This window comes from Roseomonas chloroacetimidivorans, from assembly GCF_049629625.1.
Classification (GTDB): Bacteria; Pseudomonadota; Alphaproteobacteria; order Acetobacterales; family Acetobacteraceae; genus Roseomonas; species Roseomonas chloroacetimidivorans.
The window spans coordinates 54,531-96,163 of the sequence record NZ_JBNBZS010000023.1 but is presented as its reverse complement, the minus strand read 5'-3'; the positions used below and the strand labels follow the sequence as shown (position 1 = coordinate 96,163).

41 protein-coding genes, 1 tRNA gene and 1 rRNA gene (1 of these 43 only partly in view) are annotated in these 41,633 nt (G+C 68.2%); 25 read left to right on the top strand and 18 right to left on the bottom strand.

Going from position 1 to position 41,633, the window contains the following annotated elements; genetic code table 11:
• The 3 genes from ACO1BU_RS18370 to ACO1BU_RS18360 form a co-directional block, all read right to left on the bottom strand.
• A 16S ribosomal RNA gene (locus tag ACO1BU_RS18370) occupies positions 1–124 on the bottom strand; the annotation flags it as partial.
• Positions 125–756: 632 nt separating this feature from the next.
• Positions 757–1,743 carry a Bug family tripartite tricarboxylate transporter substrate binding protein gene (locus ACO1BU_RS18365; RefSeq protein ID WP_424137421.1) on the bottom strand — a complete coding sequence of 329 codons (987 nt, stop codon included), beginning with the start codon at positions 1,741–1,743 and terminating at the stop codon, positions 757–759.
• Positions 1,744–1,910: 167 nt separating this feature from the next.
• Positions 1,911–2,798: a LysR substrate-binding domain-containing protein gene (locus ACO1BU_RS18360; RefSeq protein WP_424137420.1), complete on the bottom strand. Its 888-nt coding sequence runs from the start codon at positions 2,796–2,798 to the stop codon at positions 1,911–1,913.
• A gap of 108 nt (positions 2,799–2,906) precedes the next feature.
• Here ACO1BU_RS18360 and ACO1BU_RS18355 point away from each other — a divergent pair, with 108 nt between their 5' ends.
• Entirely contained in the window at positions 2,907–3,137 is a 231-nt protein-coding gene (locus tag ACO1BU_RS18355; RefSeq protein ID WP_424137419.1) for a YjiS-like domain-containing protein, read from the top strand.
• A gap of 25 nt (positions 3,138–3,162) precedes the next feature.
• Here ACO1BU_RS18355 and ACO1BU_RS18350 read toward each other — a convergent pair whose 3' ends face one another.
• Positions 3,163–3,768: a S1 family peptidase gene (locus tag ACO1BU_RS18350; protein WP_424137418.1), complete on the bottom strand. Its 606-nt coding sequence runs from the start codon at positions 3,766–3,768 to the stop codon at positions 3,163–3,165.
• Positions 3,769–4,208: 440 nt separating this feature from the next.
• Between ACO1BU_RS18350 and ACO1BU_RS18345 the strand changes: the two genes are divergently transcribed.
• The 3 genes from ACO1BU_RS18345 (at position 4,209) to ACO1BU_RS18335 (ending at position 7,774) form a co-directional block, all read left to right on the top strand.
• Entirely contained in the window at positions 4,209–4,916 is a 708-nt protein-coding gene (locus tag ACO1BU_RS18345) for an ImuA family protein (protein ID WP_424137417.1), read from the top strand.
• A gap of 462 nt (positions 4,917–5,378) precedes the next feature.
• Complete coding sequence (locus ACO1BU_RS18340; RefSeq protein WP_424137416.1) at positions 5,379–7,244, top strand: pectate lyase family protein; 1,866 nt, start codon at positions 5,379–5,381, stop codon at positions 7,242–7,244.
• 218 nt (positions 7,245–7,462) lie between these two features.
• Complete coding sequence (locus ACO1BU_RS18335) at positions 7,463–7,774, top strand: AfsR/SARP family transcriptional regulator (protein ID WP_424137415.1); 312 nt, start codon at positions 7,463–7,465, stop codon at positions 7,772–7,774.
• 96 nt (positions 7,775–7,870) lie between these two features.
• On the opposite strand, the gene ACO1BU_RS18330 is transcribed toward ACO1BU_RS18335, so the two are convergent.
• From ACO1BU_RS18330 to ACO1BU_RS18315, 4 genes are all read right to left on the bottom strand, one after another.
• Entirely contained in the window at positions 7,871–10,114 is a 2,244-nt protein-coding gene (locus ACO1BU_RS18330; RefSeq protein WP_424137414.1) for a xanthine dehydrogenase family protein molybdopterin-binding subunit, read from the bottom strand.
• Between the two features lie 13 nt (positions 10,115–10,127).
• A complete protein-coding gene (locus ACO1BU_RS18325) occupies positions 10,128–11,147 on the bottom strand; it encodes an FAD binding domain-containing protein (RefSeq protein ID WP_424137413.1) in 1,020 nt (339 codons plus the stop codon).
• Positions 11,144–11,701 (bottom strand): (2Fe-2S)-binding protein, encoded by a 558-nt coding sequence (locus tag ACO1BU_RS18320; protein ID WP_424137412.1) that lies wholly within the window; start codon positions 11,699–11,701, stop codon positions 11,144–11,146. Before ACO1BU_RS18320 ends, ACO1BU_RS18325 begins: the two co-directional genes overlap by 4 nt.
• 165 nt (positions 11,702–11,866) lie before the next feature.
• Positions 11,867–12,562: a GntR family transcriptional regulator gene (locus ACO1BU_RS18315; RefSeq protein ID WP_424137411.1), complete on the bottom strand. Its 696-nt coding sequence runs from the start codon at positions 12,560–12,562 to the stop codon at positions 11,867–11,869.
• Between the two features lie 113 nt (positions 12,563–12,675).
• Between ACO1BU_RS18315 and ACO1BU_RS18310 the strand changes: the two genes are divergently transcribed.
• The 14 genes from ACO1BU_RS18310 to ACO1BU_RS18245 all read left to right on the top strand — a co-directional run bounded on the left by ACO1BU_RS18310 (position 12,676) and on the right by ACO1BU_RS18245 (position 24,524).
• Positions 12,676–13,539, top strand: coding sequence for a fumarylacetoacetate hydrolase family protein (locus ACO1BU_RS18310; protein ID WP_424137410.1), 864 nt, complete (start codon positions 12,676–12,678; stop codon positions 13,537–13,539).
• Positions 13,539–13,982: a RidA family protein gene (locus tag ACO1BU_RS18305; RefSeq protein WP_424137409.1), complete on the top strand. Its 444-nt coding sequence runs from the start codon at positions 13,539–13,541 to the stop codon at positions 13,980–13,982. Before ACO1BU_RS18310 ends, ACO1BU_RS18305 begins: the two co-directional genes overlap by 1 nt.
• The gene (locus ACO1BU_RS18300) at positions 13,979–14,662 is read left to right on the top strand and encodes a polysaccharide deacetylase family protein (RefSeq protein WP_424137408.1); all 684 of its coding nucleotides are present in this window, start codon (positions 13,979–13,981) and stop codon (positions 14,660–14,662) included. Before ACO1BU_RS18305 ends, ACO1BU_RS18300 begins: the two co-directional genes overlap by 4 nt.
• A complete protein-coding gene (locus ACO1BU_RS18295) occupies positions 14,659–15,633 on the top strand; it encodes a Bug family tripartite tricarboxylate transporter substrate binding protein (RefSeq protein ID WP_424137407.1) in 975 nt (324 codons plus the stop codon). The genes ACO1BU_RS18300 and ACO1BU_RS18295 overlap by 4 nt, the downstream gene beginning before the upstream one ends.
• Positions 15,634–15,806: 173 nt before the next feature.
• On the top strand, positions 15,807–16,712 hold the full coding sequence (locus ACO1BU_RS18290; RefSeq protein ID WP_424137406.1) for a dioxygenase family protein: 906 nt from the start codon (positions 15,807–15,809) through the stop codon (positions 16,710–16,712).
• 66 nt (positions 16,713–16,778) lie between these two features.
• Positions 16,779–18,044 (top strand): amino acid ABC transporter substrate-binding protein, encoded by a 1,266-nt coding sequence (locus ACO1BU_RS18285; RefSeq protein ID WP_424137405.1) that lies wholly within the window; start codon positions 16,779–16,781, stop codon positions 18,042–18,044.
• Positions 18,044–18,925 carry a branched-chain amino acid ABC transporter permease gene (locus ACO1BU_RS18280; protein WP_424137404.1) on the top strand — a complete coding sequence of 294 codons (882 nt, stop codon included), beginning with the start codon at positions 18,044–18,046 and terminating at the stop codon, positions 18,923–18,925. The genes ACO1BU_RS18285 and ACO1BU_RS18280 overlap by 1 nt, the downstream gene beginning before the upstream one ends.
• Positions 18,922–19,905 carry a branched-chain amino acid ABC transporter permease gene (locus ACO1BU_RS18275; protein WP_424137403.1) on the top strand — a complete coding sequence of 328 codons (984 nt, stop codon included), beginning with the start codon at positions 18,922–18,924 and terminating at the stop codon, positions 19,903–19,905. The genes ACO1BU_RS18280 and ACO1BU_RS18275 overlap by 4 nt, the downstream gene beginning before the upstream one ends.
• Complete coding sequence (locus tag ACO1BU_RS18270; RefSeq protein ID WP_424137402.1) at positions 19,905–20,618, top strand: ABC transporter ATP-binding protein; 714 nt, start codon at positions 19,905–19,907, stop codon at positions 20,616–20,618. The genes ACO1BU_RS18275 and ACO1BU_RS18270 overlap by 1 nt, the downstream gene beginning before the upstream one ends.
• A complete protein-coding gene (locus ACO1BU_RS18265; RefSeq protein ID WP_424137401.1) occupies positions 20,608–21,339 on the top strand; it encodes an ABC transporter ATP-binding protein in 732 nt (243 codons plus the stop codon). Before ACO1BU_RS18270 ends, ACO1BU_RS18265 begins: the two co-directional genes overlap by 11 nt.
• Entirely contained in the window at positions 21,245–22,258 is a 1,014-nt protein-coding gene (locus ACO1BU_RS18260) for an NAD(P)-dependent oxidoreductase (RefSeq protein WP_424137400.1), read from the top strand. The genes ACO1BU_RS18265 and ACO1BU_RS18260 overlap by 95 nt, the downstream gene beginning before the upstream one ends.
• 9 nt (positions 22,259–22,267) lie before the next feature.
• The gene (locus ACO1BU_RS18255) at positions 22,268–22,639 is read left to right on the top strand and encodes a nuclear transport factor 2 family protein (RefSeq protein WP_424137399.1); all 372 of its coding nucleotides are present in this window, start codon (positions 22,268–22,270) and stop codon (positions 22,637–22,639) included.
• Between the two features lie 40 nt (positions 22,640–22,679).
• Positions 22,680–23,714 (top strand): 5-methyltetrahydropteroyltriglutamate--homocysteine methyltransferase, encoded by a 1,035-nt coding sequence (locus ACO1BU_RS18250; protein WP_424137398.1) that lies wholly within the window; start codon positions 22,680–22,682, stop codon positions 23,712–23,714.
• Between the two features lie 261 nt (positions 23,715–23,975).
• On the top strand, positions 23,976–24,524 hold the full coding sequence (locus ACO1BU_RS18245; protein ID WP_424137397.1) for a TIGR02444 family protein: 549 nt from the start codon (positions 23,976–23,978) through the stop codon (positions 24,522–24,524).
• A 935-nt stretch (positions 24,525–25,459) separates the two neighbouring features.
• Here ACO1BU_RS18245 and ACO1BU_RS18240 read toward each other — a convergent pair.
• From ACO1BU_RS18240 to hemC, 5 genes are all read right to left on the bottom strand, one after another.
• Positions 25,460–25,534 (bottom strand) — tRNA-Thr (locus tag ACO1BU_RS18240).
• Between the two features lie 81 nt (positions 25,535–25,615).
• The gene (locus ACO1BU_RS18235; protein WP_424137396.1) at positions 25,616–26,899 is read right to left on the bottom strand and encodes a heme biosynthesis HemY N-terminal domain-containing protein; all 1,284 of its coding nucleotides are present in this window, start codon (positions 26,897–26,899) and stop codon (positions 25,616–25,618) included.
• Positions 26,899–28,410: a COG4223 family protein gene (locus ACO1BU_RS18230; RefSeq protein WP_424137395.1), complete on the bottom strand. Its 1,512-nt coding sequence runs from the start codon at positions 28,408–28,410 to the stop codon at positions 26,899–26,901. The genes ACO1BU_RS18235 and ACO1BU_RS18230 overlap by 1 nt, the downstream gene beginning before the upstream one ends.
• A gap of 48 nt (positions 28,411–28,458) precedes the next feature.
• Positions 28,459–29,178 carry a uroporphyrinogen-III synthase gene (locus ACO1BU_RS18225; RefSeq protein ID WP_424137394.1) on the bottom strand — a complete coding sequence of 240 codons (720 nt, stop codon included), beginning with the start codon at positions 29,176–29,178 and terminating at the stop codon, positions 28,459–28,461.
• Positions 29,171–30,187, bottom strand: coding sequence for a hydroxymethylbilane synthase (gene hemC / locus ACO1BU_RS18220; protein ID WP_424137393.1), 1,017 nt, complete (start codon positions 30,185–30,187; stop codon positions 29,171–29,173). Before hemC ends, ACO1BU_RS18225 begins: the two co-directional genes overlap by 8 nt.
• Before the next feature lie 98 nt (positions 30,188–30,285).
• On the opposite strand from hemC, the gene tsaD reads away from it, so the two are divergent.
• The 4 genes from tsaD to ACO1BU_RS18200 all read left to right on the top strand — a co-directional run bounded on the left by tsaD (position 30,286) and on the right by ACO1BU_RS18200 (position 33,827).
• Positions 30,286–31,314, top strand: a complete 1,029-nt coding sequence (gene tsaD, locus ACO1BU_RS18215) for a tRNA (adenosine(37)-N6)-threonylcarbamoyltransferase complex transferase subunit TsaD (protein ID WP_424137392.1) — start codon at positions 30,286–30,288, stop codon at positions 31,312–31,314.
• Complete coding sequence (locus ACO1BU_RS18210; RefSeq protein WP_424137391.1) at positions 31,311–32,135, top strand: 23S rRNA (adenine(2030)-N(6))-methyltransferase RlmJ; 825 nt, start codon at positions 31,311–31,313, stop codon at positions 32,133–32,135. The genes tsaD and ACO1BU_RS18210 overlap by 4 nt, the downstream gene beginning before the upstream one ends.
• The gene (locus ACO1BU_RS18205; protein ID WP_424137390.1) at positions 32,132–33,118 is read left to right on the top strand and encodes an NAD(P)H-dependent glycerol-3-phosphate dehydrogenase; all 987 of its coding nucleotides are present in this window, start codon (positions 32,132–32,134) and stop codon (positions 33,116–33,118) included. The genes ACO1BU_RS18210 and ACO1BU_RS18205 overlap by 4 nt, the downstream gene beginning before the upstream one ends.
• 82 nt (positions 33,119–33,200) lie before the next feature.
• A complete protein-coding gene (locus ACO1BU_RS18200; protein ID WP_424137389.1) occupies positions 33,201–33,827 on the top strand; it encodes a hypothetical protein in 627 nt (208 codons plus the stop codon).
• A gap of 31 nt (positions 33,828–33,858) precedes the next feature.
• On the opposite strand, the gene ACO1BU_RS18195 is transcribed toward ACO1BU_RS18200, so the two are convergent.
• Genes ACO1BU_RS18195 through ccmA form a run of 4 tightly spaced genes read right to left on the bottom strand, consistent with a single transcriptional unit; the run spans position 33,859 to position 36,677 of the window.
• On the bottom strand, positions 33,859–34,950 hold the full coding sequence (locus ACO1BU_RS18195) for an alginate lyase family protein (protein ID WP_424137388.1): 1,092 nt from the start codon (positions 34,948–34,950) through the stop codon (positions 33,859–33,861).
• Between the two features lie 31 nt (positions 34,951–34,981).
• Positions 34,982–35,398 (bottom strand): hypothetical protein, encoded by a 417-nt coding sequence (locus ACO1BU_RS18190; protein ID WP_424137387.1) that lies wholly within the window; start codon positions 35,396–35,398, stop codon positions 34,982–34,984.
• A 32-nt stretch (positions 35,399–35,430) separates the two neighbouring features.
• Positions 35,431–36,081 (bottom strand): heme exporter protein CcmB, encoded by a 651-nt coding sequence (gene ccmB / locus ACO1BU_RS18185; protein ID WP_424137386.1) that lies wholly within the window; start codon positions 36,079–36,081, stop codon positions 35,431–35,433.
• A complete protein-coding gene (gene ccmA / locus ACO1BU_RS18180; RefSeq protein ID WP_424137385.1) occupies positions 36,078–36,677 on the bottom strand; it encodes a heme ABC exporter ATP-binding protein CcmA in 600 nt (199 codons plus the stop codon). Before ccmA ends, ccmB begins: the two co-directional genes overlap by 4 nt.
• 112 nt (positions 36,678–36,789) lie before the next feature.
• Between ccmA and acnA the strand changes: the two genes are divergently transcribed.
• From acnA to ACO1BU_RS18165, 3 genes are all read left to right on the top strand, one after another.
• A complete protein-coding gene (gene acnA / locus ACO1BU_RS18175; protein ID WP_424137384.1) occupies positions 36,790–39,495 on the top strand; it encodes an aconitate hydratase AcnA in 2,706 nt (901 codons plus the stop codon).
• A 139-nt stretch (positions 39,496–39,634) separates the two neighbouring features.
• Positions 39,635–40,552 (top strand): diacylglycerol/lipid kinase family protein, encoded by a 918-nt coding sequence (locus tag ACO1BU_RS18170; protein ID WP_424137383.1) that lies wholly within the window; start codon positions 39,635–39,637, stop codon positions 40,550–40,552.
• A complete protein-coding gene (locus tag ACO1BU_RS18165; protein ID WP_424137382.1) occupies positions 40,549–41,310 on the top strand; it encodes a metallophosphoesterase family protein in 762 nt (253 codons plus the stop codon). Before ACO1BU_RS18170 ends, ACO1BU_RS18165 begins: the two co-directional genes overlap by 4 nt.
• Before the next feature lie 15 nt (positions 41,311–41,325).
• Here the strand turns inward: ACO1BU_RS18165 and ACO1BU_RS18160 are convergent, their stop codons facing one another.
• Positions 41,326–41,633, bottom strand: the 3' portion of a protein-coding gene (locus ACO1BU_RS18160) for an MHYT domain-containing protein (protein WP_424137381.1). 2,008 nt of this gene lie beyond the right edge of the window; 308 of the gene's 2,316 nt are visible here — the last part of the coding sequence; its start codon lies beyond the right edge, outside the window — the gene reads right to left on this strand; the stop codon is at positions 41,326–41,328.

The following is a 41,633-nucleotide window of genomic DNA, read 5'->3' as shown; positions in this document are numbered from 1 at the left end:
TCTGGACATGTTCCTACGCGTTACTCACCCGTCCGCCACTGATGGCCGAAACCACCCGTGCGACTTGCATGTGTTAAGCATGCCGCCAGCGTTCGCTCTGAGCCAGGATCAAACTCTCAAGTTCATCCATGCATCAACCCACGGCATCAGCCGAAGATCTCAACACTTCCGAGGGACCCTAACCAAAACTCCACTCGCTCACTTCTACTACCCGTAACCCTCACCCTCGTAGGCAGTTCAGAACACGCAGCGCTAGCCACGCATCCCTCCCCATCAACACAGCCCAGCCAACATCCCGGCCGCCCGTCTCCAGGCCACCAGAACATCCACCAGACCAAGGTAAGAGTTCCAAAAAAACTCTTCTCGTCTTCAGGAAAACAGATACAATTGTGAAGGAACAAACGAACAAAGGCCCCGGGTCTCCCCGGCTGGGCAAGCCCAACCTCTGTTCGGAACCCGCAGAAGCGTCAGCGGGGCAGCGGATATAGCGACTTACCGTCGCCCCGTCAACCCTGCCCGAACAACTTCTCGGGGCCACCAACCCAGCGCCTCAGGCGCCGTCGGTGTGGGCGGCTTATATGACCACACCACAAACCCGTCAAACCCCTTTCTCGACAGTTTCGTGACTTTCCACAGGCGTCATGAACCTACCTCCTCAGCCCCCCCCCGGTCCTCACCGGGGCGGAGGACCGCACAGCCGCAACAAAGCCCGTGACGGGAAGCCAAGGAGGCGCCGGATCACGGCGCCCCCCTCCCCTACGCATCAGCGCGGATATTGGCTTCCCGGATCACGGCACCCCATTTCTCGATCTCCCGATCCAGGAAGCGCCGCGCTCCTTCATTGTCGGAGGCCACGACATCAGCCCCCTGCTCCTCAATTTTGTGGCGCAGCTCCGGTTCCTGAACGACCTGTCTGATGGCCGTCGTCATCCGCTCCAAGATCGGCGCCGGTGTGCCGGCACGGCCGAGCAGCATCCACCAAGTCGGCGCCTCGAAGTCGCCTACCCCCTGCTCCGCAAAGGATTTCGCGCCGGGCACGTGGCGAGACTCCGTGCGGGTGGTCACACCCAGCGGCCGCAGCGTGCCGTTCTTGATGTGCTGACTAATAACCACGACGTTCGACATGAACAGCGGCACGTGCCCGGCTACGGCGTCCTGCGCGGCCGGACCGCCGCCGCGATAGGGCACATGGGCGATGCGGAAGCCGCCCTTCTGCTGCAGCAGGGTGGTAGCGACATGCGCCAGCCCGCCTACGCCTGAAGTGGCATAGTTGATCGTGTCGGGCGCCTTCTTCGCCGCCTCCACCACATCCTGATAGCTGCGATAGGATGTGGACTCGTGCGCAACGAGCGCGAGCGGGCCGGTCGCCACCAGGCTGACGGGCGCGAAGGCCTCCAGCGCCTTGTAGGGCAGGCGCATCACTGTCTGGTTCGTCGCCTCGGTGTCATAGGCGAGCATCCAGGTATAGCCGTCCGGCGCCGCCCGCGCCGCCTCGCCGGCGCCGATCGAGCCGGAGGCGCCGCCGCGATTCTCGATAATGACGGGGCGGCCCAGCACCTCGGACAGACGCGGCTGGAAGATCCGCGCCACCACGTCGGTGGAGCCGCCGGGCGGCCAGGGGACGATGAGGCGGATCGGCCGCTCGGGCCAGGGTCCCTGCGCGCGCAGGATGGACGGCATGGCAAGACCGGCAGCGGTTGCCACGATCAGCCCGCGCCGGCCCGTCATCGGGCTCCGGATCATGATGTGCTCCTTGGTACGTCTCTCGACCGCCTGTTGCCGACGGCTCAGCACAGCTTCAACGCTGGGTCCGGGCGACGCAACCCATTCCGTGCCAGGGCCGGCCCTGCCGTGCCCGGACTGGCATCAAGAACCATCCGCCAGCCCGATGCGGCGGGCGGGAAGACAGTTCAGGCGGCGCGGGCGCTCGTGCCGGGCTGGGTGCGGAAGCCCTCGCGGATGTGGTTCGCCAAGGCCTCCGCCGCAGCGCCGGGATGCTGCAACATGGCGATCTCGAGATCCGGCAACTCCGGCATGCCATCCTCAGGCCCCAGTAGCCGAAGCCCCGTTGGCAAGGAGACAGACAACCCCACCGTCACGCCAAGCCCGGCCAGCACCACAGCATGCGTGCCGGTCTGGGAAGCGGAGGAATAGGCCATGCGCCAGGGCACCCCGGCCCGCGCCAGCGCGTTCGTGGCCGCGATCCGCCAAGTGCAGCCGCCATGAGAGAGAACCAGCGGCAAGGGGCGCATCAGATGCGTCTGCCGCGCCGCCGAGCCAACCCAGCGCAGCGGCCCGCGCCAGAGCGTCTCAGCTGCCACGCCCGGTGCCTCGTTGCCGCCGGAGAAGAGGGTGATGTCCAGTTCGCCCTTGTCGAAGCACTTCAGCAGGTCGTTGGAAGGCAGGCAGACCACTTCCACTTCGGCAGCAGGGTGCGCCTCCGCAAAGCCGGCAAGGATCTCGGGCAGCCAGAGCAGAGCATAGTCATCTGGCGATCCCAGGCGGATATGCCCGGCGATCTCCGGCGTACGGAAGTTCGCCACGATCTCGTCATGCATGGCCAGCAGGCGCCGCGCGCGATCCAGTAACCATAGCCCGTGCGGCGTGGGGCTGAGCCCGCGCGGGCCGCGCAGCAGCAAAGGCTGTCCCAGCGTCTCCTCCAGCCGTCGCATCTGCATGGACACTGCGGATTGCGTACGCCCGACGCGCAGCGCGGCGCGGGTGACGCTGCCGCCTTCGGCCACCAGCACGAAGGAGCGCAGCAGGTCGGGGTCGAGGCCAGCGGGAATGGTGATCATAGCGCCATCAATATCGCTGATGCCGCACTTCAAAACAACTCGTTTCCCTTATGACGATAGCGAGCCGATTATCCTCTCGCGACACCATCCAGAGGGAGATCGCAGATCATGTCTGGTCACGTCATCCATCGCGGCGCCTTCGCTCGGGAGGCTGCCGCCACCCGCCGCGTTCCGGCCTTCGGTTGGCTGGCAATGCTCGAGCGCATGGTCCGTGTGATCGAGGAGCGCCGCCTCCTGGCCACTCTCGACGATCGGATGCTTTCCGATATCGGCATCAACCGACTGGAGGCGGAGCGCGAAGCGGCACGCGCGCCCTGGGATATCCGGCAACGAGGCTGAGCCGCTGCGCATTCTTGCTGCCAGGCTATGAGATGCCATGCACTGTCAGGGCCATGGCGCGTCGTGGCCCTGCATTCCAGGCGCCCTGCATTCCAGGCGAGGCATAGCCGAGCATCGCTAGGCATGACCTAGCCGAGGCCTCCTCCATCACCTGCTGGATGGAGAGGATGAAGACCCGGCGGTTCCGGCCACTGGCCAAACCGCCGAGGTCCAGGCCGGTGATCCAGGCGAGGGCCCTCGCGCCCCCGCCATCTGGCAAGGCCGAGACAAGCCCGACGAGCCGCCCGTCCTTCCGCACCACCGGGCCGCCGGAATAGCCCATGAGCGCCCCCAGCTGCGCGGTGAAGCCTCGGCCGAAGCCCGGCAGGATGGCATCCGGAACTTCGACCATGCCGGCCGCCACGCCCGGACCAATTCCGGGCATGCCTGCGGCCCAGACCAAATCGCCCGTCTCCACAACCTCAGGACTGAGACCGGCGGCGGTGAGCAGTCTGCTCTCATGCTCCAGGAAAGCGAGATCCATATGCGGGCTCCGCGCCAGGACGGGCACGCGGCGGGGGAGTGCGCCATCCCCACGCCGTAACCAGACCATGCGAGTCCCTCCCGGCAGGGCGTGGGCGGCACAAGCCACCAGGCCCTGGTGCCACGGCCACCGCCGAACCGAGCAAGGCCCCCTGCCCCATCGCCGTGTAGCGCCGCGAAGCTGGTACTGAGCAGAGAGGCGATAGGCGTATCCGCGACCTTCCTCAGCGGCAGGTCGGTGCAGGTCGAGAGCGGGAGCGGAGCAAGAAGAGTGCGCCGCGCAATCATCCCAGAATTCAGCCTCCGCAGTGTTTCGGACGGTTTGGCCGCTTCACCGGGATGTTTTCGGCGAAACCGGAACGGCATCTCCATCAAGCGTGCGGGACAAACAAGAACATAGTATGAACAAGCATGCTCCCCGATTCGCCTGCCCGGCCCTGGGCCGCTACCGCTTCCCACCCCATCTCCGGAGGTATGGAAGAGACGCGTTCCCAATCCGTGAAGCGCGATACGGCACTATCCGCCGAAAATGCCGGTGGAAGTGATGGAATGGACAGGCACGCCGTCCTGGCCGCGCTTCGGGCCCGAGTCGCGCGGATCGAGCGCGCCGGCCTTGCGGGGCGTGAGGAACCGCCCGTCATTCCCCTCTGCCCGGAAATGGACCGTACCCTGCCTGGCGGCGGGCTGCCGCGCGCGGCGCTACACGAGCTTCTATCAGACGGAGCAGGGGCGGCGATCGGTTTCGCCGCGCTGCTGATGGCGCGATCCGGCGGCACGGTATTCTGGATTGCGCGTGATCCCGATCCCTGGCCGCCCGGCCTGATCCGCTTCGGCCTGCCACCATCCCGCCTGATCGTTGCGCAGCCCGGCAACCATGTGGATGCGCTCTGGGCGACGGAAGAGGCGCTGCGCTGCTCCGCAGTCTCGGCTGTGCTGCTACTGGGTGAAAGGCCGGATGCAACGGCGATGCGGCGCCTTCAGCTCGCGGCTGAAACTGGCGGTGGAATCGGCCTTCTGTTACGCGAAACAGAAGAGGATGAAGGTCCCTCTCTTGCCACCACGCGCTGGCGCATCACGGGCCGCGCTGGTGGGTCGATGCATGATCTGGGCGACCCGCAATGGACGCTGGATCTGCTGCGCTGCCGCGCTGGACGGCCGCAGACTTGGCATGTGACCTGGCGCGCGGGAATGGAAGCGTTGGTGTTGGATGACGAGGCGCAAGAAGAGAATGCGCCACCGCGTACCCACCGCCGTTGATGGCGGCCTGAAACATCCGCACGCGTCACCGCATCTGTAGCAATAGCGCCTGGGAATCCGGTCAATCAGCCGCGCCCTCAACTAGATTGATGAACCCGCCCAGGCTCTGATCCATAGCATCGCCAGGCGGGGAACCTCACGGTTTCGTGAGAAAAAGCATCCAATACCTAAAACTTAGGACCGCTCTGGCCGGAAACCGACAAACTACACCCCACCTCACGAATCCGTGTGGTTTCCTGTTGGTGCCTCCCGCAAGCCGCTGATACCAACAATTCGTCTGAGATTGAGCCCGTTCGGAAGAACTGGGCACGGCGCATCGCGACCACGCCGGAATAAACTTCTTCAAGTCATGTTCTCATCCGGGATTTTCATGACTTCTACTTGGCCGCCACGAACACAGAGGTGACGAGACCCCATTCCGTCGACAGAGCAGCTTGCGCTGCACTTACGGGGACTGCGCTTATGTCCGATTCCGACGAAGCTCACGGCTATGCTTCAGAGAATGGCGGCACCACCGGCGGAGCCGGCGGAACGGTCGTGATGGTGACAACCGGCAAGGAATTGCTGGCAGCCATCGACAAGGCGGCGGACTCGCCGATCACCATCTACGTCAAGGGCGAGATCACGGCTGCCAACACCGGTTCTGACGTCATTAAGCTGGCGGACGTCCACAATGTCTCGGTCATCGGCATTGGAACCAGCGCGGATTTTGACGGGATCGGTTTCCAGATCACGAAGGGCTCATCCAACCTTATCCTTCAGAACCTGACGATCCACGACGTGCATGACGGCCCCGGGGATGCCATCGGTATCGAGGGTGAGTCGCACAATATCTGGATTGATCACAACGAACTCTATAGCAACACGGATCACGGCAAGGACTATTACGACGGCCTTCTCGATATGAAGGACGGCGTGGAATACGTCACGATCTCGAACAACTACATCCACGATCACTACAAGGCGTCGCTGAACGGCTCTTCTGACAGCGATACCGGTGCACGATACGTTACCTATGACCACAACCTGTTCGAGAACATCAATTCGCGCGCCCCAATGGTCCGCGACGGCTATGCCCATATCTACGATAATTACTACACGAACATCGAAAGCTCCGCGATCAACCTGCGGATGGGCGCTGAAGGGCAGATCGAGAACAATGTCTTCGAGGACGTGAAGAACCCGATCATCAGCGAGTACAGCAAACAGATCGGCTATTGGAACCTGAGCGGTAACGAGTTCGACGACGTCACTTGGTCCAAGGTCGGCAGCGGAGAGGCCTCGGCCGAGAACAGCAAGTCCACCAGCGACTTCACCGTAGACTACGATTACGCGCTCGACGCGACCTCAACGGTGAAGGCCTATGTCACCGCCCATGCCGGTGTGGGTAAGCTCGACACCGACGACTCCTCGAGCAGCACCACTCCCAGCAGCACCGGCGCGTCCGGTGCCTCTTCCGCGGCAAAGCCCGCGCCCAGCAGTTCATCTTCCCCGGCATCAAGTTCGTCCGGATTGACCTCGGATCACGATACCTCCTCCGCGCTCGCCGCAACGAGTTCGGCGGATCACCTGAAGGGAAGCTCGGGCGCAGACACGATCGACGGCCTGGGCGGGAAGGACGTCATTCTCGGCGGTGATGGCAATGACAAGCTGATCGGCGGTACCGGAGACGACAGCCTCGATGGCGGCAACGGCAATGACACCCTGACCGGCGGCACGGGCAAGGACACGCTCGACGGTGGCGCCGGGAATGACACACTCGACGGTGGAGATGGCAAGGACACGCTGCTCGGTGGCAAGGGCAACGACACCCTGGCCGGTGGTGCTGGCGACGACAACCTCTCCGGCGGCGCGGGCAACGACTCCCTGGACGGCGGGGCAGGCAAGGATGTCCTTGGCGGCGGCGCAGGCGATGACACCCTGACCGGCGGTGCAGGCAAGGACACCCTGACCGGCGATAGCGGCAATGACCACCTGACCGGCGGCCTGGACAGCGACATCATGACGGGCGGCGCAGGGAATGACAGTTTCGTCTTCAGCCAGCTCGCCGACTCCAAGGTCGGAAGCGGACATGACATGATCACCGACTTCAGGAATGGTGACGTGATCGACCTCTCCGCGATCGACGCTGTCTCGAAGTCGAGCAGCGACCAGGCCTTCACCTTCGTGGGCACTCATGCCTTCAGTCATACAGCGGGCGAGCTGCACGCAGTTCGGTCCGGCGGCGACACCTATGTCGAGGGCGATGTGAACGGCGATGGAAAGACCGACTTCCAGATCGAGCTGACCGGCCTGCACAGCTTCACCTCCAGTGACTTCATCCTGTGAAGGCAAGGGGCTGAACATCCAGGCCCGGCGCATCCGCCGGGCCTGGCTTGACGAAACATTCGGCACTACGGAACCGACATCTCCACCTTCGCCGAATGATTGTTCCCGGACCTTGACGTGGGCGTGCCTCCCACATAGCCCTCCCTGTCCCATAAGGGCCTTGAAGGGCCGCAGGTAGGAGAGAAACGCCCCCGCTTACGTCCGCGAGGAGAGTGCATTTGGCGAAAAAAGCATTTCTACACACCGCATCGCCCAAGAGCCGTATTCTCTACGCAGCCCTTCGCGCAGCCCAGCCCGAGCCACTTCCTTTGCTCACCCTTGCGCAACTCGTCTGGCAGGGCGAAGCGCGACCCGCCAATCCGACCGCCGCGCTACGGATGCAGGTTCACCGCCTGCGTGAGGGACTGTGCCAGTCAGCCATCGACGAGGACGTGAAATACGTGCAGCGCGAAGGTGCGCCACCTGGCTGGCGTCTCACCCGCCGAGGCGCAGCCCGCTTCCTGCCAGTATCCGGCCTGAAGCCCGCATAGGGGGCCGCGTCGATCACGAGGCCCCTCACCCGCCACTTTCCAGGCCGGCCCGGGCCTTGGATCAGCACCTGATCCAAGGCCCGGGCACCTGCTTCTTCAGGCCGCTTCCTTCGTGCCGATCACCTTATCCATGGTGATCGGCAGGTGCCGGATCCGCTTGCCGGTGGCGTGGAACACCGCATTGGCGATGGCCGCCGCCGTGCCGACGATGCCAATCTCGCCCAGGCCCTTCACGCCGATCGGGTTGAGCTTGTCCTCATGCTCCTCCACGAAGATTACGTCGATGTCGTGGATGTCGGCATTCACGGGCACATGGTACTCGGCGATATTGTGGTTCATGAAGCGGCCGAGATTATGGTCCAGCATGGACTCCTCGGTCAGCGCCATGCCGATGCCGAAGACGACGCCGCCCAGGATCTGGGACCGTGCGGTCTTGGGGTTCAGGATCTTCCCCGCCGCCACCGCATCCACGATGCGCGTCACGCGCACCCGGCCCAATTCCTCATCCACCCTCACCTCCACGAAAACGGCGGAATGGGTATAGGCGGCGTAGCGCAGCTGGTTGATCCGGCTTGGGCTGCCCGTCTCCTCCGCCTCGATCCGGTCCACCCCGCCCGCCGCCATGGCGTCCTGGATGGTCACGTATCGCGAGGGATCAGCGATCAGCTCGATCCGGCCATCACGGAAGGCAACGCGCCCGATCTCGACATTGGCCAGTGGTGAGTTGTCCATGCCGCGGGCGTATTTGAACAGCTTCTCCCGCACCGCATTGCAAGCCAGATGCACCGCCGTGCCGGCCGAGGCCGCTGCCCAGGATCCGCCCTCCACCGGGGAGAAGGGCAGCTTGGAATCGCCCAGCTTCGCCGTCACCTTCTCCATCGGAAGGCCCAGTGCATCGGCCGCGATCTGCGTCAGAATGGTATAGGTGCCCGTGCCGATATCGGCCGAGGCCGTGCCAACCTCCAGCCGCCCGTCGATGGTCAGGGTCGCGCGGGCCGTCGTCTTCTGCATCTGCGCTTCCCAGACGCCGGTCGCCATGCCCCAGCCGATCAGCTCCCGCCCCTCCTTCATGGAGCGGGGCTTCGGGTTCCGGCGCGACCAGCCGAAACGCTCGGCGCCAAGCTGATAGGCGGCGCGCAGTTCCTTGCTGGTATAGGGCTTGCCGGCCCCCTCATCAGTCTCGGCATAGTTCTTCAGCCTGAACTGCAGGGGATCCATGCCCAGCTTGTAGGACAGCTCATCCATCGCCGATTCCAGCGCGAAAACGCCGGTCGGCGCGCCGGGCGCCCGCATGTCGCCAGGGGTATAGGTGTCGATCTTCGCCAGCTTGTAGCTCGTGGCGACATTGTCGCAATGGTACAGCAATGCCGACCAGCTGACGACCGACTCCTGGTAATCCTCGAATGTCGAGGTTTCGTCGATTGCGTCATGGCGGATCGCCTGAAGCGTGCCATCGGGATTGGCACCCAGCGCCACATCCTGCAGTCCGCCCGGACGGTAGGTGAAGGTGAACATCTGGTCGCGCGTCAGCACGACGCGCACCGAACGCTTCAGCTCCAGCGCCGCCATCACCGCAAGGAAGAGCTGGTATTGCGGCCGCAGCCCCGATCCGAAGGCGCCGCCCACAAAGGGCGACAACACCCGCACATCGTCCTTCGGAAGGCCGAAGACATGGGTGATATAGGACTGCGTGTTCTGCACGCCCTGGATCTTGTCATAGACGGTGATCTTGCCGTCGCCTTCCCACACCACGGTGCTGGCATGCATCTCCATTGGGTTGTGGTGCTCGATGGCGATCTTGTAGGACTCGTCCACCTTGTAAGGCGCAGCGCCGAAGGCCGCCTCCGCATCCCCGCGCGGCGCGGGAGGCGCCATGCCGGAGCGCGTCTTCGGCGGCTTGTAGGCGGTGTTCCGCACCTTCTCGACATCCGTCTCGTGCGGCTCCTCCTCATAGGTCACGCGGACCAGGGAGGCGGCGTAGCGGGCGATCTCGAAATCCTCGGCCACCACCAGCGCAATGGGCTGGCCGCTATAGATGATCTTGTCATCGTAAAGCGGGCGGAACGGTGTGCCGGGCGGTGCCACCTCGTCCTGATAGGCCTTGGCCCGCCAGGCGGTGCGCGGCCGGTTCTGATGCGTGAAGACCTGGATCACACCCGGAACCGCCAGCGCGTCCTTCATGTCGATGCCCGTGATGCGCCCCTTGGCGATAGCGCTGTTCACCACATAGCCCTGGGCCAGGTCCGGGGCCGTGTATTCGGCAGCATAGCGGGCGGCGCCCGTCACCTTCAGGCGGCCATCCACGCGGCTGCGGGGGGATCCGACATGGCTCTGATACATGATCCGGCTCCTCCTACTGGATGCGCTTGTCGGTCTGGGATTGCGGCGTGCCGGCCGCAGCCTGGGACAGGGCGCGGATCACGGCACGAGGGGCGAGGTCGAGCTTGAAGTCATTGCCTCCGAAGCCCTGGGCACCCTCCATGATCCGCTTCGCCACCGCTTCGAAAACCATGCGGTCCGGCACCTTGCCGCGCAGCATCGCCTCGGCCTCCGGCACCCGCCAGGGCTTGTGGGCCACGCCGCCCAGGGCGATCCGCGCTTCCACGACCTTGTCCCCGTCCATCTCCAGCGCGGCCGCGACGGAAACGAGCGCGAAGGCATAGGACAGGCGGTCGCGCAGCTTCAGATAGGTGTAGTTCTTCGTGAAGCGCTGCTCCGGCAGCTCGACGGAGAGGATGATCTCGTCGGGATGCAGGTTCGTGTCCTTTTCCGGCATGTTCCCGGGCAGGCGATGGAAATCGGCCATGGGGATGCTGCGCTCCCCGTTCGGCCCTGCCACCTTCACCTCCGCCTCCAGCGCCGCCAGCGCCACGGCCATGTCGGAGGGATGGGTCGCGATGCAGTGCTCGCTGGTGCCGAGAATGGCGTGGATCCGGTTCACCCCATTCTTCGCGGGGCAGCCCGAGCCCGGCACACGCTTGTTGCAGGGCACGGCGTCGTCATAGAAGTAGTAGCAGCGCGTGCGCTGGAGCAGGTTTCCGCCCGTGGTCGCCGCGTTCCGCAGCTGCGCCGTGGCGCCAGCCAGGATGGCGGAAGAGAGCAGCGGGTAGCGCTCCTTTACCCGCTCGTCATAGGCGGCCGAGGTATTACTCACCAGCGCGCCGATACGGAGCCCACCTTCCCTCGTCTCCTCGATGGCATTGAGCCCGGGCAGGCGGGAGAGGTCCACAAGATGCGTGGGCCGCTCCACATTATATTTCATCAGGTCGACAAGATTGGTGCCGCCGGCGATGAACTTCGCGGCCGGATGGCCCGTCACCTCGCGCACCGCATCCGCCACGCTGCCAGGGCGGGCATAGGAGAAGCGATTCACTTCGCGGCCTCCTTCGACAGCACATCCTCAATCGCATCAACGATGTTGGTATAGGCCCCGCAACGGCAGAGATTGCCGCTCATATGCTCGCGGATCTCCTCGCGCGTCCTCGCATGCCCCTCCTTCACCAGCGCGACGGCGGAGCAGATCTGCCCGGGCGTGCAATAGCCGCACTGAAAGGCGTCATGCTCGATGAAGGCCTCCTGCATCGGGTGCAGCGTGCCGTCCGGCGCGGCCAGCCCCTCGATCGTCGTGACCTCGCAGCCATCCTTGGTCACGGCCAGGGCCAGGCAGGAATTGATGCGCTGCCCGTCCAGCAGCACGGTGCAGGCTCCGCACTGACCGTGGTCACAGCCCTTCTTCGTGCCGTAAAGGGAGAGATCCTCCCGCAGCAGATCCAGCAGCGTGGTCCAGGGGCGCACATGCAACTCGCGCCTCTCGCCATTGATCGTCAGGGTGATGGGAACTTCGTCCGGAAGCCCGCCATGGCTTCCGAAGGAATTGTCGGCATCCGGCGCATAGCCCTGCCGGAGGGGAAGTTCGAGATCGGCCATGGCGGTGTCCTGCGTCAGAAGGCGTGGGCACAGGAGGACGGCCCGGCCGATGCCGGGCCCGACAGGTCATGGCGGAAGAGGCCCCGCCTCGTTCCGTGTCGGAGCCTCCGTTCCGTGGCCAGGAAACGTGAGGACACCGCGGGAGGTTGCGCCAGGTGAATCCCGTCAGCCGGCCCGGCAGCCCAGACCGGCCCCGACGAAAGCCCCGGTCCGCTCGTAATGTTGCGCCAATAAGGCGGCAGCCCGGTCAGCGTCGCGGTCCAGCGCGGCGCGGGCAATGGCGGCATGCTCCGCCGCCACATCCCGGTCCGGATAGGCCATGGTGTTGGCCAGCGCCCGGTAGCGCTGCGCCTCCTCCCGCAGCCGGTCGCAGAAAGCCAGCAGGGGCGGCGCCTCACAGGCGGCCAGCAGCGCCTGGTGAAAGCGGAGGTGGCATTCCTCCCATTCCGGATTGGCGGCGAAGCGGTGCGGATCCAGGGACCGCGCCACTCGGTTCAGCCGGTGCTCTGCCAGCACCACCGCTTCCTCCCATCCATGCCCGCCCCGCCGGATGGATTCCCTGAGCGCCGCGCATTCAGCCAGCACCCGGCTGCGGATCAGCCCCTCCAGTTGGCCCGGCGCCGCACCTGCCACGCGGAAGCCACGATGTTCCAGCCGCTCCGCCAGCCCCTCCGCCGCCAGCTTGGAAAGCGCCTCCCGCATGGGCGAGGCACCGGCACCGTAGCTCTCGGCCAGATCACGCAGCTTCAGCTTCTGCCCGGGCGGCAGCCTTCCCGACAGAATGTCCTCGCGCAGGCGTCGGTGAACGCTGGTCGCGAGGGTCGGGTCGCGTCCCTCCGGCAGGGGCATGGCTTGGGACATGATGCCCGTATTTTCGCGATTCCCTGCGGCACGGCAAGCTTTTGCGATGAAGTTGCTTGACCTTTCAGGAATTTCGACAAAATCTGCATCGCCGATCCAGGAGGAAGCTGCCTGTGCGTCTGATTGCGTTTCAGAAAGAGGGCCGTGCGGCCCTTGGTGCCCGGGTGGGCGAGGATGTTGTGGCCTTGGCCGATGTGGTGCCCGGCCTGCCCGCCGATCCCGTCGCCGCCCTGGCCGCGCTCGACCTGCCCGGTTCAGCCACCGCGCTGGCTGCCAAGCTGGAGGGCGCACCCCGCACGCCGCTCAAAGGGCTTAAGCGCCTGCCCGTGGTGCCGCGCCCCGGGAAGATCATCTGCATCGGCCTGAACTACGTGGAGCACGCGAAGGAAGGGAACAACCCGATCCCCGACTACCCCGCGGTCTTCTTCCGCGGCGCCACCTCCCTCGCCGCGCATGGCGAGCCGCTGCTGCGCCCGAAGGTCTCGGACAAGTTCGACTATGAGGCGGAGCTGGTCATCGTCATCGGCAAGACCGCGAAGCACCTGACGGAGGAGAACGCCCTCTCCTGCGTTGCGGGCTACACCTGCATGAACGAGGGCTCGATGCGCGACTACCAGCGCAAATCGGCTCAGTGGACCATGGGCAAGAACTTCGACCGCACCGGCGGGCTGGGGCCCGAGATCGTGACGCCGGACGAAATTCCGCAGGGTCCGAACGCGCTGCGCATCACCTCCCGCGTCAACGGACAGACCATGCAGGACAGCCATACGTCCGACATGATTTTCTCCGTGCCGCGCATCCTGACGATCCTTTCCGAAGTGATGACGCTGGAGCCCGGCGACATCATCGCGACCGGCACGCCGAGCGGCGTCGGCTATCCCCGCAAGCCGCCCGTCTTCATGAAGCCCGGCGACACGATCGAGATCGAGATCGAGGGTATCGGCACCCTGGTCAACACGGTCGAGGACGAGGCCTGATGGAGAAGGAGGTCGTCCGCGCCGATGTCCCGGAGACGGGCGGCCCCTTCAACCTCTGCGTGAAGCGGGGAGACCTGATCTTCATCTCGGGCCTCCCGCCCTTCGAGGAGGAATACTGCGCCCAACTCCGCGCCGCGCGTGCGGAGGGACGCCCCGTGCCCCCCATGCCGGACATTCCCTTCGAGCGGCAGGTCGAGATCGTGATGGACCACATGAAGCGGCTTGTGGAAGCCGCGGGGTCTAACATGGACTGCCTGCTGAAGGTGATCGTCTGGCTGAAGGACCAAACCCAGCAGGAAGCCTTCGACCGCATCTACCGCCGCTACTTCTCCTCCCAGGAGGCCCTGCCCGCGCGCACGCGCATGCAGGCCGGGCGCACGCCGATGGATTGTGCGCTGGAAGTTGAGGCGATCGGCTATGTCCCGAGCGCCAGATCGCCATGACCGCGGCGCCCCGCGTCACCCTGTCCTTCGATAACGGCCCCGAGCCGGAGGTGACGCCGGGCGTTCTCGACGTGCTGCGCGCGCGTGGCCTATCCGCTACCTTCTTCGTGCTGGGCCACAAGCTGGCCGCCCATCGCGCCCTGGCGGAACGTGCCGATGCCGAGGGCCATTGGATCGGCAATCACACCTGGAGCCATGGCGGCCCACTCGGCAATGCGCCAGACGATTCCGCCATCGCGGAGGCCGAGATCGGCCGCACCCAGGACCTGATCGGCGAGCTGTCCCACCCCGACCGCCTGTTCCGCCCGCAGGGTGGCGGCGGCGCGCTGGGCCGCCACCTGCTCAGCCGCGCGGCGCTGGATTATTTGGTGCGCGGCCGCTTCACCTGCGTTCTGTGGAGCGCCGTGCCCGGCGATTTCCGCGACCCGGAAGGCTGGGTGGACCGTGCCCTGGCCATGTGCGCCGGCCCTGATCCGGTAGCGCTGGTGCTGCACGATCTGCCGAACGGCGCCATGCGCCATCTGGACCGCTTCCTGGGCCGCCTCGCCGATCAGGGCGCCCGCTTTACCCAGGACTTCCCGGAGTCCTGCATTCCCCTGCGCCGCGGCCAGCCCACAGGTCCGATCGCGGATTATGTAATCGACAAAAACAAAACCCACAGGGCGGAAGCCGAAGCATGATTCCTCCGACACGCCGCGCCCTCCTGGGCAGCCTCGCCGCCGCATCCATCCTGGCCCGCCCGGCCCTCGCGCAAGGCGCATGGCCGAGCAGGCCCATCCGGCTGATCGTGCCCTTTGCCGCTGGCACCACCACCGACATCCTCGGCCGCATCCTGGCCGAGGGTCTTGCGAAGGAAGCCGGACAGCCCGTCGTGGTCGATAACCGTGCCGGCGCCGGCGGCAATGTCGGCGCGCAGGCCGTCGCGCGCTCCCCGGGGGACGGCTACACCCTCCTGCTCGGCACCAACGGGACACATGGCATCAATCCCAGCCTCTTCACCGAGCTGGGCTTCGACCCGGTGAAGGACTTCACCCCCATCGCCCCCTTCGTCACGACCCCCACCGTTCTTGGTGTCCCGACCTCGCTTGGGGTTTCCTCGGTGACGGAACTGGTGGCGCTGGGGCGGCGGAAGACCCTCAGCTTCGCCTCCGCCGGCAACGGGACCACGGGCCATCTCTCCCAGGCGCTGCTGAACCTCCGCACGGGGCTGCAGACCGAGCACGTGCCCTATCGCAATGCCGGCCAGGGCGTGACCGACCTTATCGCCGGGCGGGTGGACGCGATGTTCTACCACCCGCTCGGCCTCAAGCCGCATCTGGATGCCGGCACGCTGAAGGCCCTGGCCGTCACCTCCGCCAAGCGTGTCACCATCCTGCCGAATACCCCGACCATCCAGGAGGCCGGCATCCCCGACTTCGTGGTGGAAGGGCTCTGGAACCTCTACGGCCCGGCCGGCCTACCGGCGGAGGTCGTAATGCGACTGAACAGGGCCACCAACGCCCTGCTGGCTGATCCCGCCTCGCTTGCCAATCTCCACGCCCAAGGCGTGGAGCCGACCGGCGGCTCGCCGGAAAAGCTGGCCGAGATGACCCGGGCAGAAATTGCGAAGTGGCGCCCCGTGATCGCTGCTGCCAACATCAAGCCGGACTGAAGCAGATCCCCCTGGCGCGGCATCGTCCGGAAGCGCGAAGCTGCCCTCCAAGCAACAGCTTGGTGTATTCGAAGTGCCCCCGACGGAACGGGAAGAGCTCTGAGGGACAGACTGCCGGGTAGGATCGTAACCGAGGAGGGCACACACCCGCCCGGGAATGGAGGAGGACGAGAATGGCTGACCTGAACGAGAACACTGTCACGGATGCCGTCATTGAGCAGATGGCCTCCACTTCCGACCCGCGCATGCGGGAGGTGATGGAAAGCCTCGTGCGGCATCTGCACGCCTTCGCGCGGGACGTGCGACTGACCCCGGCGGAATGGCTGAACGCCATCGGCTTTCTCACCAAGGTCGGCCAGACCTGCACGCCCTACCGGCAGGAATTCATCCTGCTCTCGGACACGCTGGGCCTGTCGCGCCTCGTGAACCTGATGGACGATAAGGCCAACCGCGTAGGCGAGGCGACCGAGACGAGCCTGCTCGGCCCCTTCTACCGCGAAGCCGCCCCCCAGTTCGGCTATGGCGAGAGCATCGCCATCCACGCCAAGGGCCCGGAGATGATGCTCTTCGGCCGCGTCATCAACGAGAAGGGCGAGGGCGTGCCCAATGCCTCCGTCGAGATCTGGTCCACCGACGCCGACGGCGCCTACGACCTGCAGGCGAATTCCCCCGATGTGATGGATATGCGCGGCCAGTTCCGTACGGATGAGCAAGGCCGCTACGCGATCCGCACCCTGATTCCGCTGGGCTATTCCATCCCGATGGATGGGCCGGTGGGCGACTTGATTCGCAATCAGAACCGCCACGGCATGCGCCCGGCCCATATTCATATGCTGATCGGGGCCGAAGGCTATCGGGAACTGGTGACCGCCCTTTATCTCGGTGACGACAAGCACATCGATTCCGACACGGTGTTCGGCGTCTCTGAATCCCTGATCGTGCGCCCGCAGACCGGCGTGGAAGGCGCGCCGGATCCGTCGATCCCGAGCGTGCGTTACGACTTCCAGATCGCGCGCCGCGCCGCCCACGACAAAGGCGGCCGCGTGGGCGCCGACCCATCGAAGATCGCGGCGGAATAGCGCCGCCCCAAGACGACGCAGGACCGGCCACGGGCAAAAAATCCGGGCCGAAGGAGGAGAAGGTTCATGGAAGGTATCAGCAGGCGCGACCTCGGTCGCCTTGCCCTGGCGGCGGCCGCGACCGTGCCGGCCACCGCGCGTTCCCAAACATCCCCGTCCGGCCCGCCCATCCGGATCGGCTATTCCATGTCGCTCTCGGGCGGGCTGGCCGGCAACGGCCGCCCGGCCCTGCTTGCCCACCGCATCTGGGCCGAGGACGTGAATTCCAAGGGCGGCCTCCTCGGCCGCCCGGTGGAACTGGTCTATTACGACGACCAGAGCACCGGCGCGCAGGTGCCGGGCATCTACACCAAGCTGATCGACGTGGATAAGGTTGATCTCGTCGTCTCCGGCTATGCCACGGCCATCATCGCACCGGCCATGCCGATCGTGATGCAGCGGAACATGACCTTCGTGTCGCTCTTCGGCACCGGTGTGAACACGGACTTCAAATACGACCGCTACTTCTCCATCAACTGCACGGGCAGCCAGGTGAAGGAAACCTTCGCCAAGGGCTTCATGGAAATCGCGATGGCGATGGACCCGAAGCCCCGCAGCATTGCCCTGGTGAACCTGGACAGCGACTTCCACCAGCGCACAGCCGAAAGCGCCCGCTATCTCGCGCGCGAGAACCGGCTGCGCATCGTCTATGACCGTGCCTACCCGCCAAGCACGGTGGATTTCACGCCGATCATCCGTGCGGTGCAGGCGGCGCGGCCAGACATCGTCTTCATCGGCTCCTACCCGCCCGACACGGCCGGGCTCCTGCGCGCAGCCAGCGAGTTACGCGTGAATTTCCAGATGATGGGCGGCCCCATGATCGGCCCGCACATCACCGCCCAGAAGCTCCAGCTCGGCCCCATCCTGAACAATCTGGTGGTCTGGGATGTCTACGCACCCGAGCCGACCCTGCAATTCCCCGGCACCCAGTCCCTGATTGAGCGCTACCAGCCCATGGCGGCGAAGGAGAATGTGGACGCGCTCGGCTACTACGTGCCGCCAATGGCCTATGCCCAGATGCAGGTCGTGGAGCAGGCCGTGCGACGTGTCGGCAAGATCGACCAGGCCGCGCTCGCGGCCGACATGCACGCCAATCAGTTCGACACGGTGATCGGTCCGCTGAAGTTCGATGCCATGGGCGAATGGGTGGAGGAACGTAATCTCTACACCCAGTACCAGGGCGTCCAGGGCAACGGCATCGACCAGTTCAAGAAGGCCGGCACGCAGGTCGTGCTGTATCCTGCCAAGTACAAGTCCGGCGAACTCCGCAAGCCCTACACGGCGGGTGCCTGATGGATCCCGACCTCGCCCTCCTCCTGAACGGGATCGTCTCGGGCCTGCTGCTCGGCGGTCTCTATGCTGCCGCGGCAGCCGGCCTCTCCGTCTCCTTCGGGATGCTGGACGTGGTCAATATCGCACACCCTGCCTTCATGGTGCTGGGTGCGCTGCTCGTTGCCCTCCTCTGGGGGGTGACGGGCCTGGATCCGCTGCTGCTCTCGATCCTCCTGACCCCCGCCTTCTGGGCGCTGGGGGCGGCGCTCTACGTCGTCTATCACCATTTCTTCGAACGACGCGGGGACGAGGCCATCCAGGGTCTCGCCTTCTTCTTCGGCATCATGTTCATCATCGAGGTCGGGCTGGTCCTGACCGTCGGCCCCGACCAGCACTTCGCCGATGCCGCCTACGCCAACACCACCTGGCGCCTGGGCGAGATCGACCTGCCGCTGCGCATGCTGGTGCCCGCGCTTGTTGCCTTCGCCGCCATCGGCGGGCTGGCGCTTTTCCTGCGCCGCACCTTCACCGGCCGCGCCATCGCGGCGGTGGCGCAGGACCGGGAGGCGCTGCGCCTGCTGGCCATCAACCCCGTGCGCATCAAGCGCCTGGCCTTTGGTATTTCCATCGCCATGGCGGCACTGGCCGGCGGCGCGCTGGTGGTGGTGCAGCCCGTGGATGCCTGGTCCGGCCATGTCTTCATCGGCCGCGTCTTCGCCGTGGTCATCATGGGCGGCCTCTCCTCGCTCGGCGGCTGCGTGCTGGCCGCGCTGGCCTTCGGGGTGGTGGAGAATGTGACCGCCACTTTCTACGGCCCCTCCTGGTCCCCCGCCGTGGCCTTCGGCTGCCTGTTGCTGGTGCTGGCCTTCCGGCCCCAGGGCTTTTTCGGGCGCACCGCATGAGCGACGCTACCTTGCCCGCCATGCCCGTGGTGCCCACCCAGCGCCGCATGGGCCATGCCACCTTCTGGCTGGCTGCCGCCGTGGTCGCGCTGCTGGTGATCGCCGCACTGCGCGGCTTCGGCAGCGAATACGCCTATTTCGCCGCCACCTTCGTGCTGCAATACGTCGTGCTCGCCACGGCCTGGAACATCCTGGGCGGCTATGCCGGCTATGTGAATTTCGGCGCCGCCGCCTTCTTCGCCACCGGCGCCTACACCACTGTGGCGATCGGCAAGGCGCTCAGCCTTGGCCTGCTGCCCTGCATCGGCTTCGCCGCCGTCATCGGCGGTGCCTTGGGCCTCGGCACGGGCATCCTCACCTTGCGGCTGCGTGGCGCCTATTTTGCCATCGCGACCCTCTGCCTCTCCGTCGTCCTCCAGACTCTCGTGGTGAACTGGGATTATGTCGGCGGCTCCCGCGGCGCCTATGTCATCCGCCCGCGCGAGGTGCCCTGGCCCTTCGACAGCTACAGTGGCTTCCTCTGCGCCGTGATGGTGGTGCTGGCCGCCGCCGCCGTTGCCCTGGCCCGCACCATCGAGAAATCCCGCCTCGGCCTCGGCCTCGCCGCCCTGCGTGATGACGAGGCGGCGGCCGAAGCGGCGGGCGTGCCGACGCTGCGGCTGAAGCTGATCGCCACCACCATCAGTGGGGCGCTGATGGCCGTGGCGGGCGCCCCCCTGCCCTATCTCGGCTCTTATGTGGAACCGAATTCCGCCTTCGGCTTGGCCTATGGCGTGAATGCCATCGCCATGCCCCTGATCGGCGGCATGTCGAGCTGGGCGGGCCCGCTGATCGGGGCGGTCCTCCTCGCCTCCCTCCAGCAGGCGGCCACGGTGACCATCTCCTCCGCCGCCAATCTCCTGATCGTGGGTGTGGTGCTGGTAGTCTTCGTCTGCGGTGCGCCGCACGGGATCATCGGCCTGTTCCGGGGGCGCCGCTGATGAGCGATATCGTCCTGCGCGCCGAAGGCGTGGGGAAGCGCTTCGGCGGCTTCACCGCCCTTTCCGGCGTGAATCTGGAGGTGCGGGCCGGCGAACGTCTGGGCCTGATCGGCCCCAATGGCTCGGGCAAGAGCACCTTCACCAACTGCCTCGCCGGCGCCTTCCCCAGCCATGATGGCGGCTTCACCTTCAAGGGCGAGAAGCTGGCCGGGCTGAAGTCGCATGAGCGCGCCCGGCGCGGCCTGGCCCGCACCTTCCAGCTCCCGCGCCCCTTCAAGGGCCTGACGGTCATCGAGAATATCCGCGTCCCCCTCGCCTATGCAGGCCGCGACGCCGCGACCGACGAGCGGGCCATGGAATGCCTGGAATCCGTGGAGCTCGCCGGCAAGGCACACCGGATGCCGAAGGAGCTGACCCAGGTGGAGCTGCGCCGCCTGGAACTGGCCCGGGCCACCGCCCTGAAGCCGGAGCTTCTGATCGCGGACGAAGCCATGGCCGGCCTTTCCCATGCGGAGGTCGACCAGATCCTGGCCCTTCTCTTCCGCCTGAACGCGGCCGGCACAACCATCATCATGATCGAGCATGTGATGCGCGCCGTTACCGAATTCTCCCAGCGCCTTGCGGTGCTGGTGGCTGGAAAGAAGGTGGCGGATGGCGAGCCGAAGGCCGTCCTCTCCATGCCCGAGGTCGAGGAGGCCTATCTTGGCCGCTAGCCTGCTGATCGAAAACATCGACGCCGGCTATGGCGCCGTGCGCGCGCTGGATGGCGTGTCGCTCAAGGTCGCGCCCGGCGAAACCGTCGCCCTGCTCGGCACCAACGGCAACGGCAAGACGACGCTGATGCGATGCATCCTCGGCCTGATCAAGCCGACGCGCGGCCGCATCGCCGCCACCATCGACGGCACCACCACCGAACTCATCGGCCGCACCCCGGAGGAGATTGTCGATCTCGGCATCGCCATCGTGCCGGAGGGCCGCCGCCTCTTTCCCCGCCTGTCGGTTGAGGAAAACCTCCTCCTCGGCGCCTACCGCCGCTCCGCCCGTCCCGCGATCCCGCGCAACCTTGAATTCTGCTACGACGCCTTCCCGCGCCTGAAAGAGCGTCGCTCCCAGCCGGTGGGCAGCATGAGCGGCGGCGAGCAACAAATGGTCGCCCTGGGCCGTGCCGTGATGTGTGCCCCGAAGATCCTGCTCGTGGATGAGCCTTCGGTCGGCCTCGCCCCCATCCTCGTGGCCCGCACGGTGGAGAAGATTGCGGAACTGAAGGAGAAGCTGGGCCTGACCGTGCTGATGGCGGAGCAGAACTTCCACCAGGCCATCCGGATCGCTGACCGCGGCTATGTGCTGGTCCATGGCCGCGTGGAATTCCAGGGTGACTCCCCCGCCGCCCTCGGCGACAGCGAGTTGGTCCGCAAATTCTATCTTGGTTTGTGAGAGAAAGAGGACTCCGACCATGGCGGCTCTGCAAGGCTGGAAGCTCGGCTGGATCGGCGTCGGCCGTATGGGCACGCCGCTCTGCCGGCGCCTACTGGATGCTGGCGTAACTCTCTGGGTGACGGATACTGACCCGGCCCGCGTGGCCCATCTTGCCGCCGAGGGCGCCCGCCCCGCCGCCACCGCCGCCGCACTGGCGGAGGAGGCGGACATCATCCTGTCCATGGTGCCGAATGACGCGGCCTTGTTGGCGGTCACCACCGGGCCCGGCGGCGCGGCCGAGGAAATCCACCCCGGCCAGATTTTCATCGACCTGAGCACCGTCTCTCCGGCCACCTCCGCCCAGGTGGCCGAAGCAATGGCGTCGCGCGGCGCCGATTACCTGCGCTGCCCGGTTTCCGGCAGCACCAGCACCGCCGCCGCCGGCGCGTTGACCATCTTCGCCTCCGGCCCGGATGCGGCGCTGGACCGCTGCGCGCCCCTGCTTGGCGTGTTGGGCAAGGAAACGCTGCGCTGCGGTGCCTCCGAGGAGGCACGGGCGGTCAAGCTGATGGTCAACATGGTCGTCGCCCTCACCCCCGCGGTAATCGGCGAGGCGCTGGCCTTCGGCGGCCGCCTGGGCCTGGACTGGGACCAGATGATCGATGCCCTGGGCAGCAGCGTCGTCGGTTCTCCCCTTCTCGCCTACAAGACCGATATGCTGAAGGCGCGGGACTGGACCCCGGCCGCTGATGTGGATCTGGTTGCCAAGGACCTGGACCTTGCACTCGCCGTGGGCCAGCGGGAGGGTGTGCCCATGCTGCTCTCCGCCCTGGCACGCCAGTTTGCGGCCGCGTATCAGGCATCGGGCGAAGGGGGTCTGGACTTCTTTCGCGTCGCCACCTGGCCCGAACGGCTGCTGGCGCCGAATCCAAAGTAGGAAATACGCATGCAGGACGAAATCCGGGCGCTGGAGGCCCGTCGCTACACCGCGATGAAGACGGGCAATGTGAGCGCCCTGGCCGGGCTGCTTTCGGAACGGCTGGTCTATTCGCATTCCGACGCCACGCAGGACAGCAAGGCGAGCTATCTCGAGACACTGTCGAACGGCACGCTGCGCTATCTCGATGTCTGGTTCGAGACAAAGTCCGTGCTGGAAGCCGGCGACCACGGCGCCGTGGCGCTGGGCACCATGGGCGCGAAGATCATCCGCCACGGCGAGGAAAAGACCATCGGCGCCATGACCTGCGCCGTCTGGGCCTGCGAGGGCGGAGTCTGGCGTCTGCTCGCCTATCAGCCGACCGCCCTGCCGAAGAAGTAGGACGCGCCAAGGCGCGTCCAGAGCCAATCCGGAGAAACCCGTGACCAATACCCTTCTGCCCACCACCGTCGTTGGCAGCTATCCGCAGCCGGACTGGCTCGTTGACCGCAACGTGCTGGCCCAGAACCTCGTGCCCCGCGTGCGCATGAAGCAGATGTGGCGCGTGGCGGACGATGCGCTGGAACAGGCGCAGGATGACGCCACCTTGGTCGCTATCCGCGACATGGAGCGCGCCGGCATTGATATCGTCACCGATGGCGAGATCCGCCGCGAAAGCTACTCCAACCGCTTCGCCCTCGCGCTCGACGGCGTGGATGTGGACAATCCCGCCCGCACCATGGGCCGCGCCGGCAAGGAAACGCTGGTGCCGCGCGTGATCGGCAAGATCCGCCGCAACCGCCCGGTGGAAGTGCGCGACGTCGAGTTCCTCGTCGCCAATACCGACCGTCGCACCAAGATCACCCTGCCCGGCCCCTTCACCCTCTCCCAGCAGGCCTCGGACGAGTACTACAAGGACGAGGAAGCCATGGCGATGGACTACGCCGCCGCGGTGAACGAGGAGGCGAAGGACCTCAAGAAGGCCGGTATCGACATCATCCAGTTCGACGAGCCCTGGATGCAGGCCCGCCCCGAGGCCGCCGCCCGCTTCGGCGTCAAGGCTCTCAACCGTGCCCTGGAAGGGCTGGAGGGCGAGACCATCGTCCATCTCTGCTTCGGCTACGCGGCCGTCGTGAAGGACAAGCCGTCCGGCTACTCCTTCCTGCCGCAGCTCGCTGACTGCGCAGCGGCGCAGATCTCCATCGAGGCGGCGCAGCCGAAGCTTGACCTCTCCGTCCTGGACGCGCTGCCGGGCAAGACCATCATGCTCGGTGTTATCGATCTGGGCAGCGCCGAGGTGGAGACGCCGGAGATCGTGGCCGACCGCATCCGCGCGGGGCTGAAGAAGCTGCCACCCGAGCGCCTGGTCGTCGCCCCCGATTGCGGCATGAAATACCTGCCCCGCCCCCGCGCCTTCGCGAAGCTGAAGGCGATGGCGGAGGGCGCCGCCATTGTGCGGCGCGAGTTGCAGGGCTGACCCTATCCTGGGCGCCACGCGTGGCGTGGCGCCCCGCTGCATGAAGGGACGTTGCCCTCCGACTAGCCTTCGGCCGCGCGCCGCGCCTGACATGAGGCGCGGGTTGGTCAGGTTCCCTGGCCTCCTTCCGCCGGCACGGCTCATCCACTCCGACGGCTGCATGACGACCAGGCTCTTCCGGAGCCGGATGAGTTCGGCCAGTGAAGGATCCTGCCGATCCGCTGGCGACGAATCACGACAGGCAAAATGGAGTATGCAGGCGTGAGCGAAGCCTCACTGGAGGGCGAACACTGGAGCTTCGCGCTCGCCCTCTACAATGCGCCTGGCGTGGCCGAGGCCTGCCTCTCGCTACAGGACCGGTACGGCCTGGACGTGAACCTGCTCCTAGTAGCGCTCTTTGCGGCCGCGCGGCGCGGGCAGGAGTTGGACGGAGCCACCCTGGCGACGCTCGACACCGCAGTGGCCCCCTTCCGGGCGGAGGTGATCCAGCCCCTCCGCGCAATCCGGCGAGGGCTCAAGAACTACCAGGGCCCGCAGGCGGCCGCCGTGGCGATGCTCCGGGCCGGCATCAAGCGCGGCGAGCTTCAGGCCGAGCAAGTGCAGCAAGCCTTGCTGGTGGATCATCTTCCACCTCCACCACCAAGCAGCACGGCGGTGAATCTGCATGCGGTGGCGCGCCGGGTCCTGGCCCACTTCACCGGCCAACCCGGACCGGGCGACGAGGCCGAGCCAGCCATTGCCACGATCCTGGGCGGCATCGCCGCGGTCAGCCCTGGTAAAATCGATAGGCTGCAATCAAAAGATAGTTGATCACGGAAATGTGTTAGCTTAGTTTATCCGCAGGCACCAACGGCCCTCCGTCCGGTCCTGCTCCCGACCACCCGGGACGGAAGCTGGACATAGGAGGCGTCGGCCGGAGCCTGCGCGATGTCGCCGCGGTGGGCATGGAGGCGTGCCCCGAAAGCCTGTCCCCTAGGGGCCACTCCCCTATACGACACGGCCGCGGGCGCCACTCTCCGCCTGCCAGGGTCATCAAAACTTTTCCTGGTCATGCCGCCGCATCTCAAGGCGGCAAAGATCGTGACTTCCGGAAGCGTATTGCCGAAGCTGAGCCACCGCCCGGAGTGCCGGGCGAGACAAGAGGCTTGCATGATGCGTTTCCTGGCCACCTTTTCGGCAGTTCTGTCCCTGCTTTGCCTCGCGGCCTGCTCTCAGGCGCCATCGACAAGCGCTTTTGCTCTCGACGGCCCCTCCGATGACAGTGCTGACAGCGTCAGCCGTAGCTACGCGGACGCCATTCTTGTTGGCATGGCCCGCGCAAGGGCAGAGCGGTTGAGGAAGGATGCGGCCCGCATGGGGCGGCCGGGATAGAGGGACCGCGCCGGGATCGGCTGTTCTTTCCCTAGGCTTCCGCCTTTTGTGGCCTCACTCGTCTTCCACAGCAGCCCGCCATGCCCGGAAACGTTGTTCATCGGGAATACCGGAGGTCTGCCATGACACAGCAGTCCGACAACAGCGGCGGCAGTCACCTTCCCAAGGGACGTCCTCCCGCGGATGGAGGCGGCCGGAGCATGTTGGGGCGTATGCGCGCCCTTGCTGAAAGTATCCGCCGCCAGATGGCAGCCAGACGCCAAAACAGCGCCAAGCCCGGCGGCCCAACGGGCAAGCCTGTCAATCGGTGATGCAGGGCGGCGCCGCGAGACGGAAGGCGCCAGCAAACCGCAAAGGCTGATATGATCGGGGAATGGTGCCGGGTGCGAGAATCGAACTCGCGACCTATCGATTACGAATCGATTGCACTACCGCTGTGCTAACCCGGCCCAGTCTCGCGCACCGGACAAAACCGGCGCGACGCGGTGGGCCGCCTTCTAGCCGCCCCCGCGCCGCTCCGCAACCTCAGTTCAAGTCGTTGCGACCGCCCCAGTCTTCTGGACGGCCCCGGTCCACTCCACCCGCCCCGGCGTCTCGCAGGCCTCGCACACCGGCTCCCATTTCCGGTGGGCCGTTCCGCAGGCTAGGCACTGCCAGCGCGGCTCCGGCGGAGCCTCGGCGGCGGCGCGCAGCCACTTCGCCTCGGCATTCCGGCCGGCCGCGCTCTCGCCCAGCTCCACCTGATCCATGTCCACCATGGCCAGATAGGCGCGGCGGTCGGCCTGCCCAGAATTGATCAAAGCCTCAAGCTCCGCCCGCGCCCGTCCCGTCAGCCCCGCTTCCAGCGCCGTCCGGCCGAGCACCAGCCGGCTTTCGGGATGGGTGCGGTTCTCATGGGTCAGCGCCTCGGCAGCCTTTACCCGGGCCAGCGCGTCCGGCTCATCCTTGAGATAGGCCTCAGCCAGATCGGGATGCGGCGCGGCAGCCCAGGCGGCCTGCAGCGTGGCCTTGGCCCGGCGCGGGCTGCCCTCCGCCGCCTGCCGCCTCGCCACGGCCAGCGCGGCCGGGGCGAAGCTCGGGTCAGCGGCCAGGGCCTGCTTCTCCAGATACGACGCCGTCTCGGGATCCTGCATGGCCGCCGCCAGGGCCAGCGCGGCACGGCGGTGCCCGGTCAGCTGGTCCGGCGGAGAGAGCGCGAGAGCCTCCTTCCAGTCCCGGGTCCGGAAGGCCAGCGCCGCGCGCTCCTCCCGCACCCAGGCGGCACCGGGCTGAACCGCCTCTGCCTCGCGCGCCAGGCGCTGGGCGGCGGGCCAGTCCTCGCGCTGCATGGCGTCACGCAGCAGCCCACGCAGCCCCAGGAACTTGCCGTCCTCCCGCTGCGCCAGCTGGCGGAAGGCCTGATTGGCGGCATCGTTGCGGCCAGCCATGCGCTCGGCCTCAGCGGTCAGCAGCAAGGTATGCGGCGTGTCACCCAGATATCCACGGGCGCGCCGGATCTCCAGCCGCGCCTGGTCCGGCGTGCCGGCCGCCAGGGCTACCAGGGCGCGGGTCACGGCGGCATCGCCGTCACGCCGGTGGCGCTCCGCCCGGCGGGCGCGAATTCGCGCTGGCCAGTTGCGCAGCGACTTCCAGCCGGAAAGCAGCCCGTGCAGCACCACGAAGCCCACCACCAGCGCCAGCAGCCCGAGCCAGACGGGCACGCCGATAAAGGTGTTGCCGACCGTGATCTCCACATTCCCGCCCATCTGGCGGAGGAAGAGCGCGGCCCAGACGCCCAGGGCCAGAAGGATCAGAAGCCAAATCGCGCGGAGCATCAGTTGCTCCCCGCGCCAAGGTCACGCAGCGCGTTGCGCGCCTCGACAAGGTCGCGCGCCTGCCCGATCCAGCCGGCCATGGCGTTGCGGGAGGGCGGCGGCAGCTTCTCCAGTCGCTCCACGGCGCCCTCGAGGTCGCCCGCATCCAGCGACCGCCGCGCGCGCTCCAACTCGCCGGAGACGGCATCGCCGACCACCACCTGGTCGCCACGGCGCACGGTCACGAGGCCCTGGAGCCGGGCGAGCGCCGTATCGCCCACCGACTGGCCCTGCGGCTCGGCCGCGAGCCGCGCGGTACGGGCCGCGTCCTCGAAGGAAAGGCGCAGCGCCGCCTCGGTCGGCGGGGCGGCCTCGCGGTAGCGGGCCAGGGCCACCGGCGGCGTGCCGGTCAGGCCGGCCAAAGCCGCGCCAAGCGGCCGGCCGGCCTCAAGCGCGTTCTGGATGTTGCCACGCGCGGCCAAGGCGCTCAGGCGCCGCTCGGCGGCCTCGGCCTGAGCCAGACGCTGCTCGAACTGCTGCACACGCTGGGCCAGCTGGGCCTCCTGCTGCCCGATGCGCTCGTTCATTTGCGCCTCGGTGCGGGAAAGCCGCTCGTCCAGGGCCTTCCCGGCGGTGTCCAGCCGCTGGTTCATCGCCTGCCCGGCTGCCTCCACCCGCTGATTCAGCGCCGCGTCCAGCGCCGCGAGGCGCGGGGCGAAGGCCTGCTCGGCCGCGGTCACGCGGGCGGCCAGCGCCTGCTCCGCGCCGGTCAGGCGATTGGCCAGGGTCGCCTCAGCCTGGGCGATGCGGGCCTCGGAGCGGCGGCTCTCCTCCTGCACCCGCGTCTCCAGCGTGGTCACCCGCTCCGTCAGCTGGCGCTGCGCCTCGGCGGAGGCTGTGCGGCTGGCCTCCAGCGCGCCGGTCAGATTGGTGATGCCGGAACGCGCCTCGGGATCGACCACCGGCCGGGCGGCCAGGTCACGCGTCGCGGCTTCAACCGCACCGATCCGCTCCGCCAGCCCCGCGGCTGAAGGGCGCGCCTCCAGCGCCGAAAGACGGGAATCAATGGAGGCCATCCGCGCCGCCTCCGCCTGCTGGGCCGCCGCCGGACCCGAGCGTTGCTCGCGCGGGCTGGAGAGAAGGAAGGCAACCGCACCGACCAGCACGACTGAAGCCGCCGCGATGGGCAGGACGGCCGGCTCGAAGCGTCTCGCCCGCTTGTTCAGGCCTGCGGGCGGCGGCGGAGCCGCCGACGCGTCGAGGGTGGAGCGCGGCGCGGCACCCGGGGATGCGCCAGCGGCTGTACCCGTCGCGCCCGGCCCGGCGGCCGCTGCGGCAGCGCCGGATGCCGCCCCGCCGGTCCCGGAGGAAGCCGCTTCCGCCCCCATGGCCGCCGGCTCCGCGGCGGAGCCCGCCGGCCCAGCCTGCAAGGCGGTGTCCTTTGCCGAGGGATCGGCGCCGCCGGCCTTGCCTGCCTTCCCGGCGCCTCCTGCCGGGGAAGGGCCGCGGGGCGTTCTGGGCGTGTCGCTCATGGGGTCGGCGTCGTCCTTCTGGTCAGGCGGGAAGGGGGCAGAACTTGGTTAGTGGCCGGGGCCCAGCAGGCCCAGCAGCGCGTCCTGATCCGGTCGCGGCGCCACGTCCAGCCCCCCCCAGGAAACGTCTCCCGGCGATGCGGACAGCGCCTCCGCCACGCGGCCGCTCAACGCCAGTGCACGGATACCGGTTGCCGCGCCGCACAAGCCCGCGCCCCGCAACAAGGCGATGGCCGAGCGCGCGCTGCGCGGCGAGTAAAAAAGGGCAACACGGACCTGCCCCTTGGCAAGGGCAGCGCGGGCGTCCTCGGGCAGCTGGGTCGCCTCGGCGGCGGCATAGGCTTCGCGCCGGATCACCGCGAGGCCGCGCGCGGCAAGATCCTCCGCCAGATCATCCCCATAGCCTCGTCCGGTGGCCAGCAGCACCGGCCCGGCCGAGGGCTCCAGCCGCTTTCCGGCCAGTTCGGCCAGAGCCGCCGCATCCCCGCCCGCCGCCACGACATTCGTAAAGCCGGCCGCCCGCGCGGCGGTGGCCGTGCCCTCCCCCACAGCCAGTACCGGCAGGTCGGGCGGGCAGGCCTCGCGCAGGCTGGGCAGGGCGGCCGCGCTCGGCAGCAGGACGGCGCGCGCCTCCGGCGCCGGCGCCATGGGCAGGGGCGACAGGACCAGGGCCGGCGCCAGCACGGGCCGCCAGCCCAGCGCTGCCACCCGCGCGGCCGTGGCCGTGGCGCCGGGTTCCGGCCGGGTGATCAGGCAGCCGTCAGCCAAAGATATCCGCCGGGCTGTCCGCGCGCAGACTCCGGCCCAGCTCCTCGCCGATGGCCTGGGCGTCGGCCACGGCCCCATGCAGGCTGCGCTTCAGCAGGAAGGACCCGTCCGGCCGCGCCACCAGCCCCGTCAGATGCAGCCGCCCATCAGGCAGGACGCGGGCATGGCCGCCGATCGGGGTGCGGCAGGACCCGTCCAGCGCCGCCAGCAAGGCGCGCTCGGCCCGTGAAACGGCGCGGGCGTCCCGGTCCTCGATCCCGCCCAAAAGCTCGTGCAGCTCCGTATCCTCGGCGCGCACGGTCACGCCGATGATGCCCTGCCCGGCCGCCGGCACCATGGCCTCCGGGTCCAGCACCACCATTCCCTCGGGCGTCAGATCCATGCGCTTCAACCCGGCCAGCGCCAGCATGGTGGCATCGGATTCGCCCTCGGCCAGCTTCCGCAGCCGGGTCTGCACATTGCCGCGGATCACGCCGACCTGCAGATCCGGCCGGGCGTGCAGCAACTGGGCCTGGCGGCGCAGGCTGGCCGTGCCGAGCCGGACGCCTGCCGGAATGCTGCCGATCGGGTCAGCCGGGTCCAGCGTGCCCATCTGCGGGCCGGGAATCAGCACGTCCCGGCTGTCCTCCCGCTTCAGGGTGCAGGCCAGCAGCACCCCGGGCGGCATTTCCGTCTCCAGGTCCTTCAGGCTGTGAACGGCGAAATCGATCCGCCCGTCCAGCAGCGCCTCATGGATCTCCTTGGCGAAGAGGCCCTTGCCCCCGACATCCGCCAGGCGCCGGTCCTGGATCCTGTCGCCGGAGGTCTGGATGACATGCTCCTCGAAAGCACCGGCATTCCGCAGAACCGGGCAGAAATGCAGCACCATGTCGAGGAAGCAGCGCGTCTGCCAAAGGGCGAGCGGCGAGCCGCGCGTTCCGACACGGAGCGGAAGCGAGCGCCGATGCGGCGGCACTCGCGACGTTCCGACAGACACGACGCCGCTTGGGGTGGGGTGGGCAGACGACATGGGCGCGTCTTAGAGCAGAACGCTGAAGGCCGGAAACGGCCTGGAGCGCGAATCTGCTCTGATCTAAGACCCCCCCACAATTCGGAAAGGCATGACGGATGGACCTCACCGGTCCGGTCCTGGGTATTGAGAGCAGCTGCGACGAAACGGCCGCCGCCGTGCTGGCGCCCGATGGGACGATTCTGGCCGAGGCCGTGTTCAGCCAGACCGAGGATCATGCCCGCTTCGGCGGCGTGGTGCCTGAGTTGGCCGCGCGGGCGCATCTTTCCCATCTTCCCGGCCTGACCGCCGGGGTGATGGAGAAGGCCGGCGTCTCGCCCCGCGACCTCGGCGGCGTCGCCGCCACTTCGGGCCCCGGGCTGATCGGCGGGCTGATCGTGGGCGCGAGCTTCGGCAAGGGGATCGCCCTGGCCAACCACCTCCCCTTCGTGGCGGTGAACCACCTGGAAGCGCATGCCCTGACACCCCGCCTCCCCGGCCTCCTGCCCGGCGGCGCGGCCTTCCCCTATCTCCTGCTCCTTCTCTCCGGCGGCCACTGCCAATGCGTGGCGGTGGAGGGGCTGGGCCGCTACCGCCGCCTCGGCACCACGCTGGACGATGCGGTGGGTGAGGCCTTCGACAAGGCCGCCAAGCTGCTTGGCCTGCCCTGGCCCGGCGGGCCGCATCTGGAACGGCTGGCGAAGCAGGGTGATCCGTCGCGCATCCCCCTGCCCCGCCCCCTGCTCGGCCGGGCCGGTTGCGACTTCTCCTTCTCCGGCCTCAAGACGGCCGTCGCGCAGGCGGTGGCCAAGGGTGGCAACCACGCCGACATCGCCGCCGCCTTCCAGGCCTCGGTCGCGACCGTGGTGGCCGACCGTGCGCGCCACGCCCTGGCCATGGCCCCGGGCGCGACGGCGCTGGTGGTCTCCGGCGGCGTTGCCGCCAATACGGGCGTCCGGACTGCCCTGACCGCCGTGGCGGAAGCCGCCGGCCTGCCCATGGTCGCGCCCCCCATCCGCCTCTGCACCGACAATGCCGTGATGGTCGCCTGGGCCGGGATCGAGCGACTGCGCGCCGGCCTTACCGATCCTTGGAACCACGCGCCGCGCCCGCGCTGGCCGTTGGACGAGCTGTCCCCGCCCCCATGAACTACCGCCACACCTTCCACGCCGCGAATTTCGCGGACTGCATGAAGCACGCCCTCGTCCACGCGCTGGTCGCCGCCCTGGCGCGCAAACCCACGCCCTTCCGCGTGCTCGATACCCATGCCGGCATCGGGCTTTACGATCTGCAATCCAACGAGGCCCGGCGAACCGGCGAATGGCGCGACGGCATCGGCCGGCTGGAGAGTCTGCAGGACGGCCCCCTCCTGCCCTGGCTGACCCTGGTGCGGAGCTTTCCCCGCGGCAGCTATCCCGGCAGCCCCGCCCTGATCCGCGCCATGCTGCGCCCGGGCGACCACCTCGCCCTTTGCGAGCTGCATCCGGAGGACGCCGCAACCCTCCGCGCCGCCTTCAAGGGCGATCCCCAGGTCTCCGTCCACAAGCGGGACGCCTATGAGGCTCTCACCGCCCTCACCCCCTTCCCCGAGCGTCGCGGCCTCGTGCTGATGGACCCCCCCTTCGAGGCGGAGGGCGAATTTACCCGCATGGCCGAGGGCATGATGGCCCTTTCCCGCCGCTTCCGGGGCGCGATCCAGGCGGCCTGGTATCCCATCAAGCATCGCGCCCCCGTCCGCGCCTTCCAGGACGAACTGGCCGGATCGGAGATGCGCGACGTGATCGCCTGCGAGCTCTGGCTGCGCGAGCCCACCGACCCCACCCGCCTGAATGGCTGCGGCCTGGAGGTGGTGAACCCACCCTTCGGCTTCGCCCAGACGGCGCGGGACCTCCTGGCCGCCTTGCATGCCCGCCTTTCCGACAACGAGCCGGGCTCCGGCTGGGCGGTGACGGAGATCGTGCCCGAATGAGTGGTGGCGAGAGGGTCGCGGTCATCGGCGCTGGCGCCTGGGGCACGGCGCTGGCCCTCCAGGCCCTGCGCGCCGGGTCGGAGGTCGCGCTCTGGGCACGGGACACCGCGCGGGCAGAGGCGATGCGGACGAGCCGCGAGAATAGGCGCCACCTGCCCGGCACCGCCCTTCCCCCGGCCGTTCAGGTCACGGCCGATGCGCACGCGGCGCTCTCGGGCGCGGGGCTCGCGATCCTTGCCGTGCCGACGCAGCACATGGCTTCTGTGATCGCGGAACTGCCGCCCCTGCCGCCCTGCGTCATCGTCTCCAAGGGCGTCGAAACCGGCACACTCCGCTTTCCCCTGGAAATCCTGGCCGATTCCCGCCCTGGCCTGCCGGCCGCCATCCTCTCCGGCCCGAATTTCGCGCATGAAGTGGCCCAGGGCCTGCCGGCCGCCGCGGTCCTGGCCAGCACCGACCCGGCGCTGCGGGAAGCCGCAACCGCGCGCCTCGCCTCCCCCGCCTTCCGTCTCTACGAGGGCACGGACCCGCTGGGCGTGCAGGTGGGCGGGGCCGCGAAGAACGTGGCGGCCATCGCCGCCGGCGCCGTGATGGGCGCCGGCCTGGGCGAGAATGCCCGTGCCGCCCTCGTCACCCGCGCCCTGGCGGAGATCGCACGCCTGGCCGTCGCGCTGGGCGGCCGGGCCGAGACGGTGGCAGGCCTTTCCGGCCTGGGCGACCTGATGCTCACCTGCGCCGGGGCAGGCAGCCGGAACTTTTCCCTCGGCGTCGCGCTCGGCCGTGGGGAGAAAGCAGCCACGGTGCTGGCCGGGCGCCATTCCGTGACCGAGGGCGCAGCCACCGCCCCCGCCCTTCTTGCCCGCGCGGCGCAGGCCGGGGTGGAATTGCCGGTCTGTACGGCGGTCGCCGCCGTGCTGGAGGGAAGCCTGGATGTCGCCGGGGCGGTGGACCAGCTCATGGGCCGCCCGCCCCGGGTGGAGTAGGCCGGACACGCCCAAGCGTGAAACATCGGGCAGGGCAGGACGCTAGAGCAGGGCGTCGTTCCCTCAACCGGAATCCCGAGCCATGCCGCGCGTATCCGAGATGAAGCTGTTCGAAGCCCTCGCCACGGTCAGCCGCGCCTTTGCCGAGGGCGGCGTGCCCTCACTGGGCCAGGCCGAGGCATCGCAGGAGGTGCCTGCGGACCAGCCCGTGGCGCTGGATTCCATGGACAACGAAAGCCGCGGCGTGCTCGGGGAAGCCGCCCTCGCCGTCGCCTATGGTGCCTTCGCCTCGCAGGGCGGCGATTCCGGCTCGATGCACATGCTGGTCGGAGCCATGGGCCTCCTGGCCCTGCAGGCTGGCGAGGAGCCGGATCCGCCGACGGAGATCATGTCGGTCCTGGCCGATGACAATCGCGTCGAGATCGAGATCGACCGCGCGGGCGACGCCCTCGACGCGGAATTTGGCCGCGACGCCTCGCATGACACGCTCGCCGCGGCCCTGGAGGCCCGCATCGTCGGCACGGCCATTACCCTGGCCGGCTGCACCCTTCCGGAAGACGGCGGAGACCAGGCGGCTGTGCGCCTGCGCGCGGCACGCTATCTCACCCGGCTCGCAGCGGGGCTGCTGACCATGAACGCGGCCAGCGCGGGCGCGGCGCTCGCCCAGGCGGGCGGTTCGGCACCGGAACCCAGCGCGCCGGCGGAATGAGGCCACCCTGGGGGCGGGTGGCGCCCCTGCCTCAAGGCCTCCACCACCCCGTGATCCCGCCGCCCAGCCAGATGGAGGAAAGGGGCCGGTAGGGCGCGAGGAGCGCATCGGAAGCCGGGTCCGGCATGGCGATGGAGGCGATCTCCAGCCCGTAGGCTGCGCGCAGCAGGGGTATGCCGGCAACGGCAGGCCAAGGCGGGTCGCTCCCTTTCACCCCCGTGATCGCCTCCATGACCGAGGGATTGCGCAGCGAGGCGACGCAAAGGTCCCGCAGCCGGCGATAGGCGTTCCGTTCCGCCTCACTCAGTGCCACGCCATTGGCGGCTCCCAGCCGCTCCAGCCCAGCCAGCGCATCCAGGGCGAAGAGGTGGTAGTGCAGGGCCATCGCGCCCCGCGCCACCTCCTGCGGCAAGGCGCCGCGCGCATCCACCTGGGCGAGCTGGGCACGCAGCCTGGCCATGCCCCAATTGAACAGCGCGCGGTCATTCGCCGCCACTCCCGCTGCCGCCACGGCCAGCCCCGCCCAAGCCGCCTGGTTGTTGCGGGTCATGCTGATGGCTGCGGCCGCTGCAGGGGAGGAGGGCTTGTCATAGGGCGGCTGCACCGCCCGCGCGACCAGGCCCAGCCAGCGCCCGACCCGCCCCAGCTTGACCGGCTCTAACCCCGGCGCCCTCTGGATCGCGAGAAAGGCCAGCGCCGCCCCGGCCAGCGACCTTGTCCGGTGAAAGCCGCCCTGCTGGTTGAAGGCCCCGAGCAGCGCCTCGTTCCGCGCCCAGTGGTCCAATGCCTCCAGCGCGCAGCCTGCCGCCGCCGGGTCGCCCACCCGGTAGCGCGCGATTGCTCCGACGATGCTCGCCAGCCAGTCTTCCACCGGCTTGCGCGAGGCCGTGTCGGCCTCCAACCGCGTCGGGTCGGCGCGGGACGCGGCGGGGTCCGTGTAGAAGGGCACGCCCTCGATGCTGCGGACCGGCGGCAGCACAGGGCCGCAAGGCTGCGCCACGCCCGCGGGCGGTGGCACCGGCCGGAACGGCCCTTCCAGGGGCCGCCCGCCCTGCCGCGGGGAGGGATTCTGGGCCAGGGCCAGCGAGGGGACGAGCAGGAAAACCAGCAACAGGCGACGCATCGCCCGATGCTGCGCCGGATGACGCCCGGCGTCAGCCCTCCGGGAAAAGCGGCAGCGGATCGCTCTCCTCCCGCCGGCGCGCGCGGGCGCGGGCGGCCTCGGCAGCGCGGTGCCGTAGCAGTTCGTCCAGCAGGCGGTCCATGGTCTGCCAGAGCGGCTCATTGCCCTGGCGCTCCTTCATTACTAAGGCATGCGCGGCCAGCGTCACGTTCAGCGTGCCCCGCGTCGTCTCTGGCCGGGGCATGCGCATCTGGACGAGGGCTTTCTCCACCTCCTCCAGCGGCGCGCCGATGGTTTCTGCGATCTGCGCAGGTTCCAGCCCCGTGCGGCGCAGGCGGCGCGCCTCGTCCCGCTGACGCGGCAACAGGGCGATGGACGGGCGGAGCGCGACCGTCCGGCGCGACATCTCGCCCGAGCCGGTGCCGGGCGGCTTTCCCTTGAAGGCCATGGTGTAACTAACGCTCGAAAGCCATGTGCGATTCAACCCTCTCGCAGCGCCGCCCCGGCAGCCAGCGGCGCGAGCGGCAGGGCAGCGGCAAGGAAGGCACCCAGGAGCAGCAGGAAGGGCCGGGATTCGGCGCCCGCCGAGGCGGACTCGATAGCCCCAGCCGCAAAGATCACCACGGGCACCGCCAGCGGCAGCACCAGCAGCGGCAGCAGCACCCCGCCCCGCCGGGCGCCAAGCGTCAGCGCGGCGCCCAGCGTGCCGAGCAGCGACAGGATGGCCGAGGTCAGGGCGAGGGCCAGCATCGCGATGCCCCAGGCCTCCGTCGGAAGCGCCAGCAGGGCCGCCGCGACTGGCGTCGCGATCAGCAAGGGCAGCCCTGTCAGCATCCAATGCGCCGCCGCCTTCGCCACGGCCAGCCCGGCGGGCGGCAGCCCGGCAGTCAGCAGCAGGTCCAGCGATCCGTCCTCCGCCTCCCCGGCGAAAAGCCGGTCCAGGGGCAGCAGCGCCGCCAGCAGCGCGGCCGTGACCAGTGCGCCGGGCGCCAGCCGCGCCAAGGCCTCGGGCGAAGGCCCCACGCCGAAGGGAAACAGCGCGCAGACGATCACGAAGAACAGCACCGCTGCCAGTGCCTCGGCGGGATGGCGTAGGGCCAGGCGGATTTCCCGCAGGAAGACAGGGATCAAAGTGCCAGTTCCCGCGCGCCCGGCAGGGGCAAGGGCAGATGGGTGGCCGCCAGCACGATGCCGCCCCGCGCGCGGTGCGCGGCCAGCAACGCCCCCAGCCGCCCCACCGAGGCCGAGTCGAGCCCGAGCGTCGGCTCGTCCAGCAGCCAGAGCGGCGCTTCCCCGAGCGCAAGCCGGGCCAGGGCCAGCCGCCGCCGCTGCCCCGCGGAAAGCCTGCGGCAGGGCAGCCCCGCCAGCGCGGAGAGCCCCAGCGCCGCCAGCGCCACATCGGGATCGCCGCCGCGCAGCCGCGCCCAGAAGACCAGGTCCTCCCGCGGCGTCAGGGCCGGCTTGATCGCATCCTGATGGCCGAGATAGCGGGTTCGTCCGCCATGCGCGGCCGTATCGCCCGCCACGTCCTCGCCATCCCAGGTCACCCGCCCGGCGGCCGGGCGCAGCAGCCCGGCCAGCGCTCGCAGCAACGTCGATTTTCCCGCGCCATTCGGCCCGAGCAGCAGCAGCGCCTCCCCCGGCGCCGCGCGCAGCGACAGCCCAGCGAGGACCACCCGCCCGCCGCGCCTGATGGCCAGATCATCCGCCGCCAGCACGCCGGCCATGCCCTCGTTACATGCCCCGCAGGGCTATTGACACCGGCCCCGCCCCTGGACCGGAAACCCTTGCCATGCTTCAAGCTGCCCGGAAATTCAAGCACGCGCGGGGAATTGCGAGATGAGCAAGATCGGCCAAGACACGCTTAAGGCCAAGCGCAGCCTGACAGTCGACGGGAAGACCTACCACTACTTCTCGATCCCCGAGGCGGCGAAGGCGCTGGGCACGGATTTCTCCCGCCTTCCGAACAGCCTGAAGGTGCTGCTCGAGAACATCCTCCGCGCCGAGAATGGCCGCACCTACAAGGTCGATGACGCCAAGGCGATCGCCGGCTGGCTGGAAAAGGGTCAGTCCACCCAGGAGGTTCCCTTCCGCCCCGCGCGCATTCTGATGCAGGACTTCACGGGCGTCCCCGCCGTGGTGGACCTGGCCGCGATGCGCGACGGCATGCTGAAGCTCGGCGGCGATCCCCAGAAGGTGAACCCGCTGGTTCCCGTGGACCTCGTGATCGACCACTCCGTCATGGTGGATGTCTCCGGCACGCCGGACGCCATGAAGAAGAACGTCGAACTGGAGTACCAGCGCAACGGCGAGCGCTACGAGTTCCTCCGCTGGGGCCAGGGCGCCTTCAACAACTTCCGCGTCGTTCCCCCCGGGACCGGCATCTGCCACCAGGTGAACCTGGAATACCTGGCCCAGGTTGTCTGGACCGATACCGACGCCGGCGACACCTTCGCCTATCCCGATAGCTGCTACGGCACGGACAGCCACACCACGATGGTGAACGGCCTGGGCGTGCTCGGCTGGGGCGTGGGCGGCATCGAGGCCGAGGCCGCGATGCTCGGCCAGCCCATCGCCATGCTCATCCCCGACGTGATCGGCTTCAAGCTGACCGGCAAGCTGCGTGAGGGCGTGACGGCCACCGACCTGGTGCTGACCGTCACCCAGATGCTCCGCAAGAAGGGCGTGGTCGGCAAGTTCGTCGAGTTCTACGGCCAGGGCCTCACCTCCCTGCCCGTCGCCGACCGCGCGACCATCGGCAACATGGCCCCGGAATACGGCGCCACCTGCGGCTTCTTCCCGGTGGACGAGGCGACGCTCGGCTATCTCCGCCTCTCCGGCCGCGACGAGCACCGCATCAACCTGGTCCGCGAGTTCTGTAAGGCGCAGGGCATGTGGCGCGACGACTCCACGCCCGACCCGGTCTTCACCGACACGCTGGAGCTGGACCTCTCCACCGTGGTGCCCTCCATGGCCGGCCCGAAGCGCCCGCAGGACAAGGTGGTGCTGACCGAGATCGCCACCTCCTTCGCCAAGGAGCTGCCGAACCTTGCCGTCCCGGGTGCCCCGGCGCTCGGTTCCCGCGTGCCGGTCGAAGGCGCGAATTATGACCTTGGCCATGGCGATGTGGTGATCGCCGCCATCACCTCCTGCACCAACACCTCCAACCCCTATGTGCTCGTGGCCGCCGGCCTGGTGGCGCGCAAGGCGCGGGCCAAGGGGCTGGTGCCGAAGCCCTGGGTGAAGACCTCCCTCGCCCCCGGGTCCCAGGTGGTCACCGACTACCTGACCGCCTCGGGCCTGCAGGACGACCTGGACGCGCTCGGCTTCCAGACGGTCGGCTATGGCTGCACCACCTGCATCGGCAATTCCGGCCCGCTGCCTGACCCGATCGTGGACGCGATCGAGAACAACAAGCTGGTCGCCGCCTCCGTGCTGTCGGGCAACCGCAACTTCGAAGGCCGCGTGCATCCGAATGTGCGCGCCAACTACCTGGCCTCCCCGCCGCTGGTGGTCGCCTATGCCCTGGCCGGCACCATCACCAAGGACATCACGACCGAGCCGCTGGGCACCGGCAGCGATGGTCAGCCCGTCTATCTGAAGGACGTGTGGCCGACGCAGCAGGAGATCAACGACGTCGTGCACGCTGTGCTGACGCGCGAGATGTTCCAGACCCGCTACGCCGACGTCTTCAAGGGCGACGAGCACTGGCAGGGGATCAACATCGAGGCGGGCACGGACACCTATCGCTGGAATTCCGGTTCCACCTATGTCCAGAACCCGCCTTACTTCGAGGACATCTCGCCCGAGCCGAAGCCGATCGGCTCCGTGCGCGGTGCGCGTATCCTGGCGGAGCTGGGTGACAGCATCACCACCGACCACATCTCCCCGGCCGGTTCCATCAAGAAGGCCTCGCCCGCCGGCGAGTACCTGCTCGAACACCAGGTCCGGCAGAACGACTTCAACAGCTACGGCGCCCGCCGCGGCAACCACGAGGTCATGATGCGCGGCACCTTCGCCAATATCCGCATCAAGAACGAAATGGTGCCGGGCATCGAGGGCGGCATCACCAAGCACCTGCCCTCCGGCGATGTGATGCCGATCTACGACGCGGCTATGCGCTACAAGGCCGAGGGCGTGTCGCTGGTGATCTTCGGCGGCAAGGAATACGGCACCGGCTCCTCCCGCGACTGGGCGGCGAAGGGCACGATGCTGCTGGGCGTGAAGGCCGTGATCGCCGAAAGCTTCGAGCGCATCCACCGCTCCAACCTGGTCGGCATGGGCGTGCTGCCGCTGGTCTTCAAGCCGGGCGAGGATCGCAAGAGCCTCGGCATCACCGGCGAGGAGACGGTGGACATCCTCGGCCTCGAGGATCTGAAGCCCCGCATGATGCTGGACATCGTCATCCACCGTGCCGACGGCACGGAGGTGAAGACCCAGGTCCAGTGCCGTGTCGATACGGCCGACGAGGTCGAGTACTACAAGCAGGGCGGCATCCTGCATTACGTGCTGCGCAGCATGGCCGGGGTGAAGGTCGCCGCCTGATCCCGGCCAAGGCTGGGCGACAGCCGAAGGGGGCGCGGGCCGCAGGGTCCGCGCCCTTTTCGCATTCGCGGAAACCCTTGATCCCGCCCCCGCGTTCGGGCGCCGGCAGAAGGAACACTGTTCGCATGGTCGGCGCCCCATGACGCGGGCCGTTCTGGTGATGAACGCCCGCGCGGGCACCCTGGCAGGGCGCCCGGAGCTGCCGGCGCTGATCGTGGAGGCGCTGGAGCGCGCCGGCTTCGAACTCACCATCATCGGCGAGGATGCGGCCCCCAGCATGGGCGGCCGTGTGGAGGCGGCGATCGCCACCGATGCCCCGGTCGTGATCGTGGGGGGCGGCGACGGCACGATCCGCGGCGTTGCCGCCCGGCTGGCCGGCACCGGCCGCGTGCTGGGTATCCTGCCGCTCGGTACACTCAACCTGCTGGCGCGCGACCTCGACATTCCACTGGACCCGCTGGAGGCGGCGCAAGCCCTCGGCCGCGCTTCGGCACGCGCCATCGATGTGGGCGAGGTGAACGGCCGGGTCTTTCTCTGCCAGTCTGTGATTGGCGTTCCCAACGCCATCAGCCGCCATCGCGAGCGCCATCGTGGCGACAAGAGCTGGGGTGCCCTGCTGCGAATCCTCGTCGTCGCGATCCGCGCCTTCCTGCGGCAGCGCCCGCATCGCCTGATGATCAATGCGCCAGGCTGGGAAAAGCCCTGGCGCATCTGGACCCGCGCCCTCTCCGTCGTGAACAACGGCTATGCCGAAGGCACTGGCCTGATGTTCCACCGCTCCCGCCTGGATAGCGGCGAGCTCTATCTCTACGTCACCCGCAACTTCTCCATCGGATGGTCCGCCAAGATGCTGGTGGCCATGGCGCTCGGCTTCTGGAAGCGCCTGCGGGAGGTGGAAATCCTTTCCGGTCCCGCTTTCGTCATTCACTCCCGCCGGCGCCGCCTGCGGGTGATGAATGACGGCGAGGCCAGTATTCTCCGCACCCCCCTCCACTACGCGCTGCGCCCCCGCGCGTTGATGGTCCTCGCTCCTCCCAACAACGAACCGGACGCATGAGGATCATCGACCACATCTCCGACCTGCATTTCTGCCGGATCGACCAGCGCGCGGCCGATGCGCTGCTGGCCCGGCTGAACGCCGATCCCGCGCATCTCGTCGCTGTCAGCGGTGACCTGACCATGCGCGCCCGCCGGGCCGAATACCGCGCCGCCCGTGCCTTCCTCGACGCGCTGCACATGCCCTGGGTCGCGGTGCCGGGCAACCACGACATCACCGCCTATTACCCGTGGGAACGCTTCCTCGACCCCTTCGGCCGCTGGCAGGAACTGATCGCCATGGAGACGGAGCCGATGTTCGAGGACGAGGAAATTCAGGTGATCGGCCTCAACACCGTCTCCCGCGGCGGGCTCCACCGGCATTGGGAGAACGGCAAGATCCCCCGGGCCGGGCTGCTACGCCTGCTGCGGCGCCTTCGGCGGCTGCCTGACGGCCCCTTCCGCATCGTCATCGCCCACCACCCCTTCCTGGCCCCGCCGGAACAGCCCGGAACGCCCGTGGTGAAGCGCGGCGAACGCGCCCTGCGCGACCTCGCGCGTGCCGGCGTGCGGCTGGTGCTCTCGGGCCACCTGCATATCGGCTTCCACAACACCCACGCCATTACGGCGGAGGAGGGAGACAGTCTCCTCGTGCTCCAGGCCGGTTCCGCCACATCCACCCGGCTCCGGGGCGAGCCGAACGCCTATAACCGGATCGTCGTGGAGAACGGGCGTGCCCGCTGGACGGCCCATCACTGGGATGGCGAGGCCTGGCGCTGAGCCGCCGGCTCCTGCTCACCCGGCCCTGGAAGGCCCTGGCCGCCGTTCACTCAGCGGGATGACCTGCGCGCTCGGCGCCGATCCTATCGCCTCCGTGACCGCTCCGGCCAATGTCGCCTGGTCGAAGGGCTTGCTCAACCGCGGAAGGCGGTTACTCGCCTCCGAAGACATCTCGGCATAGCCACTCACCAGCAGCACGGGCAGCCCGGGCCGCTCCGCTTGCAGCCTGTTCGCCAGTTGGACGCCTGTCATCCCCGGCATGGCCTGGTCGGTGACGACGAGATCGACCGCTTGCCCGGCCGCCAGCAGCCCAAGCGCCTCTC

Excerpts from the sequence above, each read along its gene's own strand:
- ACO1BU_RS18365 (WP_424137421.1), bottom strand. The coding sequence starts at position 1,743 with ATGATCCGGAGCCCGATGACGGGCCGGCGCGGGCTGATCGTGGCAACC.
- ACO1BU_RS18360 (WP_424137420.1), bottom strand. The coding sequence starts at position 2,798 with ATGATCACCATTCCCGCTGGCCTCGACCCCGACCTGCTGCGCTCCTTC.
- ACO1BU_RS18355 (WP_424137419.1), top strand. The coding sequence starts at position 2,907 with ATGTCTGGTCACGTCATCCATCGCGGCGCCTTCGCTCGGGAGGCTGCC.
- ACO1BU_RS18345 (WP_424137417.1), top strand. The coding sequence starts at position 4,209 with ATGGACAGGCACGCCGTCCTGGCCGCGCTTCGGGCCCGAGTCGCGCGG.
- ACO1BU_RS18340 (WP_424137416.1), top strand. The coding sequence starts at position 5,379 with ATGTCCGATTCCGACGAAGCTCACGGCTATGCTTCAGAGAATGGCGGC.
- ACO1BU_RS18330 (WP_424137414.1), bottom strand. The coding sequence starts at position 10,114 with ATGTATCAGAGCCATGTCGGATCCCCCCGCAGCCGCGTGGATGGCCGC.
- ACO1BU_RS18320 (WP_424137412.1), bottom strand. The coding sequence starts at position 11,701 with ATGGCCGATCTCGAACTTCCCCTCCGGCAGGGCTATGCGCCGGATGCC.
- ACO1BU_RS18315 (WP_424137411.1), bottom strand. The coding sequence starts at position 12,562 with ATGTCCCAAGCCATGCCCCTGCCGGAGGGACGCGACCCGACCCTCGCG.
- ACO1BU_RS18305 (WP_424137409.1), top strand. The coding sequence starts at position 13,539 with ATGGAGAAGGAGGTCGTCCGCGCCGATGTCCCGGAGACGGGCGGCCCC.
- ACO1BU_RS18300 (WP_424137408.1), top strand. The coding sequence starts at position 13,979 with ATGACCGCGGCGCCCCGCGTCACCCTGTCCTTCGATAACGGCCCCGAG.
- ACO1BU_RS18295 (WP_424137407.1), top strand. The coding sequence starts at position 14,659 with ATGATTCCTCCGACACGCCGCGCCCTCCTGGGCAGCCTCGCCGCCGCA.
- ACO1BU_RS18290 (WP_424137406.1), top strand. The coding sequence starts at position 15,807 with ATGGCTGACCTGAACGAGAACACTGTCACGGATGCCGTCATTGAGCAG.
- ACO1BU_RS18285 (WP_424137405.1), top strand. The coding sequence starts at position 16,779 with ATGGAAGGTATCAGCAGGCGCGACCTCGGTCGCCTTGCCCTGGCGGCG.
- ACO1BU_RS18280 (WP_424137404.1), top strand. The coding sequence starts at position 18,044 with ATGGATCCCGACCTCGCCCTCCTCCTGAACGGGATCGTCTCGGGCCTG.
- ACO1BU_RS18275 (WP_424137403.1), top strand. The coding sequence starts at position 18,922 with ATGAGCGACGCTACCTTGCCCGCCATGCCCGTGGTGCCCACCCAGCGC.
- ACO1BU_RS18270 (WP_424137402.1), top strand. The coding sequence starts at position 19,905 with ATGAGCGATATCGTCCTGCGCGCCGAAGGCGTGGGGAAGCGCTTCGGC.
- ACO1BU_RS18260 (WP_424137400.1), top strand. The coding sequence starts at position 21,245 with ATGTGCTGGTCCATGGCCGCGTGGAATTCCAGGGTGACTCCCCCGCCG.
- ACO1BU_RS18255 (WP_424137399.1), top strand. The coding sequence starts at position 22,268 with ATGCAGGACGAAATCCGGGCGCTGGAGGCCCGTCGCTACACCGCGATG.
- ACO1BU_RS18235 (WP_424137396.1), bottom strand. The coding sequence starts at position 26,899 with ATGCTCCGCGCGATTTGGCTTCTGATCCTTCTGGCCCTGGGCGTCTGG.
- ACO1BU_RS18230 (WP_424137395.1), bottom strand. The coding sequence starts at position 28,410 with ATGAGCGACACGCCCAGAACGCCCCGCGGCCCTTCCCCGGCAGGAGGC.
- hemC (WP_424137393.1), bottom strand. The coding sequence starts at position 30,187 with ATGTCGTCTGCCCACCCCACCCCAAGCGGCGTCGTGTCTGTCGGAACG.
- tsaD (WP_424137392.1), top strand. The coding sequence starts at position 30,286 with ATGGACCTCACCGGTCCGGTCCTGGGTATTGAGAGCAGCTGCGACGAA.
- ACO1BU_RS18210 (WP_424137391.1), top strand. The coding sequence starts at position 31,311 with ATGAACTACCGCCACACCTTCCACGCCGCGAATTTCGCGGACTGCATG.
- ACO1BU_RS18205 (WP_424137390.1), top strand. The coding sequence starts at position 32,132 with ATGAGTGGTGGCGAGAGGGTCGCGGTCATCGGCGCTGGCGCCTGGGGC.
- ACO1BU_RS18200 (WP_424137389.1), top strand. The coding sequence starts at position 33,201 with ATGCCGCGCGTATCCGAGATGAAGCTGTTCGAAGCCCTCGCCACGGTC.
- ACO1BU_RS18195 (WP_424137388.1), bottom strand. The coding sequence starts at position 34,950 with ATGCGTCGCCTGTTGCTGGTTTTCCTGCTCGTCCCCTCGCTGGCCCTG.
- ACO1BU_RS18190 (WP_424137387.1), bottom strand. The coding sequence starts at position 35,398 with ATGGCCTTCAAGGGAAAGCCGCCCGGCACCGGCTCGGGCGAGATGTCG.
- ccmA (WP_424137385.1), bottom strand. The coding sequence starts at position 36,677 with ATGGCCGGCGTGCTGGCGGCGGATGATCTGGCCATCAGGCGCGGCGGG.
- acnA (WP_424137384.1), top strand. The coding sequence starts at position 36,790 with ATGAGCAAGATCGGCCAAGACACGCTTAAGGCCAAGCGCAGCCTGACA.
- ACO1BU_RS18170 (WP_424137383.1), top strand. The coding sequence starts at position 39,635 with ATGACGCGGGCCGTTCTGGTGATGAACGCCCGCGCGGGCACCCTGGCA.
- ACO1BU_RS18165 (WP_424137382.1), top strand. The coding sequence starts at position 40,549 with ATGAGGATCATCGACCACATCTCCGACCTGCATTTCTGCCGGATCGAC.